This window comes from Brevibacillus laterosporus (assembly GCF_030489605.1).
GTDB lineage: Bacteria > Bacillota > Bacilli > Brevibacillales > Brevibacillaceae > Brevibacillus_B > Brevibacillus_B laterosporus_E.
Map to the genome: position 1 here is coordinate 1 of NZ_JAUKFY010000002.1, position 57,671 is coordinate 57,671.

Below are 57,671 nucleotides of genomic sequence, written 5' to 3' on the forward strand. Positions count from 1 at the left end.
GCAAAGAATAAAAAATGGGATGCCGTGTCACCAATTTGAGTAGAGATTTCGGCATCCTATTTTTTATGGAGTGTTCTATTATTTCTAGCTCAATGGAACAGTCTCAACCAGTATAAGAAGCTTATTTTCCCCTTTTTTCAACAAAGACGTTAAATTCTGTTCCGTACTCTTCTTTAAAGGTTTTCGCGTATTTTTCATTTATTTTCGATGCTTTTTGTTTTGCTGCCTCCATGTTTTCTAACATTCCTACCTCAATATAAAACATATTCCCACTGTCTTTTAGAATACGAATTCCTTTTTCCTCAAACAGCGCTTCTTCCATTGAAGCCAATTGCTCCCCGAGTGGATATGCGGCAGTTCTGATGGAGTACACAGTTTTCAGCTGTGCCTGATTATCTTTTGAAAGATTCAAGACGATTTGGGCAGGGTTCGAATATTCCTTTACTTCATATTTAACTGGTGATGTAAATACAAATACGAAACGATCAGAAGAATCGTCTAATGTAATCAACCGGTATGCATCTGCTATCAAATCGCTCTTTTTCAGTTCCTCAAAGGTTTGCTGATCAAACCATCTTACGCCATTCATGGTAAAAGTCATGGTGTATGGATTTTCCTGATAGGAAACGTTGAAAAAAGGGGCGGTTTTTTGTGATGCTTCACCTGATTTATCGTTACCTTGGGCAAAGTTGATGACAATTTGCTCGGCATTTTTTTCTTTTACGAGCGTAATTGGTTTGATGCTACTTCCGTCCGTTCTTTCGCCGCCATCGGCATACCCGCCATTAAATTGCAATACCTTTACAAGGCTTCCTAGTAACGGTACGTGTGCTGCAGCAGCAACAAAACCCGGTAGTGTGTTGACGGCAACGCCAAACAATATAAACATGGCCGCGACTCCGCCAAGCCCTTTCATTACCATTCTGCTTGTTTTATTTTTCATTGGTCTTACTCCCTTATTTCGCGATAGTAATTCTGCATTAGCCTTTGCTTTAGCCGATTGGATTGCAGCATCTAGCTCCTTTGGTATTTCGATGCTTTCATAGCTCTTTTTTAATTCATTTAATTGATTGTTCAAGATGTTCAACCTCCTGCAAATCAATTTTTAATTTTTGAAGTCCCCGATAGAGACGCGTTTTAACCGTACTTACGGGCACGTCCAATATTTCTGCTACAGACTCCAGTGTCATATCTTCGAAAAATCTTAAGATAATTACTGTCTTATATTTTAGAGCGAGTTTTTCTAGTGCCTGCCTTACATCGAAGATATCATCCCGATTTTTATCCGAATGCTGCATAACATTTTCCAAAATGCTCGTGTCCATAAATACCATTCTTCGCGTTTTTCGCAAGGAATTATGAGAGCAATTTATCGCGATCCGATACAACCACGATTTGATAAATTCAGGTTTTCTCAGGGTATCAATGGAAACGATAGCTTTATATATCGTTTCCTGTACGATATCCAGTGCTTCTTCTCTGTTTTTTACAAAACTGTAGGCAAGTCGGTACAAATGCTCCTTGTTTTCTTCAATAAGTTTATAAAGATGATCGCTCTCCTTCGAGGAATGATTTGGAGTATGCGCGCGCATATCGTTCTCTCCTTTCAAACAAATGCTCCAATCGTTTGGTTCCGCTATTAGACAAACCAGTAGAACAGAAAGTTTCATTTTAAAAAAAGAGGATTTTTACATTTTTTATATTCAAAAAAATCAGAGTGCAAGGAAGTTGCCCAGTTTTTGCTGTTATGTAATCTTTTGTTGAAAACAACCGCTCATCAGACAGACGATATGAAAAAAGTTACCCCCCTTTAACCTTATTAGTCAAAGGGGGATAGTGTTTTTCAAGCTTGAAACAAATCATTTGCTTACCGATTTATGTCCGGCAGCTAATTCCTCATCGCTTGGAACCTTACCTTTAAAAGCTAGAGAAGCCTTTGATACCTGATTATTGTACGCAACCTGATTTTCCTGCTGTTGCCTGTCAATGGTTTGGTTCATAAGCTGCTGAGAATAAACCGGCATTGCCGTTGAATTTTGAGTCATTTGCTGTGAAGTTTGCATTAAAAGTATTGCCTGTTTATCATGTAAATCTGCCTGTTGACGATGAATCAGAGCTTGTTGCTCGTGAGCCTGAGCTTGAGTTAGATGGGCTTGAGCTTGTTGCTTATGCATACTGATTTGTTGGTTGTATTGTGAAGTAAGCATGTGCATGTGATAGCCTCCTTTCCACTGGTTAACTTAGCGCTATCGGGAAATAGGTTTTGCTTGCGATTCCTTGCTCATGGTATTGGAAGATCGCGTTTGTGAGGGATTATTTTTATCACTTTGCTGAGGTTTGACTCCGTTATGCTTGGACATCATGACACTTCCTTTCTTCATAGTTGGCAATGTCTTTCATAGCATCCCCATTTCCGCAAAACACATGGCGTCAATTAGTCAAAAAGGAATGAAAAACTTTTACCAATCCCATCAGTGATCATAATGCTTTATCACCCAATCTATAAAGGAGGAGAGATGCAGATCGCTTGCTTTTTCAGCAGGATAGGCGAGTAGTGTAGGCCGGGTAAACGTGCCTTGGGAAATATCAATTGTAACTAATGTTCCCTGTAGTTTTTCTTGTTGAACGAAACGTGAAGGTAGCAGAGCAATTCCTAAATTTTGTAACACCATCTGCTTGACAGCACTAAAACTATCTAGCTCCATTATGATAGTCGGAAAAACACCATTTTCCGCCAGGTAACGATCGACCCGTTGCCGATAAGGAGCGGTAGGATTGCCAAAAGCGATGAAAGATTGCTTGTCCCAATCCGTCCAGCCAGGATAATTGGTAGCCCATGGATGAGCAGGTGAGCAGACTAGCAAAATGGGATCGTCAGGCAAACATGTAGTCTTAATGTTCGGATGATACAATTCATTACCTAGAACAGCAAGATCAGCCGTACCTGCTAATAAAGAGTGAACCGATTCTTCAAATAAAGTGGAGCGCAGATAACAGGTAAAGGAAGGATCAACCTGACGATATCCCCCGAGCAAGCGAGGAAGCTGTGTGGAGACAAAAGCTTTCCCAGCTACGATACGCAGCGGGCGAATTTGATGATTTTGCTGGATAAATTGCTGATATTGCTCTATCATGGAACTGGCAACAGGTAAAAAAGCTCGTCCTTCCTCTGTTAGGGTTACCCCCGAGGTTGTACGGGTAAACAGCGTCATCTCTAGCTCTTTTTCCAATTGCTTCAGCCGATGTGTCACAGTGGACTGTGCTAAAAAGTGGGTATGTGCTGTTTTATTTATGGAACCCATACGGGCAATTGAAATAAAAATCTCCAAGTTTTGTAAGTCCATAAAAACCTCCTTGATGTTAAAAGGGTGTTTGCGGGTAAGGCTATCGGACTTATAGATAGCCTATTATCGAAATTATATAACTAGACTGACAAATAAAGAAGTAGGATATACGTCAGAGGGCTGGAAACTGCTAAATAGCTATCTAGGAGGAAAAGAAATTTACAGTCAGAATGGGATTCATCCTTACATTAGTGAGAAAGGAAGAAAACAGATATGTCCACTCATTTTCATAATCCACTCCTAAAGGAAGCGTATATGGCTAGGGAAGCGACTGATAGTTGGATAGACAAAATGCTAGAGGTTATACAACCAAAAGGATTGCAGGTATTGGATGCAGGCTGTGGAGGGGGAATATATACGCGGGCGTGGGCTGAACTAGGCGCCAATCAAGTCACCGCAATGGATTTTTCGGAGGTGATGCTATCTGCTGCACAGAAAGAGTGCAGTTCGTATCCGCAAATCGTGTATCATCTAGGGGATGTGCGAAAAACGGATTTACCTACAGGCACATATGATCTCATTTATTCCCGTGCAACGATACATCACTTCACCGAATGGGTTACATGCTTTGCAGAGTTAAACAGAATTTTAAACGAAACCGGTACATGCATTATTCAGGATCGGACGTTAATGGATTGTTTATTACCAGGGAGCCCTGCTCATTTACGGGGATATTTGTTTGAATTTTTTCCAGAGCTAAAAAGCGTGGAAGAGCAGAGAAGACCAAGCGCTGAGGCAATAAAGGAAGCATTGCTTCAAGCGGGTTTTGGATCTGTACAGATTGAAGACTTTTGGGAAGTGCGACGTACGTATTCATCTCTTCAGGAGTATCAGCAGGATTTGTTAGAACGAAAGGGGCGCTCAATTTTACATGCGATTAGCAATGAGCAACTGGAAAACTATGTAAACCAGCTGCAGTACAGATTGCCAGGCGACCAGCTATTAGAAGAGAGAGATCGCTGGACGTTATGGATTGCAAGAAAATAAAAGATAGAAAAGTGGATTAAGCAGGAAAGTTGTCAATATATAGAGTTGTAGGAAACTTGTGAATTTACTTGTCACAATTGCTGTTATGACTTGTTTCAATATTGGCTACATTATATAATTGAATTGCCATTGTTTGCTATCCTTGGACAGGTATATTATTTGCAAAGGGGTTGAATTGGGATGCAATGGGTTATGGACGTAACCATGTTTCTGATAACTCTGTTTATTTTGGCTGGGGTTTTTCGTTCAATAAAGGCGAAAAACAGGTTCGCCACAGCGTTTGGCTTGGTATCATTAGCAGTATTTGTCTACGCCGATTTCCTTATTCTTAAATTCGCAACAGGTGCGTAATTGTAAAATGTAAGTGGTTTCATCAAGAGAAGCTTTTGCTTTTGCAAAGCTTCTTTTTTTATGTTTATTTCGTGTAAGAATCGAAAGTCAATTCGAATGACGTTCTCCTATTGACGCATGATCAAGAAGGGGTTACGTCATACTAGAAATAGGAGGTGGGGTAATAATGAGATGGCGCAAAGGCAAGTCCGATTCTGTTCGCATTAAGGGAACCCTCATGACAGATTCAAAAACCAAGTGGCTGTGTCAACGATTACAGGCAGGGGATATCGCCATGATTGACCATAAAAATCTGGATGTAACAGCGGCTGAAGACCTGATTGCATCTCAAGTACAAGCAGTTATCAATCTCTCCCCCTTTTTGACAGGCGATTTTTGGACAGAAGGAGCAGCACTTCTTTTGCAAGAGAACATAGTCCTTTATGAAATCGAACATACAGCAGCTGTTACAAGAGATCTACAAGAGCTTTTAGACGGAAAGCAAATCGAAATTATCAATGATTGCTTACATGTTCTTCCTGCTGAAAAACCAATCAAGATTGCTCTGCGTCCATTTCGTATGTCAGATTACGAAATGAGAGCACAGCAAGCTATAAATCACGAGCCAAAACATTACATACAGTTTCTAACAAATACACTATCGTTTCTGGAACAAGAAAAAAAACTTTTTACAGCTAGTCTTCCAGCTGCCTGCATTCGTGCATCGTTTGCGAATCGCTTTGTGGTGCTTGTGAACCGTGGGCCCTCTGCACGAGACGATCTTCACTCATTATCCTCTTTTATAAAGAAATATCGCCCCATTCTGCTCGCGGTAGATGGGGGAGCTGATGTCATCCTGAGCTGTGGATGGGTTCCTGATGTTATTATTGGAGATTTAGATAGCGTATCGGATCGGGCGCTTTATTCTGGAGCAGACATTATCTTGCACGCTTATAAAAATGGAATCGCACCGGGTCGAAGTCGGTTAGATAGGCTGGGAGTGCCGTATCAGCTTTTACCTGCTCCTGGCACAAGTGAGGATGTAGCCATGCTAGTTGCTTATCAAGGTCAGGCTACTCGAATTATTACAATCGGAAGTCATACCAACATGCAAGATTTCTTGGAAAAAGGAAGAAAGGGAATGGCTAGTACCTTTCTTATTCGCACTCGCATTGGACATAAGCTGATTGACGCAAAGGGCATTCATTACTTGATTCAGCAAAAAGAGATGTACAAACCTTCTGTGGGTGCTGTTGTTGCAAGCTCTTTGTGCTTACTTCTTCTGCTTTTACTCATGCATCCAACCATTCGTACTGTTGGCTATATGCTATGGACGCACGTAAGTAGGGGAATGGTATGAGAGTTAGCGCGATTATCCCAGCCTTTAATGAGCAGGATTGGATTGAGGAAACAGTTTCTACATTAAGAGGGTCATCGCTCATCCATGAGTTGATTGTAGTAGACGATGGGAGTGTCGATTGTACTGCTAACATCGCTCGACCTTGGGTGGATCAGCTCATTATAATGCCTAAGAATGTTGGCAAGGGAGCTGCTTTGCAAGCAGGCTGGAAGAAAGCTACAGGTGATATTATTTTGTTTTTGGATGCTGATTTACAAAAGAGCGCCCGTGAAGTAGATAAATTACTGACTCCTGTCGTCAGAAAAGATTGTGATATGTCGATAGCTATAGTACCTAAAGCTCCTCGTAAGGCTGGCTTTGGACTAGCTAAAAAGCTGGCCCACCAAGGGATAGTACAGATGACTCAGCAGAAGCTGGAAGCCCCTTTATCCGGGCAAAGAGCTTTTAGACGCGATTTATTTTCCTGTGTTCGTTTCGCGGATTGTGGATTTGGGATTGAGGTAGCAATGACAATTGATTTTTTACGAGCGGGCTATCGAATCAAAGAAGTTCCGGTGAATTTCACACATCGTTATACAACAAACAATTTTCAAGGATTTTTGCATAGGGGCAAAGAGTTTTGGCATGTGTACCGAACCATACAACGCAAACGGCAAGAGGTGGAAAAGAGATGAATAATAGTTCCATTCTATTACTATCCTGTATTGCCATCATGCTACCGCTGATCTTGCACGATGTATTTTTTCTTCGAGGAATTAAACTATTAAAGAAACATGAGATTGTCAGATTAAATTATCAAGAGGAATTAATACCGACAGGCTGCGGGTGGTTTTTATTTTTTTATATTACCAGCACCTATTTGCTGCTCTTGCTATTATGGTGCTTCCAGCCTTCCGTAGCATTTCCTTGGAAATTGGGAGTGTTTTTTCTTAGTGGTTCTTTTGCAATCGCCGCGCTGGGCTGGCACGATGACTGCGCACACGATAAGCATATTAAGGGATTTCGAGGACATGTAGGTATCTTAGTTACTGAGCGAAGAATGACCAGTGGCTTTTTAAAAGCCTGGGCAGGGGGCAATATCTCTCTTATTATTTGTCTGGCTTTATATGACAATGCGCTGGAGGTTCTGTTTCATACCATCCTCCTTGCTTTGTCGATCAATCTGATAAACCTATTTGATCTGCGGCCTGGAAGAGCCAGTAAGGTGTTTTTAAGCTTATTTATTCTGGTGTTAGTATCGACTCCTTTTTTTAGCGTGCCAGCATCGTGGATTATGATTTATCCCATTATTAGTGCGACCCTTCTTTTATTTTATCATGATGCAAAACGTATGGTCATGCTTGGAGATACAGGCTCCAATTATCTTGGGTTTATTTTAGGGTACACGTTAATCTGTACGACTCCATTGAACATCAAAATTGTTTTTTTTCTGTTGTTTCTGTTTCTGCATATATTGGCAGAGCGTTATTCATTTACGACCTTTATCCGCAATCGTCCTCTTTTGCATAAACTAGATTTGTTGGGGGGGAAAAAAGCTCCGCCTATGCATAGCGAAGCTTCTTACTCATCATCTTCATCGGGATCTCGCTTCATAAAGCGCGGTTGAACGCGATTGCGTTTGCGGTCATGATGCAAAATAAAACCTCCAATGAATGCAATAGGCACAACAAATAAAATGGCTCCTAAAGTAAAGTACCCCCACATAAATTGATTGATATCAGGATTAAAGTATTGATATAGTGTATCGCGCATTATCTTAAAGCCCCAGCCTGCGATGACAGCGGGAATCACCATGATGAGCAACGCAACGATTCTTTGACCAAGCAACCAAGACACATCCTTTTGTAAAGGTTCGTTTATTTCCATCATAAAACATCCGGGGATGCTTGTCTAACCTGTAAAATACGATAAAATGTAAGATGGAAGATTCAGCCATAGCAGCAGTCCTCAATGAAAGGGGTGGGTTTTATATGCATAAAGTTATTGTAGTGGGGGCTGGTAAAGGCGGTACACTACTAATCCACTTATTGTTGCAGATGGAGGGTGTAGTGCTGATTGCTGTGATCGACCACAACGCTGATGCCCCAGGTATACAAGTGGCCAACACTCTTGGGATACAGGTAGGGACGGATTATGTTCCTTATTTGGCTGATGTGGACTTGATTTTGGAAGCAACTGGCGATCCCCATGCCTATGATGACATTTTAAAGAAAAAGCGTGCCGAAACGGTTTTAATACCAGGTAACTTTACGAGTATTATCATGAAATTGATTCGTGAGCGCGAAAAGCTCATTCAGACACTTCGTCAGAAGCAACGAGAGTATGATACCATGCTAAACTCCACTCATGACGCAATTATTGCTGTCAATGAAGAGGGGAAGGTAACGATCTTTAATCGAGCCAGTGAAAAGCTGATGGGGTTGTCTAAAAATGAAGTGATTGGTACGCGCGCGGAACATACGATTCCGAATACACGTTTACACTATGTACTAAAATCCGGTCAGCCTGAGATTAATCAGGAGCAGGCCTTAACAAACGACACTCGTATTATTACGAATCGGGTACCTGTACGAAATGATGCTGGGGAAGTGGTCGGGGCTGTCTCCGTCTTCCGAGATATTACCGAGATTATATCTTTACTTGAAGAGGTAACTGATTTAAAAGAATTGCAAAGCTTATTGCAAGGAATTTTGCATTCCTCTGACGAGGCGATTTCTGTTGTTGATGGCGATGGGATCGGATTGTTAATAAATCCAGCCTATACACGGATTACAGGAATGACACCCGAGGATGTTATAGGGAAGCCAGCAACTGTGGATATTTCTGAAGGAGAAAGTATGCATATGCAAGTGCTGCGTACCAAAAAACCAGTTCGCGGTGTACGTATGAAGCTAGGGCCGATGCGTAAGGATGTGGTGGTAAACGTAGCCCCCGTGCTGGTTAATGGAGAATTGCGTGGCAGTGTTGGCGTTATTCATGATATATCTGAATTTAAGACATTATCAGAAGAATTAGAGACGGCTAAACGACTGATCCGTACCCTGGAAGCAAAGTATACCTTCGACGATATTATCGGGGATAGTGAACCGATGAAGGGAGCGATCGAACAGGCTAAGCTGGCTGCCATGACTCCAGCTACTGTCATTTTGCGCGGTGAATCAGGGACGGGTAAAGAATTGTTTGCCCATGCAATTCACAACGGAAGCTCGCGAAAGTACAATCAATTCATTCGGGTTAATTGTGCATCCTTATCAGAGACCCTGTTAGAGAGTGAATTGTTTGGGTATGAGGAGGGAGCCTTCACTGGTGCTAAACGTGGAGGCAAGCGCGGCTTATTTGAAGAAGCAAGTGGCGGTACCATTTTCCTAGATGAAATTGGTGAGCTATCTATGGGCATGCAGGCTAAACTTTTGCGCGTATTGCAGGAAAAAGAGATCATCCGTGTTGGTGGCACGAAAGCAATCCCAATAGATGTTCGCATTATTGCAGCTACTCATGTTCATATGGAAACAGCAATACAAGCAGGCAAATTCCGAGAAGATTTGTATTATCGCTTACATGTCCTGCCGATTTACATACCACCCCTGCGTCAAAGGCATGAGGACTTGGAAGCGCTTGCTAATTTTTTGCTCCAAAAATTTAATCTTGAATATGGTCGCCGCGTTCAGCAAATCAACAAATCCACATTAGATGTCCTAAAAGGGTACCGTTGGCCAGGTAACGTTCGTGAGCTCGAAAATATTTTGGGACGGGCTATTATTCACATGAAATTTACAGAGATAGAGATCATGCCGCATCATTTGCCACCCTTGGAACAAGCGTATGTTTCTCAAACGGAAGCGGCCAATCAAAAACCAGCTAATAGGAAAAGTAGAACCTTAAAGCAAGCCGTCGAAGAGGCGGAGAAACAATGTATTCTACAAGAGTTACATAAGGCAAAGGGCAATCGAACAGAAGCAGCTAAGCAATTAGGTGTATCCTTACGCAATCTTTATTATAAAATGGAGAAACTAGGCATTTTGGAAACGAATCCACAAGATGGTTTGTGAAAGATCTGCAAAATTTTGCGTGCAAAGGATTGCAAAGTTGTGCAAAATATTTCATCATAGATAAAGTGAAACGTGTTGTTCACATCCTCTCCACCGATTGTTCACAAATATCTTATGGGTTGGCATGCTTATTGCTTTAGAAAAAAGGTAGGTTGTGTAAGCGAATTCATAGAAAGAAAAACAAACCCCAAAAATCGTTTTGGAATAGAAACAGCAGGAGGGCTACTCATGAAAATCTTTGATTATCTGCAAAAATACGATTACGAACAATTGGTACTTTGTCAGGATGAGACTTCTGGATTAAAAGCAATTATTGCGATTCATGATACAACGCTTGGCCCAGCTTTGGGTGGTACACGTATGTGGATGTATAATTCCGAAGAAGAGGCAATTGAAGATGCACTTCGCTTGTCTCGCGGCATGACGTATAAAGCTGCGGCAGCAGGACTTAATTTGGGCGGAGGAAAAGCGGTTATTATCGGTGATCCTCGTAAAGATAAGAGCGAAGAGTTATTCCGCGCATTCGGGCGTTTTGTTCAAGGCTTGAACGGACGTTATATTACGGCTGAAGATGTAGGAACAACTGTTGCCGATATGGATTTAATTTATCAAGAAACCAACTATGTAACAGGAGTATCACCAGCATTCGGTTCTGGTGGAAATCCTTCTCCTGTAACAGCCTATGGTGTGTATCGCGGGATGAAGGCAGCAGCAAAACGCGGCTTTGGTCATGATGATCTCTCCGGTAAAACGATTGCTGTTCAAGGGGTAGGGAATGTTGCTTACAATTTGTGCCGTTATCTGCATGAAGAAGGCGCAAATCTAATTGTAACGGACATTAATACGGATAATGTTCAACGTGCTGTTGTAGACTTCGGAGCTAAAGCGGTAGGAGTCAATGAAATTTTCGGCGTTGAGTGCGATATCTTCTCTCCATGTGCATTAGGTGCAATCATCAATGATGACACCATTCCACAATTTAAAGCCAAAGTAATTGCTGGAGCGGCTAATAATCAATTAAAAGAAGAACGTCACGGAGACATTATCCAGGAAATGGGTATCGTCTATGCGCCTGATTATGTAATTAACGCTGGTGGCGTCATCAACGTTGCAGATGAATTGCATGGCTACAACCGTGAACGAGCTATGAAGAAAGTAGAGACGATTTACGATAATATGAACCGCGTCTTTGAAATTGCAGATCGCGATAATATTCCTACGTACAAAGCGGCTGATCGCATGGCAGAGGAGCGTATTGCTCGTCTGGCTAGATCGCGTAAAACATTTTTGCGTGATCCAAAAGCAAGTTTACCAAAGTAAGAATAACTTGACTGAAAAAAGCATTGGTAGTACGGTAGTGCAAGAATGTAATTGATTCTTGCACTACCTACACGATCTACTTCATGCCAAATCCCAAGATAAAAAGGCAGAACAAATGAGAAAAGAGTAGGAGTTGGACCATTTCTTGACACATCCAACTCTTTTTTTAGTACCAGGTCATGGAATGTGGTATAATGTGTCTCGGTAAGGCAAAAGCAACACATAGCTACTACAGGGTAAAGGAGATATGAACATGTCCCAAGAATTTGATCTTGTCGTGCTTGGTGGGGGAATTGGCGGCTATGTAGCGGCGATCCGTGCCACACAATTAGGCATGTCGGTAGCCATCGTCGAAAAGGATAAAATGGGCGGAACGTGTCTGCACCGCGGATGCATACCATCCAAAGCATTATTACGTAGTGCCGAGGTTTTTGCCACGATCAAGGAAAGTGAGAAATATGGGGTACGCACAAGGAATGTAGAGCTGGATTTTGGGCTGGTACAACAGCGCAAACGCTCAATAACAGAGCAACTGCATAAAGGCGTAGAATACTTGATGAGCAAAGGAAAAATCAAAATCTATCAAGGATTTGGTCGCGTAATGGGACCAAGCATATTTTCTCCGCAAGCTGGTGCTGTGCGCATTGAGACAACGGATGGTGAACAAGAAATCATCGTTCCTCGCTTTTTATTGATTGCAACTGGCTCTAGACCACGAGTCTTATCTGGCCTAAATATAGATGGAATACATATAATGACGAGCGATGAAGCGTTGGAAATGGAACAGCTCCCAGCGTCTATGATCATCGTTGGCGGTGGAGTTATCGGTATTGAATGGGCATCCTTGTTAAGCGACTTTGGTGTGGATGTTACCGTAATCGAGTACGGGGATCGCATTTTGCCAACAGAGGATGCTGATATCAGTAAAGAATTAACCCGCGTACTTAAAAAACGGAAAGTAAAAATCGTGACAAATGCAAAAGTGATGTCCGAAAGCGCTCAGGTGGCGGAAGGTCAGGTAAGCGTACAAGCGGAAGTAAAGGGAGAAATTCAAACCTTTGTCGTAGAAAAAATGCTCTTGTCTGTTGGACGTCAAGCTAATGTAGATAATTTAGGCATAGAAGCCACTGAAATTAAGGTGGATCAGGGGCATATTGCAGTTAATTCCAACTATCAGACGGCTGAACCGCATATCTATGCAGTAGGTGACGTGATTGGTGGGATTCAATTGGCTCACGTAGCTGCTCACGAAGGAATTTTGGCCGTTGAGCATATGAATAATCGACCAGTGGAGACACTTGATCCGGCAAAGGTAGCCAAATGCACCTATAGCCGTCCCGAGGTAGCGAGTGTAGGCTTAAGTGAGGCAGAAGCGAAACAACAGGGTTATCGCGTTAAAACAGGAAAATTTAGTTTTAAATCACTAGGAAAAGCGTTGGTTTTTGGAGAAAACGACGGATTTGTAAAATTGGTTGTCGATGAACAAACCAATGATGTACTTGGTGTTCACATGATTGGGCCGCATGTGACTGAAATGATTTCAGAAGGAGCATTAGCGCGTGTATTGGATGCGACCCCATGGGAGATCGCCCATACCATCCATCCGCACCCGACATTGTCGGAAGCCTTTGCGGAAGCGGCTCTGGATGTTGACAATCTGGCTATTCATTCTTAAATGCAGGGAGGAAACCTTATGACAAAGAATCGTCATCAGGCTGTAGGTTTAACCGATGAGCAAGTGCTGGACATGTATCGCTACATGCTCTTGGCAAGAAAAGTGGATGAGCGTCTTTGGCTGTTAAACCGGGCTGGTAAAGTTCCGTTCGTTATTTCCTGCCAAGGGCAGGAAGCCGCTCAGGTTGGGGCTGCTTTTGCCTTTGATAAAGAAAAAGATTATTTATGCCCGTACTATCGTGATTTTGGAGCGGTTATGGTCTTTGGGCAAACAGCTCACGATACGTTGCTGTCGGCTTTTGCAAAAGCTGAAGATCCTAACAGTGGCGGCCGTCAAATGCCTGGTCATTTTGGCGGGAAAAAATACCGAATTTTAACGGGATCGAGTCCCGTTACGACACAGGTGCCGCATGCTGTGGGAATTGCCTTAGCAGGTCGAATGACAGGTGAGAATCATGCTGTCTTCACCTCTTTTGGAGAAGGGTCTAGCAACCAAGGTGATTTCCATGAAGCGGCTAACTTTGCAGGGGTGCATAAATTGCCGGTTATTTTCTTCTGCGAAAATAATAAATATGCCATTTCCGTACCCTTGAAAAAGCAATTGGCCTGCGAAAGCGTGGCTGACCGTGCAGTTGGTTATGGATTCCCAGGGGTTAGCGTAGATGGTAACGACCCAATTGAAGTGTATCGTGTCATGAAAGAAGCGGTTGATCGAGCAAAGGCTGGAGAAGGTCCTACCTTAGTCGAAGCCGTAACGTATCGTCTGGTACCTCATTCAAGTGATGATGATGATCGTGTATACCGTGATCGCGGAGAAGTGGACGAAGCCAAAAAACAAGACCCCATCATCACCTTTGCCCAATATTTAAAAGAGGTAGGCCTCTTAACAGATGAGTCAGAGTCGGCTCTATCTAACGAAGTGCAAGCAATTGTAGACGAAGCGACGGAATACGCTGAGCAGGCGCCATATCCATCGCCAGAATCTACTTTGACGCACGTATACGGATCGTAAGGGGGAGTTAAGATGGCAGTTATTTCTTTTATTGATGCAATTACCATGGCGATGAAGGAAGAAATGCGCCGTGATCCTAAAGTATTTCTGTTGGGAGAAGACGTAGGAGTACGCGGAGGGGTTTTCCGCGCATCAAATGGTATGATTGAAGAGTTTGGAGAGCAGCGTGTTATCGACACTCCGTTAGCGGAATCAGCGATTGTGGGTGTAGCAATCGGAGCGGCAGCGGTAGGCATGCGTCCTATTGCAGAGATACAATTTGCTGATTTCATTTTGCCAGCTGTGAACCAAATTGTTTCCGAGGCTGCTAAAATGCGTTACCGTTCCAATAATGATTGGAATTGCCCGCTTACTGTTCGAGCTCCGTTCGGTGGAGGGGTGCATGGGGCCTTGTACCATTCCCAATCCTTAGAAGCGATGTTTACGAACGTTCCAGGGTTAAAAGTGGTAGTTCCTTCTACCCCATATGATGCAAAAGGTCTATTAAAAGCAGCTATCCGTGACGAAGATCCGGTTCTGTTTTTTGAACATAAACGTTGCTATCGCTTAATTAAGGGCGAAGTGCCGGAGGAAGATTACACAGTACCAATTGGCAAGGCAGACGTAAAGCGAGAAGGAGAGGATATTACTGTCATCTCTTATGGACTCACCCTGCATTTTGCCTTGCAGGCGGCGGAAAAGCTTGCTCAAGAAGGAATTTCTGCCCATGTTCTAGATCTGCGGACACTTTATCCGCTCGACAAGGAAGCGATCGTGGAAGCGGCATCTAAGACGGGAAAAGTGTTAATCATCCACGAAGATAATAAAGAAGGCGGAGTTGGTGGCGAGGTAGCCGCTATTATCGCTGAGCATTGTCTTTTCGATTTAGATGCGCCAATTAAGCGTCTGTGTGGACCGGATGTACCGGCAATGCCATACAGCCCACCGATGGAAAAATTCTTTATGTTAAGTCCAGAAAAAGTATTGGAAGCGATGCGTGAATTAGCGCACTTCTAGGCAAAAGGAGGACGAACCATGGCAACGAAAGTACTCATGCCACAATTGGGCGAGAGCGTTACAGAAGGTACCATCACCAAGTGGCTTGTAAATGTGGGCGATGTGGTCAACAAGTATGATCCGTTAGCTGAAGTAAATACAGATAAGGTAACCGCCGAAGTGCCCTCTACTGTATCGGGACGCATCAAGGAGATCATAGTTCCTGAAGGAGAGACGGTTAGTGTCGGTACTCTGATCCTTTATATAGAAGAAGGAACGGACAGTGTCAGCAATTCAACAAACAATGCAGAAGTAAGCTTGCCGGAACTTGCCACATCAATTCCGTCTACAGCTTCTGCCTCGACAGGTGGAGCTGTAAAAAATGAAACGGATGGGCAATCGGGAAGTAAACAACGCTATTCCCCTGCTGTGATGCGTCTTGCTCAGGAGCATAATATTGATCTAGCGCTTGTGACAGGCACTGGCTTAGATGGACGTATTACGCGTAAGGATGTACAAAAGTTGATTGATCAAGGTGGCCTACCGCAAGCAACCGATGCGAACAAATTGGCAACTGCTCCACAGCCAGCTGCAATGCCGACTAGTGCACCGGCACCAGCTATGCCTACGACATCGCAGTCCAATAGTCTCAGTACAATGACTTCTTCAGCACCAAGTCAAGTATCTGCAGCAGCAGGAGACCAGAGCATCCCTGTGACGCCAGTTCGTAAAACGATAGCGTCACGCATGGTGCAAAGTAAGCATGAATCACCGCATGCCTGGATGATGGTTGAAGTGGATGTAACGAATCTTGTTCATTTCCGCAATAGTATAAAGAATGAATTCAAGAAAAAAGAAGGCGTTTCTTTAACCTTCCTACCATTCTTTATCAAGGCAGTGGTAGAAGCATTGAAAGAATATCCGATGCTAAATTCCTCTTGGGCAGGCGATCAAATCATCGTTCGCAAAAACATAAATATTTCTATTGCTGTAGCGAGCGAGGATGCTTTATTTGTTCCAGTTATTAAGGATGCTGATCAAAAGTCAGTGTACGGCATTGCCAAGTCAATTGAAGATTTAGCATACAGAGCCCGAGCAGGTAAGCTAACGATGGATGATATGAGCGGCGGAACCTTTACCGTAAATAATACTGGATCGTTTGGTTCTGTGCTGTCACAGCCTATCATCAATGCACCGCAGGCGGCGATTATGAGCGTGGAATCCATCGTGAAGCGTCCTGTGGTTATAAACGATATGATTGCTGTTCGTTCCATGGTTAATCTGTGTTTATCTCTTGATCATCGCGTACTGGATGGATTAGTATGTGGCCGATTCCTGCAAAGTGTAAAGGCGAAATTGGAAGCCATTGGCCCAGAAACGAAGGTTTACTAACACAAAATTAAATGGAAAAAATGAGGAGGATAGGTAATCTTCCTCATTTTTTTGGTTTTTTTATGTAACTTTTTCACGATTTGTTCGTATTAAATAATGGATACTATTTTAAAATTGCCTTAATGTTATCAACAACTTTGTCTTATTAACATACTGTTAATGGTACACTGAAAGGGAGAGTTGAATTTATCCAAAGGCAAAAAATCGAGAGTGAACAGGAGGAGAATTATGAACAAACAACTAAAGAGAGGCGCATTCCTACTGCTAGCATCGACTCTAGCAATTACACCTTTGGTCTCTGTTCCGCAGAGTACATACGCAGCTAAGAACTTATCGATTGATGCTGATGATACTGACACAGATGAGAAAACCACGTATACTCTTACATTTAAAGTAACGGACAATCTAAAAAAAGGTGATAAAATCATAGTCGAATTTGATAGTGATTTTGACCTGAAAAATGTTAAAAAGGGTTCCATTGAAATCGATGGAGAATCAATTAAAGATTTAAAAAAAAGCGGATCAAAATTAACGATCAGTATTCCTTCTAAAATTGATGACGGTGATCGGGTTGAAATCGAAATTGAGGACGTCATTAATCCAGAAGACAGTGGGGAATATGACATTTCTGTTGACGATGGAGACGATGAAGTAGAAAGAAGCATTAAGATCGGTAAAGGCAAGAAAAGCTCTTCTTCCAAAAGCAAAACAGAGAAAAGCGCCTTTTCCGCCGACTTTGGTAGCCAATATCAAGATGAAAAAACATCTCTTGAATTATCCCGAATTGATCTAAATGACAAGCTAGACGACACAAAGTATGTAGAAGTGACATTCCCTTACTCTAGCATGGTACCTAATAAAATCAGCACAAGTGACGTTGAGTTAAATGGATACTCACCAAGGGATGTTGAGGTATCCGGAAGAACAGTTAAAATTAAGCCTAGCTCGAAAGCAGACGGCGATAAGAGGCTGACGATTAAATTTAACAAAGATGCCGGGATCAGAACACCTTCTTCCAGTAGCTCTTTTAAAATAGAAGTAGATTATAGAAACACGACCTACGTTTCAAAAGAATTTGAAATGAAAAAAGGTTCCGCCTCTGTAGATAGTGACTACAGTGTCACTTTATCTGATAACAGAGCAGGAGCTCGCAGCACTGTGGCCATGGATGTAAGATTAAGGGATGAACTTAGAGGCGGCAATGATATTTATGTAGAATTTCCTACCCAAGATATGGTTCCAGGCTATATTTTTAGCTCATCTGTATCAATCAATGGAACTCCTGTGAGATCTACCGGTGTTTCGGGTCGTACCGTAACCTTGTCAACACCTTATAACTTCTCTAGTTCAGATCGTGTTCGTATCGAATTTAAAAACGACGCGTTCCTTAAAATGCCTACTTCAACAGGCAACTACGATCTGGCTGTAAAATATAGAGATACAACTTATCGTTCTAAATCATTTACTGTAGCGGCAGGAGGAGTAGCACCAACGAATCCTACAAATCCTACGTATCCGACAAACCCAACGAATCCTACAGTACCTGTGATTCCTGCTAACAACAGCACAGCGACTGTAGCACTTAGCAAGCCTAATCCAAATGCAATTACTGGTATGACGGTAGGGATTAAGGCGCTAGGCGTTGGTCTTAGCACTGCCGATTACATTGAAGTGGTTATGCCAACAACCTTCCGTGTCCCTACGACTATTCCAACAACTGCAGTGACCGTTAATGGCACATACCCAAGCTATGTTGGTACTCGCGGACAAAACTTGGTTATCTATCCATCAGTTAACCTGCCTGCAGGTCAACCAGTAAGCGTAGCTGTAAATGAAAATGCTAAAATCCAAACACCTGGAGCATCTAATATTTACAATGTAGGCGTTTATACATCTGCAGAAAAAAATCCGTTGTTCATTCGTCAAGTAACGGTCGGTGCGCAAAACGGAATCAGCTTTAAAGTAGGTGCAGCATCCTATAAAACACAAGGAAAAACCTTTCCATTGGCTGTAGCTCCTTACACAGTGAATGGTAACACCATGGTACCGGCTACTTTTGTACGTGATGGATTGAAAGTAAGCACGACATACACAAAAGCGGCTGCTACTGTAAAATATGGAAAAACAACAATGAGCTTCAAAGTAGGTTCAAAGGTTGTCAACATCAATGGTAAGAACTATACTCTGCCAACCGCTGTACAATTGAAAAACAATGTACCAATGTTACCAATTCGTACAATCACTGATAACCTGCGCTTCAACCTGGCATGGGATAACGCTTCTTCCAGCGTCATTATTTTTAAATAAGAACGTAGCCTAAAGCCAAATACCCCCAGAAAAGATGGATTACATGCAAGTCCATCTTTTGACTGGGGGTATTTTTTAATCCTTTATAGGAGAGCGATTCCTATACGTATTGAAAAATCATCGGAACAATGAGAGCCAGTACAAGAATAACGACCAGAATCTTGGCGATGGTAGATTGATGTTTCAATATGGGACAGCTCCTTTTCTTATGATCAATAATGTTGCAAAAGGCTTTACTGTAACCAGAGGAAGGTAAAGCCATCATTTCTAATAAATGAATCTGCTTGCTTAAAATGTACAAATGCTGCTGCCGTTGATTGAAAAACAGCGAGGCTATGCTAGAATAAAATAGAGGAGAATTCTTAATTTTTCCATTATGCTGGCATTGGGGGAGAACACGTGTCTGATCATAATTTTACCCAAATCTATCAGGACTGGCAACAACGGTTGAATCAACGGCTCGAGAAAAAACCGGAACGCAAGAAAAGGTTTTCCACCTCTTCCGATTTGGAAGTCGAGCGGCTTTATCTGCCTAAAGAAGTGGATCAATCATATATGGATCAAATCGGTCTTCCCGGAGAATATCCATATACTCGCGGCGTTCAACCTACGATGTATAGAGGGCGCTTTTGGACGATGCGTCAGTATGCGGGCTTTGGCTCAGCAGAAGAGACGAATAAACGGTTTCGTTACCTGTTAGAACAGGGACAGACTGGGCTAAGCGTTGCTTTTGACCTACCTACACAAATTGGATATGACTCCGATGATTCCATGTCGGTGGGAGAAGTGGGGAAGGTTGGGGTCGCAATTGATTCCTTGGAAGACATGGAGACCTTATTACAGGGGATTCCGCTTGATAAAGTAAGTACCTCGATGACCATTAATGCACCGGCTTCCGTATTATTGGCCATGTACATCGTTGTGGCAGAGAAACAAGGTACACCGTCACACGCCCTAAGCGGCACAATTCAAAATGACATTTTAAAGGAATATATTGCTAGGGGTACCTACATTTTTCCACCGCAGCCCTCGATGCGCCTGATTACAGATATTTTTGCCTACTGTGCGCAACATGTGCCTAAATGGAACACGATCAGCATTAGTGGGTACCATATTAGAGAAGCTGGTTCTAGTGCAGTACAAGAGGTAGCCTTTACCCTTGCAGATGGCAGAGCATATGTAGAAGCAGCACTGCAAGCAGGTCTTGATATAGATCTTTTTGCTCCGCAGTTATCTTTCTTTTTTAATGCACATAATCATTTCTTTGAAGAAGTCGCAAAATTTAGAGCTGCAAGAAGAATCTGGTCAAATTTAATGAGAAACGTCTATGGGGCAAAGCAGCCAAAATCTTGGCAGTTCCGTGTTCATACGCAAACAGGCGGCTCTACCTTAACGGCACAGCAGCCAGATAATAATATTGTGCGAGTTACTTTGCAGGCGTTGGCGGCTGTATTAGGCGGAACACAGAGCTTGCATACCAATTCCCGAGATGAAGCTCTTGCTCTGCCGACAGAGGACTCTGCACGCATTGCCCTACGAACTCAGCAGATTATTGCCCATGAAAGCGGGGTTACAGATACGGTCGATCCATTGGGCGGCTCGTATTATGTGGAAGCCTTAACTGACGAGATTGAAAAAGGCGTTCTGGCTTATATGGACAAAATTGAGAAAATGGGTGGTGCAGTTGCAGCAGTCGAAGCAGGATATATGCAACGTGAGATACACAAGCAAGCCTATGAAACACAACGTAATATTGAGTCTGGAGAAGAAGTAGTGGTAGGGGTAAATCGGTTCACGCTTGAGAATGAGACACAGCCTGAGCTTTTACGAGTAGATCCATCGATTGGTAAAAAACAGACGGAAAGACTGGCAGACCTGCGTAATCGCCGAGATGCGGTTTTAGTTGATCAAACGCTCGGTCAACTAAAGACAGCAGCAGAGGGCACAGAAAATGTAATGCCGTTTATTCTCGAATGTGTACGTGCTTATGCCACGATTGGAGAAATCTGTGGGGTTTTACGTCAGGTTTTTGGGGAGTACCGGGCGGTTTAATCGGGTCGAAGGAGGAAAGACAGCTATGAAACAAAAAATTCGTGTATTAGTAGCAAAGCCAGGTTTGGATGGCCATGATCGTGGTGCACTCGTTATCGCCCAGTCCTTGCGTGATGCAGGGATGGAGGTCGTCTATACCGGCTTGCGTCAAACCCCTGCACAAATTGTACACGCGGCGATTCAAGAGGACGTTGATTTTATTGGATTGTCCTGCTTATCTGGGGCGCATAATGAATTATTTCCCGAAGTCATTCGTTTGTTACGAGAGCAACAGGCAGAGGATATTATGGTTTTTGGCGGCGGAGTGATTCCGCAAGAAGATATTCCTTTCCTAAAAGAACAGGGGATTGCTGAAATTTTTACACCGGGTACTCCCACACAGGCGGCTGTAGACTTTGTTCGAAGCAAGGCGAGACCCAAAAGAGATAGCTGGGTCGAAACTCCCAAACGAATTGCTCATATTGGCATTGCTGTCCAGTCAATTGAAGCGGTGCTTCCCTTTTACACGGAACAATTAGGCCTACAGCTTAAGGGTAGGGAGAGGGTGGAATCAGAGCAGGTCGAGGTTGCTTTTTTGCAGATTGGAGAAACGAATCTGGAACTATTGGAGCCTCTCTCCCCAGAAAGCCCAATCGCTAGCTTTATTACAAAACGAGGCGAGGGTATTCATCATATTGCGTTGGATGTTGATGATATCGAGGGACGATTGCGGCAATTTAAACAGAATGGAGTGCAGCTTGTTCATGAACAGGCTAAGCTAGGGGCGCATGGAGCGCAGATAGCCTTTTTGCATCCCAAAGCAGCGAACGGCGTCTTATTCGAGCTATGTCAGTATGAACAGCAGAAGGAGGAGCTGGCAGATGAATGATGAGATGTACGCTAAGATTGACGAGCTGTACGAGCGGAAGAATAAAATAGAATTGGGCGGTGGAGATGAACGAATCGAAGCCCAGCATAAACGTGGAAAGCTCACAGCTCGTGAAAGAATTGATCTGTTAGTGGATTCAGGAACCTTCGTAGAGCTTCAGCCGTTCGTAAAGCATCGTAGCAATCTGTTTGGGCTAGATAAGCTGGAAGCCCCTGGAGAAGGCGTTGTGACAGGATACGGAAAAGTTCATGGACGGACGGTTTACGTGTTTGCCCAAGACTTTACTGTCTTTGGCGGGGCGTTAGGTGAAATGCATGCTAAGAAAATTGCTAATATTATGGATTTGGCGGCGAAAAATGGTGCCCCCGTTGTGGGATTAAATGATTCTGGAGGAGCAAGGATCCAAGAAGGGGTAGTTTCACTAGATGGTTATGGGCATATTTTTTATCGGAATTCTATCTATTCAGGCGTCATTCCGCAAATTTCGGTCATTCTTGGACCATGTGCTGGAGGAGCCGTTTATTCGCCTGCTATTACTGATTTTGTTTTTATGGTAGAAAAAAGCTCGCAGATGTTTATTACGGGACCTAAGGTCATTGAAACGGTTACAGGAGAAAGAATTTCTAGTGAAGATCTTGGAGGAGCAAAGGTTCATTCCAGCATAAGTGGAGTCGCTCATTTTACGTCGGAGTCGGAGGCGGAAGTGCTGGAAGAAGTTCGCCGTCTCCTACGGTTTCTGCCTCAAAATCATCGCGAAGAACCTCCCGTTCTTTTGTTTGATGGGGAGGAGGGAGATTGGCTTGAGGAGATGCTAGATATTGTTCCTGTCGCTGGGACGAAGGTATATGACGTGAAAAAGGTGCTGAAACTAATTGTAGATGATGGAGACTTCATGGAAATTCAATCACAATTTGCACGGAATGTCGTGGTTGGATTTGGGCGTTTAAAAGGTCAACCCGTAGGCTTTATTGCCAATCAGCCTAAAGTGATGGCGGGGGGACTTGATATTGATTCTTCTGATAAATTGGCACGTTTTATCCGCACTTGCGATTGTTTTAATATTCCGTTAGTTACCTTTGTGGACGTGACCGGCTTTTTTCCTGGAGTAAATCAGGAGCACGGGGGAATTATCCGACATGGAGCTAAAATTCTGTACGCATACTCAGAAGCAACTGTACCAAAAATCAGCGTCATTACTCGCAAAGCATATGGCGGCGCTTACGTGGCGTTAAATTCCAAAGCAATTGGTGCTGATGTTGTATATGCTTGGCCTAATGCAGAGATAGCGGTGATGGGGCCAGAGGGTGCAGCCAGTGTCATTTTTGCAAAAGAAATTGAGAAAAGTGAAGATGCTTTGGCTACTAGACAACGCAAAATTACTGAATACCGGGAAAGATTTGCCAATCCTTATGTAGCAGCAGAGCATGGCATGGTAGATGACATTATTGATCCAAGAGAAACGAGAAAATACCTTATTCATTCTCTGGACATGCTAAAGACGAAACGTGAGGAGCGCCCTGCAAAAAAACATGGCAATATTCCATTGTAGCTACGGGAAATGGGAAAGAAAAAAGTTCGTACTGAATAGTACAGACTAACTTTTTTACGGTATACTAAAAAGTGTTACATAGAGAATTGGGAACGGAGGAAGTCAATGTGATTAATCAAGAACGAATTCTTGCAGAGTTTTTGGAGCTTGTACAAATTGACAGTGAAACAAAAGAAGAAGCAGCGATTGCTGAGGTATTAAAGGATAAATTGGCAAGCTTAGGCTTTTCTGTAGAGGAAGATGATGTTGCTTCCAAAACAGAACATAGTGCGAACAATCTGTTTGCTAACCTAGAAGGCACTGCTAAGGGTCCTGCCATTTTGTTTAGCTGCCACATGGATACCGTCGTCCCAGGCAAAGGTGTAAAGCCTTCCATTAAAGATGGGTATGTTGTAACAGATGGTACTACGATTCTGGGTGCCGACGATAAAGCAGGTATCGCGGCGATTTTTGAAGCGATTCGTACATTAAAAGAGAAAAATCTGCCCCACCCATCAATCCAGGTCGTATTAACTGTTGGTGAGGAATCTGGTCTAGTTGGATCACGTCACATGGATGCGAGCAAATTAAAGGCAGAAATGGGCTTTATTTTGGATTCAACAGGGAAAGTGGGCGAAATTGTCAAAGCTGGAGCTGGCCAATACCGCATTGTTACCAAAATCCACGGAAAAGCTGCTCATGCTGGTGTGAATCCAGAGGATGGCATAAGTGCTATCACTGTAGCTAGCAAGGCTATTTCACGTATGCCGCTTGGACGTATTGATGAAGATACTACTGCAAACATTGGCCGTTTTGAAGGTGGTCGAGCTTACAATATCGTGACAGATTACGTGGAGATTTGGTCAGAGGCACGTAGTATGGTAAATGAAAAATTAGAAGCACAAGTGAAAAAAATGACGTCTGCCTTTGAAGAAGTGGCTTCTGAGCTAGGGGCGACTTGTGAAAATGATGTTAAGTTTATGTATTCCGGCTATAAATTTGATGAGAGTACGCCGGTGTTACAAAAAGCGATTGCCGCAGTTAAACGTGTAGATCGAGAACCGAAGCTAACCAGCAGTGGCGGGGGAAGCGACGGTAACGTGTTTAACGGACATGGCATCCCTTCTGTCAACTTTGGTATCGGGTATGAAGAGATACATACAAAAAATGAACGCATGCCTTTAGAGGAGCTATACAAGGCTTCTGAATTGGTACTAGCGGTTATCGCTGAATGTGTAGAATAAGCGAACAAAAAAAGAGCTTGGTCATGGCGCCAAGCTCTTTTTTATATGTCCCAGAAAGTTTGGAAGAGGAGGGGCATAAGTATGGATTGTATAAAGTTCCATCTTTTTTAAGAAATAAAATGGATGGGGATGAAAAGAATGCAACAAATAATGGCAGGTCATATTCTTACTTGTATAGGAGAACGAACAGGAGTTACAGAAATACTCGTTCAGCGAGCAGATGGTAAAAAACAACGTGCTATTTATTATGGTCAAAAAGAAGATGTAAGGGTGGGGCAATCGGTGTTGCTTAATGTTACAGCGACTCATTTGGAGTTAGGAACAGGTGGGACAGACTTTATAATGGCCCTGGAACCTTTTTGTAATAGACAATATTACCCGTCAAATTACGGGCATATTATGAAAATGCGCTACACTCCTTGGCAAATGACCGTGGATACACTAGAAGAACAGGAGAGTCCCTATCATGGGCTATTTGCTCAGGAGGAATTATCTTTAGAAGGAAGCTTTGTACTGGTAGCAGAGTTACATAGTATGTTGCCGGCATTGTGCGTTCGATTAAAAGAACGGATGCCAGAAGCCCGAATTGTTTATATGATGACGGACCATACTGCACTGCCACTCTCATTATCACAGCATGTACACTGGCTTGTAAGCAACGACTATTTACAGGCCACTGTTACTGTCGGGCAGGCTTTTGGAGGAGATGGAGAATGCGTTAATTCCGTAACGGGCCTACTAGCTGCAAAGCATGTGTATCAAGCCGATTGGATTATTTGTGCGCCTGGACCCGGCGGAGTAGGTACAGGTACGCCCTATGGCTTCACAGGCTTACAATTAGCGGATGTTTTGCATCATGTGAATATTCTGGGAGGAGTACCGTTTTTTTTACCAAGAATTAGCTTTGCGGATAAAAGAGAACGCCACTATGGCATCAGTCATCATACAACCACCCTGTTAAAGAAATTTGTGCTTCGTCCTGTACTACTACCGATACCTATGTTTAAAGATGCACGCGATCTGTATATCGAAAGCCAGATAGAACAGTCATCTTTGGCCAAAAAACATATTATCCTCAGACAAAAAGCAGGGACACTATTGGAGATTGATAGTCTGTATAAAAGACATCACCTAGAGAAGCTTTCCTCGATGGGACGGAATTGGAAGGAAGACCCGACTCCCTTTATAACCGCTGATATAATGGCCAATACTGCCTGTTGGATTAAGCGACTAGTAGAAATCAACTGAGTATCGTTTAGATCTTGGGTTGATTTATTTGCTGCAAATAGGCATGTAATGTGATGGGCTGCTCAGATAAGCCACGAAGAGCGGCCTGAATTTCATTTACTTTCCCAACCAAGCGGAGCTGTTTCAGATCTGTATATAATTTCATCCTAATGTTCCTCCTTTGTATTTAGAAGAGTGATGTACAACTGATTGAGAGTGTGTTTAGAACTGTCGGTTTCATGTAAAAAAGTTAAGGTGATTGAGTGGTCATTGAATTTAGAGGAGAGATTTTCTGAGAAGGGGTTGTACAAGCTATTCTTGATGCTAAGATATGGAGGGGGATTCGAAAATAGAACCAAAGGGTAAACTGTTTCAAAGGTAAACAGGTATTTTTATGAAAAGCATGGTATGCAAAAAAAGCAAAAAACATTGTTCTTTAGGAGGAAACATCCATGAAACAAGCTCAGCACGATTCGTTATATGAAAAAACGATTGCTACGAAAAAAATCTACGATGGCAAAATTATTTCGGTTCAGGTTGACGATGTAGAACTACCGAATGGTCATACAGCGAAACGGGAGATTGTTAAGCATCAAGGTGCTGTAGCGGTTATGCCGATTACAGAGGATGGCAAATTGATCGTTGTCCGTCAATTTCGTAAACCATTAGAGCGATCTATAGTAGAAATTCCTGCCGGCAAGCTTGAAAGAGGAGAAGATCCTTTAGAATGCGCCATGCGTGAATTAGAAGAAGAGACTGGCTTTAAAGCCAAGGAGTATAAACATATCAGCTCGTTTTATACCTCACCGGGGTTTGCAGATGAGCTTTTACATCTGTACATGGCTACGGGATTGGTCGAGGGAGAATGCAAACCTGACGAAGATGAATTTGTTGAAGTGATGTACGTGACACTTGAAGAAGCTAGAAAACTTCATGAAGCGGGAGAGATTCGAGACGCTAAAACCGTTCTTGCTTTGTTTGTAATGGAAAATGAGCGTTTGAATCAGCGTCTGTAATCATGCTGTCCTCTTTATTTGCGGATTTACATATACACATTGGCGGAACGATGTCAGGTAAGGCTGTGAAAATTACGGCTTCTAGAAAAATGACGCTTCAAAGTATTTTGGAGGAAGCCTCTGAGCGTAAGGGAATGGAGATCATTGGTGTTATAGACGCGCATGCTCCCGAAGTGCAAGCTGAATTGCAGGAATTGATTGATCGAAAAATGGCTATAGCTCATCCAGATGGAGGCATCTATTATAAACGAACACTCCTACTGCTCGGCTGTGAGGTGGAAATTAAAGAACCTAATAGGGGAGAAGCTCATTTTTTATGTTATATGCCTGATTTGCGCAGGATGCGTCTCTTCACGGAATGGTTAGCTGTTCGTTGCAAGAATGTACACCTGAGCTCACAACGCGTATATACAAGCCTTCTTGAGCTCCAGCATTTTATTGACCGGCACGAGGGGCTTATGATACCAGCACACATCTTTACACCTCATAAAGGGCTTTATGGGAGCTGTACGGATCATCTTAGCGAGGTTGCTGATCCGGGCTTGGTCTATGCGGTTGAGCTAGGTTTAAGTGCAAATACCGATATGGCAGATCGTTTGCAGGAGTTGCATGAGAAAACGTTTGTGACAAATTCGGATGCTCATTCCTTACAAAAGATTGGCAGGGAATATCAAGCGATCTTGCTAAAGCAACCAAGCTTTCAGGAGTGGGCGATGGCGATGCGGCGTGAGCAGGGCAGAAGGGTTAAGTCTAATTATGGACTATCTCCACAGTTAGGTAAGTATCACCAAACAGCGTGCCAGGGATGCGGGTCCATGGAACAAGAGAATGAGCTGGGACGGTGCCCTGCGTGTGGGTATAAACGGATGGTAAGAGGTGTTAGCCAACGGATAGATCAGTTAGCTGATGTTCCAAGCGGGGTGCATCCTGCACATCGTCCACCGTATGTGGAGCAGATTCCTTTAGAATTTTTACCGGGGATAGGTCCTAAAATGCGTCAAAAAATCTATGAACAAATTGGAACCGAAATGGATGTCCTTCACCGGGTGGATGAGGAGATTTTGTGTCAGGTATTAGGTGAAAAAATAACGGGTACGATTGCAAAGGCAAGGCGCGGCGAGCTATTGATTCAAGCAGGTCGGGCTGGGATCTATGGAAAGGTAATGGAAGAAAAAGGGGAGTAGCACCTATTCATTAGTCATAGAATAGACAAGCGGCGCATAGATTGTAAGTATCCTGACAGCCAAGGAGGGGGCCGTCTTGCGTAACCGCTTTGGACATGGCATCCAACTTTATTTAAAAGAAAACCAATCCCTTTTCCTGTTTACTATCGTCCTGTTTACAATGGGCATTATCTTTGGCGCTGTGCTTGTTAATTCGCTTGATTTGTCACAGCGGCATGAATTGCTTGGCTTTCTCAATTATTTTTTCTCTAATTTTGACAAAAGCGGCATAACGGATTCCTCCCTACATTTTCAACAAGCATTTGGATATCACTTAAAAACAATTTTGATACTGTGGGTACTAGGAATGTCCATTATTGGATTGCCTATGATTTTGCTTCTATTATTTCTGAAGGGTATCATTGTTGGTTTTACCGTTGGATTTCTCGTAGGAGAACTGCATTGGAAGGGAGTGACGTTTGCTCTGCTCGGTGTTCTTCCGCAGAATATGTTAGTTGTTCCCGCTATGCTCATTGCCGGCGTTGCAGGTATTTCATTTTCTCTTCGCTTGGTACGTACTAGATTAGTTACACGACGAGATAGCATTATGCCGCATTTCACTAATTATTCGATTCTAGTGGGCAGCATGTTTATAATCATGATAGCTGCTGCTTTATTGGAGACTTTTTTGTCGCCATTATTAATGCAGTATGCTATTAATTAATAATAATTATAAGATAAGAACTTATGTATTTGACTAAATAGATTTCTCTCCTCTATAATAAGTACAGGTTTGATGCGAACGGGGAGGGGCATACATGGAAGAAAAAATAGAAAAGATAAAGCAACAATTACATTCGCACCACTATAAATTGACTCCGCAACGCGAAGCTACAGTTCGTGTCTTACTGGAGAATGAAGCTGATCATCTCAGCGCTGAGGATGTCTACTTAAAGGTAAAAGACAAAGCTCCTGAGATTGGCTTAGCTACGGTATATCGGACCTTGGAGCTGTTGAGTGAGCTGCGGATTATCCATAAAATGAACTTTGGCGATGGAGTAGCGCGTTATGACCTCCGAGATGATAATGCTAAACATCACCATCATCACTTAATATGCTTACATTGTGGTACGGTGGATGAGATATTCGAAGATTTGTTAGTGGGAACAGAAGAGAAGGTAAAAGCGGACTACAAATTTGCTGTAACAGATCACCGACTCAGTTTTTATGGAATCTGCCATCGTTGTCTTGATAAAGTTAATTTGGAAGACTACAAGTAAAAACTTCTCCATAGTAAAGGAGAAGTTTTTTTCTTGTTCATGAAAGTCATGAACAGGGACAAAAAGGCATAAAATAGCAACAATCGAGCTCAAGGGGCTGTTGCAATGAGTTTTCCGTTTCGCCGCTTTATGGAATTAATTCGTTTCTTTTTGCTTTTTGTCACTTGTTCCTTGTTTAGTTATGGAGTAGTATCCTACTTGTCACACCATCTTTTGCCGGCAAATCCCTATAGAGAACCTTCCGGGAATGCTGTTAAGGTGGTAAAATGGCTGGACAATAAACCCGTATCTGAGTTGGACTGGTATTTAGAGCGCCTTCAGCTTTTTTTCTTGGAAGGAGAATGAAAAAGCAGGATTTTTTAACGCGTTGTTGAAATGTATAAGGTACCGCTCTGGTATAATTAATCCAGGAGGAGAAGTGGCTTCATGGATACGCTAATCGATCAGTTTACCCACTTTCTCGCAGTAGAAAAAGGACTTGCAGCAAATACGCTGGAATCTTATCAACATGACTTGGTAATGTACGCTGCTTATTTGAATGACCAGGGAATTAGCAAGATAGAAGATACTACGCGCACTCATATCGTTGGCTATCTATTTATGCTTCAAGAGAAAGGACGGGCTACGGCTACATTATCTAGGAATATGGCTTCCATACGTGCTTTTTATCAGTTCTTGGTTCGAGACCGTCATATGACTACTGATCCATCTATTCATCTGGAAACACCCAAAATCGAGAAAAGGTTGCCTAAGGTGTTGTCAGTGGAAGAGGTGGAGCGCTTATTGGATGGTCCAAAAGGAAACGTACCTATAGCATATCGTGATAAAGCCATGCTAGAATTACTATATGCGACCGGAATACGCGTTTCTGAGTTAGTATCCTTACAACTGGGGGATATTAATTTGGACATGGGCTTTGTCAAATGCATGGGGAAAGGTTCCAAGGAGCGCATGATTCCGCTTGGTAGCATTGCCATTCAAGTGATCCGAACCTATTTGGAACGGGGGCGTCCGCAGCTTGTTAAGGCAAGTTCAGACCAGGCGCTGTTTTTAAATCATTTAGGCACACAGATTACGCGCCAGGGGTTTTGGAAAATAATTAAAAAATATGCCTTACAAGAGGGAATCCAAAAGGAGATTACACCGCATACCTTGCGACACTCCTTTGCAACACATCTTTTAGAAAATGGTGCAGACTTGCGATCTGTACAAGAAATGTTGGGACATGCCGATATTTCTACCACTCAAATTTATACGCATGTAACGCGTACGCGCATCAAAGATGTCTATGCAAAAACACATCCTCGTGCCTAAAGAGATGGACGTACACTTTACAAGGCAGACTTCAAGCGCATAAGGAGGAACACACAAATGAATCGTTTTTCACGTGTATTTTTAATTGTGTTGGATAGTGTTGGAATTGGTGAATTGCCTGACGCTAAGAAATTTAATGACGAAGGTTCTCATACACTTGGTCATATTGCACAAAAGGTAGAAGGGTTCGCACTTCCGCATCTTGCAGAATTGGGTCTGGGTACTATTGCTCCTCTGCAGAATGTACCAGCTGTGGCTGCACCTCGCGCACACTATGGCAAAATGAAAGAAATATCTATGGGAAAAGATACAACAACTGGACATTGGGAAATTATGGGGTTGCATGTATCTACTCCGTTTAATACATATCCAGATGGATTTCCACAAGAATTAATTGAGGAATTCGAGCAACGCATCGGGCGTAAAGTATTAGGTAACAAGGTAGCATCCGGAACCGAAATTCTGGATGAATTAGGCGAAGAGCATATGAAAACAGGTGCAGTAATTGTGTATACGTCTGCTGATAGCGTATTCCAAGTTGCTGCTCATGAAGAAATCGTACCGTTAGAAGAGCTATACAAGATCTGTGAGATTGCCCGTGAGCTTACACTGCGTGACGAATATGCGGTTACACGTGTAATTGCTCGTCCGTTCTTAGGAAAGCCAGGGGCATTTGAACGTACTTCAAATCGTCATGACTACTCTGTGAAGCCATTTGACAAAACGGTTATGAACAACCTTGTAGATGCAGGACTAACTTCCATTGCGATTGGCAAAATCTCTGATATTTATGCGGGAGAGGGCGTAAGTAAAGAGGTTCGATCCAAGGACAACATGGATGGAGTAGATAAACTGCTTCAAAGCATGCAAGAATCCTTTACAGGGCTCAGCTTTGTAAATCTAGTTGATTTCGATGCCAAATATGGTCATCGCCGCGATCCGGAAGGGTACGGAAAAGCGTTAATGGAGTTTGATGCACGTGTTCCTGAGCTACTGGCAGCTTTAAAAGAAAATGATTTACTTATCATTACGGCTGACCATGGAAATGACCCAACTCATCATGGCACTGATCATACTCGCGAATATGTGCCTATACTGGCTTACTACAAAAACTTGGAGACAGGCAAAAATCTAGGTGTGCGTGAAACATTTGCTGACCTAGGGGCAACCATTGCCGAAAACTTCGAAGTGAAAATGCCGAAAATCGGTCAAAGTTTCTTAGCTCAATTGTAGGGGGAGAGCATACATGTCCAAAATTCTTGAAGCAAAGGCGTTTATTGAGGAAAAGCTTACTGAAAAGCCAACCATCGGCTTAGTTTTAGGCTCAGGTCTAGGTGTTTTGGCAGATGAAATTGAAGATGCTACTGTTATTCCATACAACGAGATTCCCCATTTTACAAAATCAACAGTAGTCGGACATAAAGGGCAGCTTGTTATTGGAAAATTGAAAGGCAAGCAGGTAGTAGCGATGCAAGGGCGCTTTCACTACTATGAAGGGCATGAATTGGAAGCTGTTGTGTTCCCGATTCGTGTTATGAAAGCGATTGGTGTAGAAACCATCATTGTTACGAATGCAGCAGGTGGCGTCAATGAATCCTATAAACCGGGTGATCTGATGTTAATTTCTGATCATCTCAATCTGACGTACCGCAATCCGTTAATCGGTGGAAATGATGAGTCTTTAGGCGCTCGCTTCCCTGATATGTCTGAAGCTTATTCCAAACGTTTACGTGAGCTTTCTAAAGAGATTGCAGCTACATTGGGCATCCAATTACAAGAAGGCGTGTATGCAGGACTATTAGGCCCATCCTATGAAACTCCTGCTGAGATTCGCATGTTGCGTATTCTGGGCGGGGATGCTGTTGGGATGTCTACAGTACCAGAGGTAATCGTGGCTCGCCATATGAACATAGAGGTACTCGGAATTTCTTGCATCAGCAATATGGCGGCAGGAATTCTTGATCAACCGTTATCCCACGATGAGGTAATGGAGACGACTGAGAAGGTAAAAGCAGAGTTTCTTTCCTTAGTAAAAGGTGTAATTGAAAAGATGTAATCCTTCATAATCTGTCGACGAGTGATACACAATTAATGCTTTAAAGCATTTACTAAAACCCCTTTAGCTTTTCTGCTCAAAGGGGGTTTTTTTATGCTAGTGATGATATCCTAAACCAAGTGATAATTGGGAAACGGTTCGTAACACTTTTTGCCGAAAATCCTCCATATGAGGAAGCATGCGTTCAGATGGTCCGATTAGACTGATGGAAGCGATGGCTTGTCCGGTTGCATCAAAAATAGGGGCCGCAATAGCCGTTACACTAACATTGCGCAAATTAGAACTAACCTCATAGCCGTTTCTTTTAATGGTTGTCAGACGCTGTTTCATTTCCTCAGTAGAAGTAAGGGATTGGGGTGTGTATGCTTTTAGCCCAGATGCAAGAACTTCACTGATGAAAGTCTCAGATTGATAGGCGAGTAAACACCGAGCACTACTTGTCGCATACAAAGGAAAGCGCCGATAGGCATCAACGGTAAAGCGTATAGGATATTCGGAGTCGATTTTGTCCACGTAAATGGCATCTTTACCATCCATAATACAAAGACATACCAATTCTTTGGTCTGGTCTGCCAGTTCTACGAGACGGGGTTTTGCATATTCTACGGTATCATGATCACGTAATACCTTTGAACCTAATTCAAGTAAGGCATAACCAAGCGCATATTGCTTGTTTTTTTTGTTTTGGCGTATAAAGCCCTCGCTCTCAAGTGTGGTTAGTAGTTTATGTGCGGCGCTTTTGGACATTGCCAGTTTTTTACTTATTTCTGTTACACCCAATTCTTTAGGAGAATCTAAAAAGAGTTGCATAAGATGACAGCTTTTTTTAACGGAAGATAAGAAGTTGTCCATCCGATTATTCCTTTCCTATGAAAAGTCAGGCACGTTCGACTTGTATTCCAAAAAATGGGGAAAAGTCCTGATGTAACGGTATTGTATCATGGGTACATAATTTTCACAAATAATTGATTTTTGAAAATATTCATGCTAAACTTCACATATCGTTCCCTTATAGATAACTATGTTCCTTATATGAGAACAATGAAAGAGAGTATGGAGGGCTTATGATGAAGAAAAAAGCGTGGTCAGTTTTATCGGTTATTACTCTTTCGGCCGTATTGGTGGCAGGCTGTGGAAGCTCAGCACAACGAACGGGAAGCAATGATGCAAAATCTCAATTCGAGGACAAGCTTGTTATTGCTGGAAATGGTGCTACCGTAGAAAAATTGATGAAAGACGAGATTTTTAAAAAATTTAATCAAAAATATCCGAATGTAAAGCTCTCCTATGTATCAGGTGTTTCTACTGAAATTGTAGCCAAAATAAAGGCACAGAAAAACTCTCCGCAAATAGACGTCGCCATTATAGAGGGCGGGGAGCAAGAAAAAGGCCGTACAGAAGGATTATGGCAACCGATTACAGCAACAGATATTCCCAATGCGGCTAACGTAGCTGATGACTTAAAGGTGTTAGAAAATTCAGGAGTTACGGTTAATTTTACACCCATGGGTATCTCCTATAATAGTGACCTAATTAAGGAAAAAGGTTTACCTGTGCCAGAATCCTGGAATGATCTTGCTCGTCCTGAAATGAAAGGAAATTTGATTTTAACCGATATTACTAGCAACTTCGGGCGCAGTGCGTTAATCATGCTTGCGTATGCCAATGGCGGTTCGGAAAAAGAAATGGAGGAGGGCTTCAAAAAGCTAGAGATGATTGCGGGATATATGCCTACATTTGCAAAGTCTGCTGCACAGCTCCAACAGAATTTGCAAAGTAAGACCTCTTCCTACACAGCTTGGACAATGGCGCGGAGCATTACACAGAAAAAAGCAGGATTACCACTTGAATTCGTCTTTCCCAAAGAAGGTGCTAATATAGTGCCAAATGTAGCGGTTATGGTTAAAGGGGCAAAGCATCCTGAGGCAGCTAAGGAATTTATGAATTTCTTGCTAACAGATGAGGTTCAGAGCATGTATGCTGCAAAATTATATTACAATCCTGCTACAAAAGTGGACTTGCCGGAGGATGTAGCGAAACAGCTTGATTTTGATCGGACCAAAGTTGTGAACTTTGATTATGCCGTTTTAGGAAGCAAGACGGGAGAGTGGATAAATCGCTTCAACAAGGAAATTGCTCCAAAAGTAGGAAAGTAGGTGTCCACATTGACAAGAGTGCCGGACGTAGAATTTATAAACATTCAGAAAAAATTCCAAAATCAGATTATTGTTGACAATTTCCAGCTTCAAATTGAGCAAGGCGAGTTCATTTCCTTGCTCGGTCCTTCTGGTTGTGGCAAAACAACAACGTTAAATATGATAGCTGGTTTTTTAGATCCAGATCAGGGGGATTTGCTCATTAAAGGAAAGAGGATGAATGGAGTTCCTCCCTATAAGAGAGAATTGGGCATGGTATTTCAAACCTATTCCTTATTCCCGCATATGACGGTAGGGGAGAACATTGGCTATGGATTAAAATTACGCAAAATATCTAAAGCAGAGCAGAAGGAGCGAATCCAAAAGGTCCTAGAGCTGGTGAAACTACCACATGTAGCAGATCGATACCCTAAGCAGCTTTCAGGCGGACAGCGTCAGCGTATTGCCATTGCCAGAGCATTAGTTGTAGAGCCGTCACTGTTACTTCTTGACGAGCCATTAAGCAACCTGGATGCGAAATTACGTGAAGAATTACGTGATGAATTGAAGCGGCTACATCAGGAAATTGGAGTTACGACCATTTTTGTTACGCATGATCAGGAAGAAGCATTATCCCTATCCGATCGAATAGTAGTCATGAATTATGGACGTGTCGAGCAAATCGGTCAGCCTCACGAAATATATAATCATCCAGCAACAGAATTTGTTCATACGTTTATTGGAAAGTCAAATCGAATTCTTGGTCGCATTACCGCTATAAGCGGTCAGATCATGACGATTAAAACCCATGGAGATTGGGAGATACAAGCTGTTGCGACTAACAAAAATCTACAGGTAGATCAGCGAGTGATAGCCTATGTCCGTCCTGAGAAAATCAAACTATCCTCGTTGAATGATCGATCAAGCGATAAATCTCCCGTGGATAATAAGGTATACGGACAACTGACATTTTCCTCATTCCTTGGTGCCTATACGGAATGTAGGGTGCAGATTGGAGGAATCCAGCTTGATGCACGCGTGCAAGAATCGAGTGTGCTTACAGAAATGAAGCAGGAAGCAACGATCATTTGTCAATGGGACAAGGAAGATGTTTTTGTAATGGCGGAGAGGTGGGAGTAAAGATGTCAAAACGACTTGCCTATCTGTTATTACTTCTACCAGCTATGATTATTTTACTTGGCGTCTTTCTTATACCTATGCTTTTTATTCTTCTTTTAAGTTTGGAAGGAGCAGAGGGGCAGTTTAGCTGGTCCTATTATCTCATGTTTTTTCAGGATACATATTATCTAGAGATACTGGGACGAACAATCTCTCTAAGCTTATATACCGTTGTCTGCACATTACTACTAGCCTATCCTGTAGCCATGTTTATGGCCCGTACACAGGGAAAGCTGCGTGGGCTTGTCACAATGTTAATTTTGTGTCCACATCTTATAAGTGTTGTGATACGAAATTTCGGCTGGGTAGTCATTTTGGGAGATACAGGCTGGCTGAATAGCATGCTACTAAAAGCAGGGGTTATTGATGCGCCATTACGCTTGTTATATAACGAATTAGGCATTGTTATAGGCTTAACGGATGCGTTTATTGCTTACATGGTATTGGGAATTGCGACTAGTCTTTATACCATTGATGCTTCCTTGTATAAAGCGGCTTCTATCTTAGGAGCAACACGCTTCCAATCTTTTTTTCACATAACATTGCCTTTGAGCATGCCCGGTGTGTTTGCCGGCATTACACTGGTTTTCAGTTTATCGATGAGTGCCTATGTAACACCAGCCCTAATGGGAGGAACGTCGGTTAAGGTTATTCCTGTACTAGCCTTTGAACAAATCATGTCGACTCTTAACTGGCCATTAGGAGCAGCTCTTGCTATCTTGTTGCTGTCAAGTACGGTTGTGCTGGTCACTTTGTTTAGTCGATTAGCAGAAACAAAACGGTATAAAGAGGTGTTTACATCATGAGACAAGGAAGATTTTCTTGGCTAGGTGTTATCACCGTTGCCATTTTGATTTTTGTAAATGCCCCTTTTTTGATTATTGTTCCAAGCTCATTTACTGCTGCCGGCTACCTATCATTTCCCCCTGAAGGGTTTTCCTTCGATTGGTATAAGCAAATCCTAGATCGGCCTGAGTTTATAGAGGCCTTTAGCCTCCAGTTGGCAGCGATCACAGCCGTCTTTTCGACCTTGATTGGAACAATGGCAGCCATTGCAATCTCTAAATATCAATTTAAGGGAAAAAATGTTATCAGCAGCTTGCTCCTATCACCTTTAACAGTTCCGTCACTGATTATTGGTATCGCGGCGCTGTTGTTCTTTACCCGTCTAGGGCTTGGCGGAACATTCCTGGGCTTGCTGCTAGCACACATATTAATTTCAATTCCTTATGTCGTACGACTTGTTTTGACGGGGTTAACTACCTTTGATTACACGTTAGAAAAGGCGGCGTATATGCTAGGTGCAAGACCGGTGCATGTGTTTTGGGATATTACAATACCAATGTTGCGTCCAGCGATTTTGTCAGGCTTTATTTTTTCGTTTCTGACTTCCTTTGATAATGTGACGGTATCCTTATTCCTGGTTGCTCCAGATACAACAACGTTACCGCTCGCTATTTTTACCTACATGCAGGAATCACTTGATCCAATGGTGGCTTCTATTTCATCGGTTGTTATTCTGATTAGTTTATTTTTTATTTTTTTATTAGAAAAGGTATATGGTTTAGATCGATTATTTGGACTAAACGCACAACAACACTAATGGAGATGTCATCTACCTATGGCCCTATATACTTATTTACAAGAACAAATGCCTAGCTTTTTGCAACACTTAGAGGAGAGTGTCAATATTGATTCTCCTTCTAAACATAAATCACAGAGCGAAAAAATGATTGCTTGGTATATAAAAGTAATGCATAAATTAACAGGAGGAAGGAGTCACCGTTATACGAACCCCACCTATGGCGACCAATTGCGCTGGGAAGTAGGGACAGGAAGGAAAAGAATCTTATTAGTCGGTCATTATGATACGGTATGGCCGCTGCAGGAGACTGTAAAGCGACCATTTCGTTGCAAGGAGGGAAAGGCATACGGACCCGGGGTCTATGATATGAAAGCAGGGATTCTTCAAGCCATTTTTGCCATTCAAGCTCTGAATAAATTTGATCGCTTACCAAAGGATAAAACGATTGTGCTTCTTCTTACAGGAGATGAGGAAATCGGCAGCCCGACTTCTCGATTGATTTTGGAAGAGGAAGCGAAAAAAGCAGAGGTAGCGTTCATATTAGAACCGCCGGTAGCTCCTCATGGGGCATTGAAGACGTGGCGCAAGGGCAGCTCGCAGTACACGATTCAGGTATCGGGGGTTTCGGCTCATGCTGGAGTTGATCACGATAAAGGAATTTCAGCTATTCAAGAAATAACCTATCATATCCAACGTTTGCACTCCCTGACCAATTATGCAAATGGAACAACGGTTAATGTGGGGACAATTACAGGCGGGGTAGGACGAAATGTAGTAGCCGATTATGCTGAAGCCGAGGTAGATGTGCGTGTGCAAACTCAAGAAGAGGCCGAACGAATTCACCAGATCATGATGTCTTTGCAGCCGGTTCTTCCTGGAACAGGGCTGGTTGTGAAGGGAGGTATCAATCGTCCACCGATGGAAAAAACGGAGAAAAGCTATGCACTTTTTGCGTTAGCGAAGTATATTTGTGAACAGGAGTTCTCCTGCTCCTTAACAGAAGAGGGAACAGGTGGTGTTAGCGATGGGAATTTTGTCGCAGCTTGCGGGGTTCCCACGTTAGATGGATTAGGGGCAAGCGGTGATTATGCCCATTCCCCGCGTGAGTTCATCTGGATAAAAGAGATTCCAAAACGAACGACACTATTAGCTCGTTTGTTAGAAGAATGTTAAAAAGGATAGATAGGACTCTCTTGCTCCGAACCTAGGCCAGGACTGCTTTTATAAATAAATGGGCGGGACAGGTTAGAGAGTCTTTTCTTTACATGTTACAATGCAAGTTCAAAAATGTATGCATTATGTTACATATGTAAGATAATTCTGTCAGCTGAACATAAAAAAATATAAAATAAATAAATTATAATAATGAAAGACAAAGAATGGGATATTTCAAACAAGAGACAAATTGAAAGCGTTATCACAGCTTTATTACCAAGACTATTTTGAATTAAAACGAAAAGTTTATGAAAATTGACCGACCAGTTCAGTTTGCAGCATACATTTGTAGGAAATTCATGTTGGTTCTATTCACTTTGTTTATAATATTTTATGTTTGTAGGGGCTGTAATTCGTTGACACCGTAATAAATTCGTAATATTTTTATATGTAACAGACAGTTTGTTTCGTTATTTTGCGAAATTCGTAATGAAATGGAAAAGTACGAAAGTGAATTCGTAGAGTAAAGGAGATCAAACAGAAATAAGAGTAAAATGGAGTGGTAAGATTGAGGAAAATCGACCATGTGGATAGGCAAATCCTGCAGATCCTCCAAGAAGATGGCCGAACTCCTTATACAGAGATTGCTCACCAATTAAAAGTGAGTGAAGGCACGATTCGCTCGAGGATATCTCGTCTATTACATGATGGAGTTTTTCAATTCGTCATTCGCACCGATCCGGAAAAGCTAGGGCTTAATGTACTGGCGTTTATCGGGCTAACCACGAAATTGGGCAAACAAAAACAAGTAGCTGCGGAGTTAACAGAACTTCCTCAGGTTACATTTGTGGGGGCCTTTAGCGGTAAGCACGATTTAATCATACAAGCCTGTTTTTACAGTAATGATGAGCTGATTATCTTCGTTAATGAGCAACTCTCGCGAATCGATGGCATTCTCGCTGCCGATGTCTCTTTGGAGCTAAAGCAGTATAAAGAATCTTTTTCGTATGTGCGTGAAGAGGATATTACGACACCAGAGGGGGGTTAAATAAGCCGGCTTTAAAACCGTATCTCCCGATGCTAGATTTTTCAGAAAAAACATACAATGAGAGCATTGTGCTATGAATCATGCATCTATCAGGTATAGGGCATGATTTAGTGAACTATTTGCCCTCTGTTTTGATGTATGATCAACCTTCTGAATTGTACTGATCGGAAAGACATTATACAATCTCTTGGTTTTTATCTAGAATATTCAGAATGAATAACCTATTTGGTTTACTTTACTTAAATAGTACAATAACGCATAAGATTTGTGGAAAGAAACAATTGGTTCATTTCATATGAGTAGATAACTAAGATTGGATAATAGCTTTCATCCGGACATGGACAGTGCATGCTCGGAAACTGTCGAATATTGTAAAATGCTTGCTTGTAAAATGTAAAATGATGATCGCTTGTACAGTAGCACAATCATATATTCACATATGGTCATCTAAGATGGACCAAGGTGGATTGTGTAGAGATAGTAGAAATCTTTTTAAGGGGGAATGAGGTTTGCTCCGTTACCTTGGTAAACGTGTTATTTTTATGTTTGTTTCTTTGTTTTTAATTGTTACCGCGACTTTTTTCCTGATGCATTCAATTCCGGGTGGACCATTCACCGGTGAACGTAATGTACCACCAGAAATTCAAAAAGCGTTGGAAGCAAAGTACAATCTGGACCTGCCGATTAGTCAGCAGTACCTGCTGTATTTGAAAGGAATCATTACCTGGGATTTGGGTCCATCCTTTACTGAGAAATCATCAACGGTTAATGATATGATCAATCGTGGATTTCCTGTATCAGCACATTTAGGTTTACAGGCTTTATTAGTCGCTATTTTTGGCGGAATTTCCTTAGGTGTTCTTGCCGCTCTCTATCATAATAAATGGCAGGACTACAGTGCCATGTTGATTGCGGTGCTTGGACTTTCGGTACCTAGCTTTATCCTTGCGAGTTTTTATCAATATTTCTTCTCGATTGAGCTTGGATGGTTCCCGATTGCAAAATGGGAAACTTGGAAGCACACAGTCTTACCGACATTCGCGTTGGCAGCAAGTCCGCTTGCCTTTATCGCGCGTCTAACTCGTTCTAATATGATAGAAATTATGGGACAAGATTATATTAAAACAGCTAAATCTAAAGGATTAAGTACTTTCGTTATCACAGTAAAACATGCGATCCGAAATGCACTTTTACCTGTTATTACTTACTTAGGACCTTTGTCTGCTAGCATTTTGACTGGGGCTTTCGTAGTTGAAAGAATTTTTGGTATTCCTGGTCTTGGTAGAGAATTCGTTATATCCATTACGAATCGTGATTATACGGTTATCATGGGTACAACTGTCTTCTATGCGATGATACTTGTAGTCATGGTTTTGATTGTGGATATTGCCTATACATTGATTGACCCACGCATTAAGCTTGGCGATGTTGGAAGGGAGTAGTGACAGAATGCAATTAACAGAAAAACACTTTGAGCCTGTCTCTGTAGATGCTAGTCAGGCTGAACAAATTAAGCGTCCAAGTTTATCCTTTTGGCAAGACGCATGGCGTCGTCTTAAACAAAATAAAGTAGCTATGGTCTCGCTTATCTTTTTGGTAGCCCTAATTGTCTGTGCTATTGTTATGCCAATGGTTAGTTCTAATGACTACTTCTCTACAGATTTAACTGGTAAAAACAAAAAGCCTTCCATGGAACACTTTTTTGGAACGGATGATCTAGGACGGGATATGTTCGTTCGTATTTGGTACGGTGCACGTATCTCCCTTGAAGTAGGTTTTGCCGCTGCCTTTATTGATTTGATTGTAGGAGTACTTTGGGGTGGGATCGCAGGCTTCTATGGTGGCAAAGTGGACGAGGTTATGATGCGCATTGCTGATATCCTGTTTGCTATTCCTTATCTATTAGTAGTTATCTTGCTTCTGGTTGTTTTAAAACCTGGTGTTACGACTATTATTTTAGCCCTTACCATAACGGGCTGGATAGGGATGGCCAGGATTGTAAGGGGACAGATGCTGCAGCTTAAGCAGCAGGAGTATGTACTAGCTGCGAAATCGCTTGGTGCTGATAGCAAACGCATTATCTTTAAGCATTTGATCCCAAATGCTCTGGGTCCGATCATCGTAACGTTGAGTTTGTCGATTCCAAGTGCGATTTTTGCTGAAGCATTCTTATCCTTCCTTGGTCTAGGGGTTTCTGCACCAGTTGCTTCATGGGGAACCATGGCATCAGAGGGATTGCCAGCTATGAAGTATTACCCATGGCGATTAATGTTCCCAGCTATTTTTATCAGTTTAACCATTTTGGCCTTAAACCTGTTGGGTGACGGTATTCGAGATGCAGTAGACCCACGCTTACGTAAATAGGAGGGATTAGGATGGAACGAATTTTGGAAGTAAAAGATTTGCATGTTTCCTTCCACACCTATGCTGGTGAAGTGAAAGCTGTGCGTGGCGTAAACTTTCATGTAAATAAAGGGGAAGCAGTAGCAATTGTAGGGGAGTCCGGCTGTGGAAAGTCGGTAACAGCTCAATCTTTGATGAAGCTAATTCCGACGCCTCCGGGTGAATATAAGCAAGGCCAGATTTTGTTTAATGGTCAGGATATCATTAAAAAGACAAATAAAGAGATGGAATCTATTCGCGGTAAAGAAATCGGTATGATTTTCCAAGACCCGATGACTTCTTTAAACCCAACCATGACAATCGGCAATCAGATCATGGAGGGCTTAATTAAACATCAAAACATGAGCAAAGCCGCTGCTAAAGAGCGTGCCATTGAACTATTAAGCATTGTAGGCATTCCACAACCAGATCGTCGTGTGAACCAATACCCGCATGAATTTTCCGGTGGTATGCGCCAACGCGGCATGATCGCAATCTCTCTTTCATGTTCGCCAAAGCTGTTAATTGCCGATGAGCCAACAACAGCTCTTGATGTTACCATTCAAGCGCAAATTCTTGATTTGATGAAAGATTTGCAAAAGAAAATGGGAACTTCTATTATCATGATCACGCATGATTTGGGTGTAGTTGCTGAAATGTGCGATCGTGTAGTCGTTATGTATGCTGGTAAGGTTATTGAAGAGGGGACGGTAGACGAAGTATTCTACAATCCTCAGCATCCGTATACCAAAGGCTTGCTGCGCTCTGTACCACGACTCGATTTAAATCGTGATGAGCCGCTTACTCCAATCTTCGGTACTCCGCCGGATCTGTTAAAACCTCCAGTGGGATGTGGCTTTGCTGCACGCTGTGAGTGCACAATGAAGGTATGCATGGAATACGATCCTGAATTGACTACAATTAGCGACAGTCAACGCGCCGCCTGCTGGTTACAGCATCCGTTAGCACAAGCTCGCACAGGTTCGTAAGGGAGGAGGAGCACAGATGTCAAACAAAGCTATGTCAAACGATGATACATTGGTTGAGGTGCGCAATTTAAAGAAATACTTTAAGATCGGTGAAAATACATTAAAAGCAGTCAATGACGTATCCTTTACGATCAAACGCGGTGAAACCCTAGGGATCGTAGGCGAGTCTGGCTGTGGGAAGTCTACTGCTGGTCGTACCATTCTTCGCTTATACGATCCAACTGACGGACAAGTAATTTTTGAGGGCAAAGATTTGGCGAAATTAAGCCCTGCTGAAATGAAAGCAATGCGCCGCAACATCCAGATGATTTTCCAAGATCCATACGCTTCTCTTAACCCGCGTATGACGGTTGGCGATATTATCGGTGAAGCGTTAGATATACATGGTCTGGCTACCGGTTCAAAACGTAAAGAACGCATTCAGGAATTGTTGTCTTTAGTAAGCTTGAATCCTGAGCATATGAATCGTTTTCCACATGAGTTCTCTGGTGGTCAGCGTCAACGTATTGGGATTGCACGCGCTCTAGCTGTTGAACCGAAATTTATCGTGTGTGACGAACCGATTTCTGCACTGGACGTATCCGTTCAGGCTCAGGTTGTTAATTTATTGGAGCAGTTGCAAGAAAAAATGGGCTTAACGTATATGTTTATCGCCCATGATTTGTCCATGGTAAAATACATTTCTGATAGAGTTGGCGTTATGTATTTAGGAAAAATGGTAGAGCTAGCAGATAGTGAAAAGCTGTATGAGAAGCCGCTCCATCCGTATACACAAGCTTTATTGTCTGCGATTCCTATTCCAGATCCTGAAATCGAGCGTACTCGTGAGCGTATCGTCCTGCAAGGCGATGTACCGAGTCCAATGAATCCACCAAGCGGCTGTCACTTCCGTACGCGTTGTCCGAAGGCAATGCCGGAATGTGCAGCGAAGGAGCCTGCTTGGAAAGAGATTGAATCAGGCCATTTCGTAGCTTGCCACTTGTTCAACTAAATTCGTTATTTCTATGCGAAAAACGAGTTCAAAAGAAAACGGCGCCTTGCAGTGCAGCAGGGCGCCGTTGTTCTTTTATTCGGTAAAGCAGGGCATTTCTACATTTCAAATTAAATCCAAAATATGTAGAGAATCGTATTTTGTAAAACTGTGCGGTAATCATTTGTAAAGTTATTATTTTGTGAAATTTTACAGTTTTTTAGTAATTAAGTCCCTCTGTTTATCCGATATAGATAATAAGTTTCATGTTTCGTTTATACATATAAATAATTCGTGGTACTATAGGCTCGGTATGTGCAGGGTCTTTTAACATGTAAGGAGGATGATAAACATGATCAAGGGAGTTAGGGGGGTAAAGGAGAACTGGAGGCCCTCTTTAACAAACATAAGAAAAGTAAGACTCTATATGGATAACTCCATAGCGACTAAAATGATTATCTGGGGAATCATCATGGTTCTATTGATCTTTGGAACCTTAGAGGCGATCGTATTGTCTTTCTCCAAGAATACGTTAATCAACATTACAACCAAGCAATCTAAAATGTTGACAGAGCAATACACAGCCAGTGTTGATGAATGGATCAATTCAATCGCGACAAAAGTAAAAAGCTCTGCTTCAAAGAATGTAATGCGTACCAACATTGATACATTGGTAAAAGATGAATTTAAATTATTGCGACAGAGTTTTCCGGAAATTAAAAAGATTCATCTAGTGAATGGAAATACAGGAATTGAAGAGTATTCATTGACTACTATGAATTTCACGAATTTTAATGATAAATCGTTTTTTAAAGAGGCTGTTTCTAAAAAACAAATCGTTATTTCTGGTGAAGATATTCAACCTCATGTAGAAAAAAGCTACGGCTACATCGCAACACCGATTGGCCCATCTAATAGTGATACAAGCCGTATCCTGGTAGTTGCTTTTTCAATGCAAAAACTGCTAGACAGCGTAGCAGGAGTTCAGTTCATGGAAAATGGCTACGGCTATGTAATAAATGAGAGTGGTCTGGTTGTAGCTCATAAAAATGAGGAATACACGAACAATTTAGAGATAGGGAGTAATCCGGCTTATAAAGAATTGATGCAAAAAGTCGTAGATCGCTCAAGTACAAATGTTATTTACGATGATAATGGGGTCGAATCATTCGCATCAATTGCACCATTAAAAACGTTGCCCTGGAGCTTGGTATTAAGCACAAGCCTGTCGGAAATCTACGGAGAAGTTAACAGCATGGGCTGGATTATATTTTTAGTCAGTATTCCGGTCACTGTGCTGGCAGGTGCAGCCATTTGGTGGTATGCAAATTCAATGAAACGGCAATTATTATCTGTAACAACACAAATGCAGCGAGTTGGCAGTGGAGACTTCACGACAAAAATTGAGGTGCGGGGTAAAGACGAAATTGCTCAAGTCGGACAAGCACTTAACCAGATGGTAGGTGAACTAAAGGATTTAATCACCCGTGTGCAAAGTCAAGCAGTTGTCTTGAATGTGGCATCTGGTGAGTTGCAGAAACATTCTGAAGCAAATACCGTATCCTTGCACCAGATTTCAGGTACGTTAACCGGGATTTCAGAACGTATATCCGTGCAAAATCGAGAGGTACAGAATACGGTGACTACCGTTTCGGAGATATCCGAGGGGGTGGAGCAGGTTGCGATATCTGCAGAAGCTACATCTCATGCTACATCAAAAACATTAGAACGGGCTCAGGTCGGCATGAAGCAGGTTCAAGATGTAGTGGAAGTTGTTCGTGGTGTTACGAAAGAAATCGGGCAAAATGCGAATCGGATGCATTCGCTACGCCAACGATCTAATGAAATTGCTGAAATCGTTAAAATGATTACGGGAATCGCATCTCAAACCAATCTGCTTGCTTTAAACGCAGCAATAGAAGCAGCACGGGCGGGAGAAGCAGGTAAAGGATTCTCGGTTGTAGCAAGCGAGGTCCGCAAGCTAGCAGAGGAGAGCAGCAGCTTCTCAGAAAAAATTGCAGCGATCGCGGGATCAATTAACAATGAAGCAAAAGAGATGACGCAAAATATGGATGAGGTAGTAAAACAAGCGGATGTTGGACTTAAATCTGTCGAAATGGTAGGCCAATCCTTTACCCACATTTTACAGGAGATTCAGGCGGCTGCTGAACAGGGTGAATCTATGACTGCCATTTCAGAAGAGATGGCAGCCGGTAATCAGGTTATTAGCAGCTCCATGCAAAATTTGTCACAAAGGTCTGGGGAAATTGACCAATCCTTGATTGAAGCAGTTACTACGATCGAAGCGCAGTTAAAAGCGATTGCAGAGATAAATAAAAACATCCAAAGCATGCAAGAATTATCAAATGATTTAGAAGCTCATGTGGCTAAATTCCAAGTATAAGTACAAACTTGCCGTTCTCCTTAACAGGGACGGCAAGTTTTTTGTCAGTACGGTAAGCAGCCTCTCAGAAATCTCTTTCTTTTTTTATTTCTAGCAAAGTGTGAATATTTTCCTAAGAAAAGGAGAAGCTAGAAATACGAATGGAGGTACGAGATCGAAATGAAAAGATTACTTCATGTTTTTCTCTGTTTGGTTACTTGCATAACCATGCTTACTCCAGGGCTAGCTTCTGCAGAAGAGTCAAAACCTGATATGGCTCCGCATGCAAAATCAGCGATCCTGATGGAGGCAGATTCCGGAACCATTCTGTTTGAAAAAAATGCGCATGAGAAACTACCGCCTGCAAGTATCACTAAGGTAATGACCTTGTTACTGATTTTTGAGGCGATCCAACGAGGAGAAGTAAAGCTAACCGACAAAGTTCGTACCAGCGAGCGAGCTGCTTCCATGGGTGGATCCCAGATTTTCTTGCAGCCTGGTGAAGAGATGACAGTGGAGGATATGGTGAAAGGGATTGCGATTGCTTCTGGAAATGATGCTGCAGTTGCGATGGCTGAGCATATCGGAGGAACAGAAGAAGCATTTATCAACAAGATGAATGAACGAGCTGCTCAATTAGGTTTAAAAAATACTCACTTTATTAACTGCAACGGATTACCCTCCCCAGATCATTACACAACTGCCTCTGACATTGCAATCATGTCTCGTGAGCTGTTAAAACATGAAATAATTACTAAATATACCGGCATCTATCAAGATTATCTACGAAAAGACAGTGCCAGCCCATTCTGGTTGGTTAACACGAACCGACTTGTTCGTTTTTATGACGGAGTGGATGGCTTGAAGACGGGTTACACCTCGGAAGCTAAATTTTGTATTTCAGCAACAGCAAAACGTAAAAATATGCGTGTAATTGCTGTTGTATTGGGTGAACCAGATACCAAGGTAAGAAATAGTGAAATTACTGGCATGTTTGATTTTGCCTTTAATCATTATCAAGTGCATCCCATATATAAAAAAGGGGATGTTATTCAACAGCTTTCTTTGGATAAGGGAGAAGAAACAAAGGTGAACGTTGTGACAGAACAGCCTGTTAGTCTTCTTTTGAAAAAAGGAGAAAATCCTAATGCATTTGTAAAAGAGATTACACTGGCTAGTGAGGTTAAAGCTCCGATTAAAAAGTCAAATGTAGTGGGCCATATTTTTATCAAAAAAGATGGTAAAGAGGTAGCCCGAATTGATTTGTATCCAGAGAAAACCGTTGAACGTGCCAATATGTGGGACATACTCAAAAGAACAACCCAGAAGGTAATGTTTACCTATCGCTGAAATTACGAAAAATGTCGAGAATGTCCACTTTTGTAGAGGCTTCTCGACTTTTTTGTTCTTTTGTCGTCTGGGAGGATTTGGTTTATTGAGTAGAGAAAAAGAGAGACATCAACGGGAGAAGGAGTTGTTCCAAGTTATGAGCTTGCACATTGAGATGGAGACCTTACGCGAGGTTCTGTTGGTCCGCCTGCAAGGGGAACTGGATCATCACACAGCGGAAACCTTGAGGAACCGTTTAGACACCATTATCAAGGATGAGCAGATTCGTCATGTGGTCCTCGACTTGGAGGACTTGACCTTCATGGATAGCTCAGGAATCGGCGTGATTTTAGGGAGATACAAACAAATTACAGCGCGTTCTGGTGAGGTATTTGTCTGTTCCATTAATCCAACCATTTATCGCATTTTTGAAATGTCAGGTTTGTTTAAGGTATTAAAGTATAAAGAGCACGTATCAGATGCTTTAGACGTACTGGGGGTGGCATAACGATGAGAAATCACATGCAACTACAATTCTCCGCCCTCAGTCAAAACGAAGCATTTGCTCGCGTTGCAGTGGCATCTTTTATCTCGCAGCTCGATGTCACAATGGAAGAATTAGAGGAAATCAAAACTGTTGTATCAGAAGCAGTGACGAATGCGATTATCCATGCCTATGAAGAAAACCCGCTTGGAGTGGTTCATATTGAAGCTGCTTTAGAGGATGGAGTAGTTGAGCTTGTTATTGAGGATTATGGAAAAGGAATTGTTGATGTGGAAGAGGCGATGCAACCATTGTTTACTTCTAAGCCAGAGCTGGAACGCTCAGGAATGGGTTTTACGATTATGGAAAATTTCATGGATTCATTAGAAGTTGTTACGGCCATTGATCAGGGTACAAGGATTCGCTTAGTTAAACGTCTCGCTTATGCAAAAGCTTTACAAAGCTAGGGGTAATGCCATGGGAGCCGATATTAAAAACGCTAGTCAGCCGTTTCTTACTAACGAACAAGTAAAAGAGCTCATTGCTAAAAGCCAAACGGGAGATACGTCTGCACGTGACCAACTGGTAAGTAGTAATATTCGTTTAGTATGGTCTGTTGTCCAACGTTTTATGAACCGTGGCTACGAAGCAGATGATCTGTTTCAAATTGGGTGTATTGGATTATTAAAGGCAGTCGATAAATTTGATCTAAACTACGATGTCAAATTCTCAACGTATGCTGTTCCAATGATCATCGGTGAAATTCAGCGCTTTCTGCGGGATGATGGTACGGTCAAAGTAAGTCGTTCGTTGAAAGAAACTGCAAACAAAGTGCGAAGAACGAGGGACGAATTGTATAAGAAATTCGGGCGTTCACCTACCATCAGCGAAGTTGCAGAAACGCTTGGTCTGTCTAATGAGGATGTCGTATTCGCTCAGGAGGCTAGTCGAGCGCCATCATCGATTCATGAAACGGTTTTTGAAAATGATGGTGACCCAATCACCTTGATTGATCAAATAGCCGATGAAAGCTTAAGCAAATGGTTTGATCAGATTGCCTTGCGTGATGCAATAAGTAAATTAACAGAACGGGAACAATTAATCGTTCTTCTGCGTTACTATAAAGATCAAACTCAATCCGAGGTAGCTGAGAGATTAGGTATCTCACAGGTACAGGTGTCAAGATTGGAAAAGAGGATCCTTCAGACGATAAGAGACCAAATCGAGCAATAGCTCGAATGGTCTTTTTCTTTTTGCAGATACTACATAAAAACACCGCACTGCTTGCATTAGGCAGGAAGGAGGCAGTGAAGATGGAGCAGATTTTATTTTTACGCTTGCGTAAGCGACTGGTGATAAGACAGAAAGATGTTATTCTGCTCGGTGATATCTGTCAGCTTTATTTAGATGGGGAGCGCGAGGAGAAATTACGTCGTATTCCGGTCTATCAAGTAAAAAAAGAGGACGGAAATTTGATTATCATCGACATTATGCAGGTAATCCGTAAACTGCGTCAGATGTATCCGGAAATCCATCTTGAGGTACAGGGTTCATCTCAAATTATCGTTGAGGTAGCGAATCCCGTCAAACGCGCCAATTTTTTTCTTGTTTTATTTGTTTGGCTCCTTCTGTTTATAGGATCTGGCTTAGCCCTGATGAACTTTCACGCTGATGTCAGCATGTTAGAGGTACAGCGACGTTTATATCAGCTAATCACGGGACAATATGAAAAACGTCCTCTATTACTCCAAATCCCTTACTCATTAGGAATCGGTCTTGGGATGGTTTTGTTTTTTAATCATATTTTTCGCAAACGAATCAACGAAGAGCCCAGTCCACTTGACGTTGAATTATTTTTATATCAACAGAATCTGGATCAATATTATTTAGAAAATGAGAACGAGGAAAATCAACGAGATAAGACATGATGCTTCTATATTTATTTGTCATAGTAATGGGACTAGGCTGGGGTCTCGCTGTAGGAAGTGGTCTGGTTGCTTTTTTAAGTGTTCTAGATATCATTCCACGCCTTACACAGCTCTCTTCTTCTCATTCTTTTATTCGTAGCTACGAATGGGCAATCGTCTTGGGAGCGCTTTGGTTTACATGGTGTGATTACTTTGCGATTTCAGTGCAGCTCCCAGCAGTGCTAACCGCTGTGGTAGGAAGCTTCGCTGGAATATTCGTAGGTATGCTAGCGGCTGGTCTTACAGAGGTATTAAATGTGTTTCCTATCTTAACCAAGCGGCTAGGCCTCCATGATTATATGAGAAATTTTGTGATGGCGATGGTATTAGGGAAGATAGTAGGTTCTTTGCTGCAATGGACCTTCTCCTTATAAAGCTGGTAAATCGAACCATTCATAGAATAGCGCTGACATAGAAAAAATAAGCAGCAGGAATTAAACATCACAATTGCACTTCATAACGGAATAAAGGGGACAAGTTAGATGGCAACAACAAAACAAAAACAGGGCTTTAAACTGCAAATGAATAAACAGGTTTATCAGGAGCAAGCTCAAAAATATGAGCCAAAACGAAATGTTTGGCTAAACTGCTTTCGTGCTTTCTGGGTAGGTGGAGCAATTTGTTTGCTAGGGCAAATCATCCAGAATCTCTATATCACTTTTTTGCATCTGGATACAGAAAAGGCTGCCGGACCAACTTCCATTACTCTTATTTTTATCTCAGTCTTATTAACTGGATTTGGTATTTATGACAATATCGGTCAATATGCCGGGGCTGGGTCAGCAGTTCCTATTACAGGCTTTGCTAATTCTATGTCATCTGCTGCCATTGAACATCGCAGCGAGGGCTATGTGCTTGGTGTAGCTGGCAACATGTTTAAATTGGCAGGTTCTGTTATCGTGTATGGAGTTACGGCAGCTTTTATTTTTGGAATGCTGCGCGTGCTGTTAAATATGTTCTACTAAAACGAGGTGAAAACAGTGAGTACGCCAACGAAAGGTAAAAATAGAGTTAGTCAGCAAACGTGGAGATTTAACGAGGATGTTCGGGTTCAGGGAAGTGCGGTGGTTGTAGGGCCTAAGGAAGCAGAAGGACCATTAAAAGATTTATTTGATAGAAGTTATAACGATATGTACGCAGGTCAGGATTCCTGGGAAAAAGCCGAAAAAAAGCTAATGGAGGATTCCATTACTCTTGCAATTAAGAAAGCTGATTTGAAAAAAAATCAAATCGATCAGATTATCGCAGGTGATTTGCTTAATCAAAATATCACAGTTAGCTTTACGGCTGAAAAAATGCAATTTCCTACGCTTGGCATGTACGGGGCATGTTCCTCCTCCATGCTGACGCTCTCAACCGCTACCGCCCTAGTCAATGCAAGATATTCTAACTATATAGTAGCCGCGTGCAGCAGTCATAACGCAACAGCTGAACGGCAATTCCGTTATCCGACTGAATATGGTGGACAAAAGCCTCCTCATTCACAAGTTACGGTTACCGGAGCAGGTGCAGCAGTTGTAGGGATAGGGGGAAAGGGACCTCGGATAACCTATTCTACAGTCGGAAAAGTAATAGATATGGGGATTACAGACCCTTTTGCAATGGGAGCCGCGATGGCGCCTGCCGCTGTTTCTACGATCGCTACTCATTTTATTGATACGGGACGTAGCCCATCTGATTATGATCTCATTGTCACAGGAGATTTGGGGAAAGTGGGCTCTGCTATTTGCAAAGATATGCTAGCCAAAGAAGGCTTTAACGTTGAAGGTGTGTACAATGACTGCGGTCTTATGATTTATCCGCCTGATGAGGAAGTGTTTGCAGGGGCGAGTGGATGCGCCTCAAGTGCCAGCGTAACGTACAGCTATATTATGAAGCAGCTTCAATCAGGCAAATTAAAAAAGGTGCTTGTGTGCGCAACTGGTGCCCTACTTAGTCCTACCAGTACACAACAGGGAAATTCAATCCCGTGTATTGCTCACGCAGTAGCATTTGAAGGAGGAGAATAATCATGGAATACCTTATTGCCTTTATCATAGGAGGATTAATCTGTGTGGTTGGGCAGATCATGTTAGATGTAGCTAAAATAACACCTGCCCATGTCATGGTTACATTGGTAGTCTCAGGTGTGGTGCTTGATTTTATTGGAGTCTACGATGGTTTTATTAAATTTGCTGGTGCAGGTGCTACTGTGCCAATCATCAGCTTCGGACATTCACTGTACCACGGTGCCTTGCAGGAGTTAAATCAAACCGGTGCAATCGGAGTAGCGAATGGGATGTTTGAGGTACCGGCGGCTGGTATTACTGCGGCAATTGCTTTTAGTTTCCTTGCTTCCCTGGTGTTTAAACCAAAAGGGTAGGAATTTTTGGCGGAGGAGGCGGTTCGATGAATCAGGCTCGACGCCGTATTATCATCATCACAGACGGTGACCACATCGCTCAGAGGGTAATTGAAGAAGTAGCCCGACAAATTGGGGGAAGATGCATTTCATTATCGGCGGGAAATCCCACACCACTCTCAGGCGAGCAGATGGTAACCCTTATTAAGCAGACCCCTTATGATCCGGTGCTAGTTATGTTTGATGACAATGGGAATTACGGTTTTGGACGGGGAGAACGGGCTATTTGTTTTGTAGCGAAGCACCCAGACATTGAAGTGCTGGGGGCAGTTGCAGTTGCCTCCAATACGAAATGCGTAACAGGTACTAAAGTGAAATATTCGGTTACGAAACAAGGAATAGTGGTGGAGGATGCTGTCGACAAGGATGGGGTCGTCCACAAGGAACTTCAGCATCGAATTTACGGTGATACGGTCGATATTCTAAATGCATGTGATATTACCCACATAATTGGGATTGGCGATATCGGAAAAATGGACGGGAGAGACCATATTAATAAAGGCTGTCCGATTACTAAGAAAGCAATAGAGTGGATTATGGAAAGGAGTGGATATCGTGTCGGAGGATAAGCAGGACAAGCAGCCTATAGTCACTAGCCTTGAAGAAAATAGGGCGTTTCTTGATGACAAGCTAGGGGTAGGCACATCGTTTGATATTGGCGTACATGATTTAAAAGTAGGTCGTACTCGAGTTAGTCTGTATTATATTAATGGCTTTGCAGACAGCACAATCGTAACGTTAATTTTACAAGACCTCAATAATGTAAAAGAACGGGAAACGAGCGAGGATGGCTGGAAAATATTTTATCAAAAATATGTCCCCTTCTTTCAGATATCCAAGATAAAAACATGTAATGAATTCATGGATAAGGTTTTGGTTGGTCAAATCGGGCTGTTGATTGATGGTGAGGACACAGCTCTGATGGTCGATGCAAAAATTTATTTGACTCGTACACCTGAAGAGCCAGATACCGAACGAGTTGTACGAGGAGCTCATGATGGTTTTACAGAAAATCTAGTTTCAAATACCTCACTTACTCGTCGCCGTATACGAGATGAGCGTTTGCGGTTTGAAATTATGCAGGTCGGGGAACGCTCGAAAACAGATGTTGCGATCGCTTATCTGGCTGATGTAGCTAATCCGCATTTAGTGGAAAAATTAAAATCAAGAATTCAGGAGATCCAAATCGATGGAATTCCCATGTCAGAGAAAACCATTGAAGAGTTTATTATTGGAAAATCGCTTAATCCATTCCCTATGGTACGTTATACAGAACGTCCGGATGTAGCGGCCATTCATTTGCTTGAGGGGCATGTCCTCATCTATGTAGATACATCACCTAGCGTCATCATTACTCCTGCTACCTACTTTCATCATGTACAGCATGCGGAGGAATACAGGCAGACGCCAGTTGTCGGAGCGTATCTGCGCTGGGTACGTTTTCTAGGGATTATTGCCTCTTTACTGTTACCGCCCCTGTGGCTGTTATTAGTGATGCATACAGAGTATGTCCCTTCCCAATTAGAATTTCTCGGTTTGAAGAATCAAGGTTCTATTCCCATCATGGTACAGTTTTTACTAGCTGAGCTTGGACTCGATTTAATGAGGATGGCGGCAGTACATACTCCTGCACCTCTTTCTATTGCAATGGGACTTATTGCAGCTATTTTAATTGGTGAGATTGCCATCGAGGTAGGCCTGTTCTCACCGGAAGTAATTCTGTATCTAGCTGTTGCGGCAATTGGCACCTATGCAACTCCAAGCTATGAACTAAGCATGGCCAACCGTCTGGTTCGGTTACTATTGTTGCTTACCACTGGACTTTTTGGATTGCAAGGCTATATGTTTACCTGCGCCTTTATTTTACTTGCGCTTGCGATGACCAGATCGATTGATACCCCTTATTTGTGGCCGTTTATTCCGTTTAACTATGAAGGATTTAAGGAAATTGTATTACGCAAGGCTGTGCCGTATCAGGAAAAACGGCCAAGTGTTGTTCGTTCCCAAAACCCAAACAGACAATAGAAGGGTAGAAATGGTTATATATCTCTTGGATTTGGTTACTTGCTGTGGTATATTAATGCTTAAAAATTAGATATACGTATAAAAATACAGGGTATATAGCAAGCCGCGAGAATGTGGCTTTGCTATATCCTTCCTAAAAAGAGTCGAAATACATGGAAAAGACAGAATAGCTTTATACTCAGTAGAATGATAGGGAAAGTGGACGAGGAGGGCAAAGGTTATGTTTTTGCATGGCACAAGTCGCATCAATGAAAAAGGGCATCTTGAAATTGGGGGTTGTGATACTACCAAGCTGGTAGAGCAATATCAGACTCCATTGTACGTCTATGATGAAACATTAATTCGGGAAAAGTGCCGTGCTTTTGTAGAGGCCTTTCAGCAAAGCGGGTTTGCCTTCCAAGTAGCCTATGCCAGTAAAGCTTTTTGTACGATGGCAATGTGCAGGTTGATAGAAGAGGAAGGATTATCTCTGGATGTAGTTTCTGCTGGAGAATTATATACGGCATTGGCAGCAGGGTTCCCGGCAGAACGAATTCATTTCCACGGGAATAATAAAACCATGCAGGAATTAATTATGGCTTTAGAAGCCAATATTGGTTGCTTTGTGGCTGATAATTTTTACGAATTAGAGATGCTGCATGACCTTGCCAAAGAACGTGGATTGACAGCTAATGTATTGTTGCGTCTTACACCAGGCGTAGAAGCACACACACATGAATATATATCCACTGGACAGCAGGACTCCAAATTTGGATTTGATATGATAAGCAATCAAGCGATGAAAGCGATTGAAGTAGCACAGAAAAGCCAAGCATTGCATTTACTTGGTATCCATTGTCATATAGGCTCGCAAATTTTTGAAACGGATGGTTTTCTATTGGCTATTCAGCGTCTGACGGAATTTTTAGCAGAGGTAAGACAGGAGCTAGGTTTTACCTGTCAGGTATTTAATGTCGGAGGCGGTTTTGGTATCCGCTATGTGGAAGGGGATACACCGCTTGTAGCAAAAGATTATATTGAAGCAATTACAAATAGCGTTCGGACTGAATTTATCAAGCATAACCTGCCCTTCCCAGAAATTTGGATTGAACCTGGACGGAGCATTATTGGAGATGCTGGGACAACCTTGTATACCATTGGGGCAACGAAGGAAATTCCTAATGTCCGAAAATATGTAGCAATTGATGGGGGAATGACTGATAATCTGCGTCCGGCTTTGTATCAGGCTAAATATGAGGCCTGTGTGGCTAATCGTTTACATGATCCTGCTACAGAATTGGTTTCGATAGCAGGTAAATGCTGTGAATCAGGCGATATGCTGATCTGGGACATTCATCTATCCGCACATCAGCCAGGAGATATTTTAGCAGTTTCTAGTACCGGTGCTTATGGATATGCAATGGCGAATAACTACAATAGAATTACCCGTCCTGCTGTTGTATTTGTTAAGAACGGAGAGGCCGAATTGGTGGTCCAGCGCGAATCATTAATGGATCTGATTCGAAATGATCGACTGTATACGAAGGTCTCTCTGTAAAAAGAATGATAAAGTACTCAAGGAAAAGAGATATCAGCTATTGGCTCTCTTTTTTTTGTTTGGTCATATTCCTATTTATGCTCTGGCAGATGGTTTAGTTATAAATGCTAGACCAAGTTCTTCATTCTAACCTTTATTGATAATATTGTTGTGGGCGGTAATTAATAGACTCAAAGAAGTTGAAACGATTTTAGTCTATAGTAGGTGAATTGTGGGTTATATGGGTTATATATCTTGATTACTTTCCATGCTACGAAAACTTAATGTTCAACTTTTAGAACGAATAAATGAATGATTGTTGAATAACATCTCATTTCGATACTCGAAAGGTGTTTTATCATGATATTTTTTAAATAGTTGATAAAATGCTTTATCAGTTTGAAAACCACAGGTAGCAGCAATAGTTGAAATAGGCACTTTCGTATTTCTAAGTAAGTTTTCGGCATGTTGTAAACGAATAACAGCTAAATATTTTTTAGGCGACATCCCAACATACTTTTTAAAATATCTTGAAAAATAACCTTGTGAGAAATTATATTTTATCGCGACATCTTGGATTCGTTGAATATTGGCATAATGAATTTGAATGTATTGAATAACATCTAAAATTTCTTTTGGATCCTGTGAAAAAAATGGTTTTAAATGATTCTTATGTGGATAAAAATGACCGTATTTATCTAAAATTTCATGTAATAACTTATACGCTAAAGAATGTAACATTAAATAATCTAGTTCACTATTATTAAATGAATAGTGGTAGATTTCTAGAATTAACTTTTCAATGACCTGATAGTCATTATTCTTGTATTTAGAATCTGTAAGTAAATTATTGCATTCAATATGATATCGATTAAAATTAGGGACATTTTCCAAAAAGCCCTTATAAGGCAATAAAATAGTGAACATTTCTTGGCCAGGCTTTAAAAAAACCTCAAAACTATGAATTGAGTTTGAATTGATTACTACGATTCCACCAGCTTTTAAACTAAACTCCTGACCATCTACATTGATCACACCAGGACTTCCACTCATTGCATAACATATCTCAATTCATGCCAATGAGGAGATACTATTTTTTTACCTTTTAATTTGTGAGAAATTGTAATCATTGGTATCTCATTTTTAGCTATTAAGTATTCATATTCTGGGTTTATCACTTTAATCTGCCCCTTCATGATGTGAAAAAGTTAAAAAAGGTAATAAGGATGTCAAAATAAGACCTATTTATTCACTTGAATATAAAATAAACTTACAAATGAAATCGTTCTCTTTTCGTTAAAGTATACTAGAAATGAAAGTATGAAAAATGAGATGAGTAAAAAAAACTATACAAAAGTAGCTAACCAAATTATTAGTAATGTAAGGCACCTGCTATTTCTGGTCTGTTAATCAACGACAATTCCTGTTTATTTTTATAAAGATAAACAAAAATTAATATTGCATTCTAACAAGTATATAACTTATTAATTCAAATATAGTAGATTATAATAGCTCTGGTGTAACCTATAAGACTTATGTAGCGAATTTACAATTAACCATGATCTGTGGAAAGCTAAAAAAACATGTATGATCCTTTGGTAAGTTCTCAGGCCTTTTTATGTTTT

The 57,671-nt window shown here is 42.0% G+C and carries 56 protein-coding genes; 48 read left to right on the forward strand and 8 right to left on the reverse strand.

The features are described 5' to 3' along the window. Window positions 1-121 precede the first annotated feature (121 nt). From QZ995_RS01870 to QZ995_RS01885, 4 genes are all read right to left on the reverse strand, one after another. Window positions 122-1,078, reverse strand: a complete 957-nt coding sequence (locus QZ995_RS01870; RefSeq protein ID WP_301802274.1) for a hypothetical protein — start codon at window positions 1,076-1,078, stop codon at window positions 122-124. After that, window positions 1,059-1,592 carry a sigma-70 family RNA polymerase sigma factor gene (locus QZ995_RS01875; RefSeq protein ID WP_301802276.1) on the reverse strand — a complete coding sequence of 178 codons (534 nt, stop codon included), beginning with the start codon at window positions 1,590-1,592 and terminating at the stop codon, window positions 1,059-1,061. Before QZ995_RS01875 ends, QZ995_RS01870 begins: the two co-directional genes overlap by 20 nt. A 267-nt stretch (window positions 1,593-1,859) precedes the next feature. Further along, window positions 1,860-2,213: a hypothetical protein gene (locus QZ995_RS01880; protein ID WP_301802278.1), complete on the reverse strand. Its 354-nt coding sequence runs from the start codon at window positions 2,211-2,213 to the stop codon at window positions 1,860-1,862. Between the two features lie 258 nt (window positions 2,214-2,471). Then, window positions 2,472-3,344: a LysR family transcriptional regulator gene (locus tag QZ995_RS01885; protein WP_301802281.1), complete on the reverse strand. Its 873-nt coding sequence runs from the start codon at window positions 3,342-3,344 to the stop codon at window positions 2,472-2,474. Between the two features lie 213 nt (window positions 3,345-3,557). On the opposite strand from QZ995_RS01885, the gene QZ995_RS01890 reads away from it, so the two are divergent. From QZ995_RS01890 to QZ995_RS01910, 5 genes are all read left to right on the forward strand, one after another. Then, the gene (locus QZ995_RS01890; protein WP_301802284.1) at window positions 3,558-4,331 is read left to right on the forward strand and encodes a class I SAM-dependent methyltransferase; all 774 of its coding nucleotides are present in this window, start codon (window positions 3,558-3,560) and stop codon (window positions 4,329-4,331) included. Window positions 4,332-4,511: 180 nt separating this feature from the next. Then, window positions 4,512-4,682 carry a DUF2759 family protein gene (locus tag QZ995_RS01895; protein WP_003344759.1) on the forward strand — a complete coding sequence of 57 codons (171 nt, stop codon included), beginning with the start codon at window positions 4,512-4,514 and terminating at the stop codon, window positions 4,680-4,682. A gap of 166 nt (window positions 4,683-4,848) precedes the next feature. Beyond that, on the forward strand, window positions 4,849-6,021 hold the full coding sequence (gene steA, locus QZ995_RS01900; protein ID WP_301802301.1) for a putative cytokinetic ring protein SteA: 1,173 nt from the start codon (window positions 4,849-4,851) through the stop codon (window positions 6,019-6,021). Continuing rightward, a complete protein-coding gene (locus QZ995_RS01905) occupies window positions 6,018-6,695 on the forward strand; it encodes a glycosyltransferase family 2 protein (protein ID WP_301802304.1) in 678 nt (225 codons plus the stop codon). The genes steA and QZ995_RS01905 overlap by 4 nt, the downstream gene beginning before the upstream one ends. Next, window positions 6,692-7,627: a hypothetical protein gene (locus QZ995_RS01910; RefSeq protein WP_301802307.1), complete on the forward strand. Its 936-nt coding sequence runs from the start codon at window positions 6,692-6,694 to the stop codon at window positions 7,625-7,627. Before QZ995_RS01905 ends, QZ995_RS01910 begins: the two co-directional genes overlap by 4 nt. Here QZ995_RS01910 and QZ995_RS01915 read toward each other — a convergent pair. Beyond that, entirely contained in the window at window positions 7,582-7,890 is a 309-nt protein-coding gene (locus tag QZ995_RS01915) for a DUF2627 domain-containing protein (protein ID WP_301802310.1), read from the reverse strand. The genes QZ995_RS01910 and QZ995_RS01915 overlap by 46 nt on opposite strands. 101 nt (window positions 7,891-7,991) lie before the next feature. Between QZ995_RS01915 and QZ995_RS01920 the strand changes: the two genes are divergently transcribed. From QZ995_RS01920 to QZ995_RS01975, 12 genes are all read left to right on the forward strand, one after another. Beyond that, window positions 7,992-10,070: a sigma 54-interacting transcriptional regulator gene (locus QZ995_RS01920; RefSeq protein ID WP_301802313.1), complete on the forward strand. Its 2,079-nt coding sequence runs from the start codon at window positions 7,992-7,994 to the stop codon at window positions 10,068-10,070. Window positions 10,071-10,298: 228 nt separating this feature from the next. After that, complete coding sequence (locus tag QZ995_RS01925) at window positions 10,299-11,390, forward strand: Glu/Leu/Phe/Val family dehydrogenase (protein ID WP_301802315.1); 1,092 nt, start codon at window positions 10,299-10,301, stop codon at window positions 11,388-11,390. Window positions 11,391-11,643: 253 nt separating this feature from the next. Then, entirely contained in the window at window positions 11,644-13,065 is a 1,422-nt protein-coding gene (lpdA, locus tag QZ995_RS01930) for a dihydrolipoyl dehydrogenase (protein WP_301802317.1), read from the forward strand. Window positions 13,066-13,083: 18 nt separating this feature from the next. Then, window positions 13,084-14,076, forward strand: a complete 993-nt coding sequence (locus QZ995_RS01935; protein ID WP_301802320.1) for a thiamine pyrophosphate-dependent dehydrogenase E1 component subunit alpha — start codon at window positions 13,084-13,086, stop codon at window positions 14,074-14,076. 12 nt (window positions 14,077-14,088) lie between these two features. Next, complete coding sequence (locus tag QZ995_RS01940; RefSeq protein ID WP_301802323.1) at window positions 14,089-15,072, forward strand: alpha-ketoacid dehydrogenase subunit beta; 984 nt, start codon at window positions 14,089-14,091, stop codon at window positions 15,070-15,072. Between the two features lie 18 nt (window positions 15,073-15,090). After that, the gene (locus QZ995_RS01945) at window positions 15,091-16,443 is read left to right on the forward strand and encodes a dihydrolipoamide acetyltransferase family protein (protein ID WP_301802325.1); all 1,353 of its coding nucleotides are present in this window, start codon (window positions 15,091-15,093) and stop codon (window positions 16,441-16,443) included. Window positions 16,444-16,671: 228 nt separating this feature from the next. Then, the gene (locus QZ995_RS01950) at window positions 16,672-18,750 is read left to right on the forward strand and encodes a stalk domain-containing protein (RefSeq protein WP_301802328.1); all 2,079 of its coding nucleotides are present in this window, start codon (window positions 16,672-16,674) and stop codon (window positions 18,748-18,750) included. A 399-nt stretch (window positions 18,751-19,149) separates the two neighbouring features. After that, entirely contained in the window at window positions 19,150-20,802 is a 1,653-nt protein-coding gene (locus tag QZ995_RS01955; protein ID WP_301802330.1) for an acyl-CoA mutase large subunit family protein, read from the forward strand. 25 nt (window positions 20,803-20,827) lie between these two features. Continuing rightward, window positions 20,828-21,670 (forward strand): methylmalonyl-CoA epimerase, encoded by an 843-nt coding sequence (gene mce, locus QZ995_RS01960; protein ID WP_301802332.1) that lies wholly within the window; start codon window positions 20,828-20,830, stop codon window positions 21,668-21,670. Next, a complete protein-coding gene (locus tag QZ995_RS01965; protein WP_301802335.1) occupies window positions 21,663-23,219 on the forward strand; it encodes an acyl-CoA carboxylase subunit beta in 1,557 nt (518 codons plus the stop codon). The genes mce and QZ995_RS01965 overlap by 8 nt, the downstream gene beginning before the upstream one ends. A gap of 107 nt (window positions 23,220-23,326) precedes the next feature. Further along, a complete protein-coding gene (locus tag QZ995_RS01970) occupies window positions 23,327-24,442 on the forward strand; it encodes a M20/M25/M40 family metallo-hydrolase (RefSeq protein WP_031414377.1) in 1,116 nt (371 codons plus the stop codon). A gap of 138 nt (window positions 24,443-24,580) precedes the next feature. Then, window positions 24,581-25,690 (forward strand): DUF3866 family protein, encoded by a 1,110-nt coding sequence (locus QZ995_RS01975; RefSeq protein WP_301802348.1) that lies wholly within the window; start codon window positions 24,581-24,583, stop codon window positions 25,688-25,690. Window positions 25,691-25,697: 7 nt separating this feature from the next. On the opposite strand, the gene QZ995_RS01980 is transcribed toward QZ995_RS01975, so the two are convergent. Next, window positions 25,698-25,835, reverse strand: a complete 138-nt coding sequence (locus QZ995_RS01980; RefSeq protein WP_301802351.1) for a Z-ring formation inhibitor MciZ — start codon at window positions 25,833-25,835, stop codon at window positions 25,698-25,700. Between the two features lie 286 nt (window positions 25,836-26,121). Here QZ995_RS01980 and QZ995_RS01985 point away from each other — a divergent pair, with 286 nt between their 5' ends. The 8 genes from QZ995_RS01985 (at window position 26,122) to QZ995_RS02020 (ending at window position 32,498) form a co-directional block, all read left to right on the forward strand. After that, window positions 26,122-26,685 carry an NUDIX domain-containing protein gene (locus QZ995_RS01985; RefSeq protein WP_301802353.1) on the forward strand — a complete coding sequence of 188 codons (564 nt, stop codon included), beginning with the start codon at window positions 26,122-26,124 and terminating at the stop codon, window positions 26,683-26,685. A 2-nt stretch (window positions 26,686-26,687) separates the two neighbouring features. Further along, entirely contained in the window at window positions 26,688-27,869 is a 1,182-nt protein-coding gene (locus QZ995_RS01990; protein ID WP_301802357.1) for an endonuclease Q family protein, read from the forward strand. Between the two features lie 76 nt (window positions 27,870-27,945). Continuing rightward, on the forward strand, window positions 27,946-28,572 hold the full coding sequence (gene spoIIM, locus QZ995_RS01995) for a stage II sporulation protein M (RefSeq protein WP_301802358.1): 627 nt from the start codon (window positions 27,946-27,948) through the stop codon (window positions 28,570-28,572). A gap of 94 nt (window positions 28,573-28,666) precedes the next feature. Then, a complete protein-coding gene (locus QZ995_RS02000) occupies window positions 28,667-29,128 on the forward strand; it encodes a ferric iron uptake transcriptional regulator (protein WP_003337821.1) in 462 nt (153 codons plus the stop codon). A 105-nt stretch (window positions 29,129-29,233) separates the two neighbouring features. Next, the gene (locus tag QZ995_RS02005) at window positions 29,234-29,473 is read left to right on the forward strand and encodes a DUF4227 family protein (protein WP_064017418.1); all 240 of its coding nucleotides are present in this window, start codon (window positions 29,234-29,236) and stop codon (window positions 29,471-29,473) included. An 81-nt stretch (window positions 29,474-29,554) separates the two neighbouring features. Then, window positions 29,555-30,442, forward strand: a complete 888-nt coding sequence (gene xerD / locus QZ995_RS02010) for a site-specific tyrosine recombinase XerD (RefSeq protein ID WP_031414382.1) — start codon at window positions 29,555-29,557, stop codon at window positions 30,440-30,442. Between the two features lie 57 nt (window positions 30,443-30,499). After that, complete coding sequence (gene deoB / locus QZ995_RS02015) at window positions 30,500-31,675, forward strand: phosphopentomutase (RefSeq protein ID WP_301802375.1); 1,176 nt, start codon at window positions 30,500-30,502, stop codon at window positions 31,673-31,675. A 13-nt stretch (window positions 31,676-31,688) separates the two neighbouring features. Further along, the gene (locus tag QZ995_RS02020; protein ID WP_301802377.1) at window positions 31,689-32,498 is read left to right on the forward strand and encodes a purine-nucleoside phosphorylase; all 810 of its coding nucleotides are present in this window, start codon (window positions 31,689-31,691) and stop codon (window positions 32,496-32,498) included. 96 nt (window positions 32,499-32,594) lie between these two features. On the opposite strand, the gene QZ995_RS02025 is transcribed toward QZ995_RS02020, so the two are convergent. Beyond that, the gene (locus QZ995_RS02025) at window positions 32,595-33,350 is read right to left on the reverse strand and encodes an IclR family transcriptional regulator (protein ID WP_301802380.1); all 756 of its coding nucleotides are present in this window, start codon (window positions 33,348-33,350) and stop codon (window positions 32,595-32,597) included. Window positions 33,351-33,565: 215 nt separating this feature from the next. On the opposite strand from QZ995_RS02025, the gene QZ995_RS02030 reads away from it, so the two are divergent. From QZ995_RS02030 to lysA, 23 genes are all read left to right on the forward strand, one after another. Beyond that, entirely contained in the window at window positions 33,566-34,654 is a 1,089-nt protein-coding gene (locus tag QZ995_RS02030; protein WP_301802383.1) for an ABC transporter substrate-binding protein, read from the forward strand. Window positions 34,655-34,663: 9 nt separating this feature from the next. Continuing rightward, window positions 34,664-35,773, forward strand: a complete 1,110-nt coding sequence (locus QZ995_RS02035; protein WP_301803166.1) for an ABC transporter ATP-binding protein — start codon at window positions 34,664-34,666, stop codon at window positions 35,771-35,773. A 2-nt stretch (window positions 35,774-35,775) separates the two neighbouring features. Then, complete coding sequence (locus QZ995_RS02040; RefSeq protein ID WP_301802386.1) at window positions 35,776-36,618, forward strand: ABC transporter permease; 843 nt, start codon at window positions 35,776-35,778, stop codon at window positions 36,616-36,618. Further along, window positions 36,615-37,415: an ABC transporter permease gene (locus tag QZ995_RS02045; protein ID WP_301802389.1), complete on the forward strand. Its 801-nt coding sequence runs from the start codon at window positions 36,615-36,617 to the stop codon at window positions 37,413-37,415. The genes QZ995_RS02040 and QZ995_RS02045 overlap by 4 nt, the downstream gene beginning before the upstream one ends. A gap of 18 nt (window positions 37,416-37,433) precedes the next feature. Continuing rightward, window positions 37,434-38,570: a M20 family metallopeptidase gene (locus tag QZ995_RS02050; protein WP_301802392.1), complete on the forward strand. Its 1,137-nt coding sequence runs from the start codon at window positions 37,434-37,436 to the stop codon at window positions 38,568-38,570. Between the two features lie 550 nt (window positions 38,571-39,120). Continuing rightward, complete coding sequence (locus QZ995_RS02055; RefSeq protein ID WP_026315239.1) at window positions 39,121-39,600, forward strand: Lrp/AsnC family transcriptional regulator; 480 nt, start codon at window positions 39,121-39,123, stop codon at window positions 39,598-39,600. Between the two features lie 509 nt (window positions 39,601-40,109). Then, window positions 40,110-41,042 (forward strand): ABC transporter permease, encoded by a 933-nt coding sequence (locus QZ995_RS02060; protein WP_301802401.1) that lies wholly within the window; start codon window positions 40,110-40,112, stop codon window positions 41,040-41,042. 7 nt (window positions 41,043-41,049) lie between these two features. Further along, complete coding sequence (locus QZ995_RS02065; RefSeq protein WP_301802403.1) at window positions 41,050-41,964, forward strand: ABC transporter permease; 915 nt, start codon at window positions 41,050-41,052, stop codon at window positions 41,962-41,964. 11 nt (window positions 41,965-41,975) lie between these two features. Then, window positions 41,976-42,971: an ABC transporter ATP-binding protein gene (locus QZ995_RS02070; protein WP_003337805.1), complete on the forward strand. Its 996-nt coding sequence runs from the start codon at window positions 41,976-41,978 to the stop codon at window positions 42,969-42,971. A 31-nt stretch (window positions 42,972-43,002) separates the two neighbouring features. After that, complete coding sequence (locus QZ995_RS02075; RefSeq protein ID WP_301803169.1) at window positions 43,003-43,962, forward strand: ABC transporter ATP-binding protein; 960 nt, start codon at window positions 43,003-43,005, stop codon at window positions 43,960-43,962. 331 nt (window positions 43,963-44,293) lie between these two features. Next, window positions 44,294-46,345 carry a methyl-accepting chemotaxis protein gene (locus QZ995_RS02080; RefSeq protein ID WP_301802410.1) on the forward strand — a complete coding sequence of 684 codons (2,052 nt, stop codon included), beginning with the start codon at window positions 44,294-44,296 and terminating at the stop codon, window positions 46,343-46,345. Window positions 46,346-46,504: 159 nt separating this feature from the next. Further along, entirely contained in the window at window positions 46,505-47,674 is a 1,170-nt protein-coding gene (locus QZ995_RS02085; protein ID WP_301802412.1) for a D-alanyl-D-alanine carboxypeptidase family protein, read from the forward strand. A gap of 136 nt (window positions 47,675-47,810) precedes the next feature. Then, entirely contained in the window at window positions 47,811-48,161 is a 351-nt protein-coding gene (gene spoIIAA / locus QZ995_RS02090) for an anti-sigma F factor antagonist (protein ID WP_301803172.1), read from the forward strand. Between the two features lie 2 nt (window positions 48,162-48,163). Beyond that, window positions 48,164-48,604, forward strand: a complete 441-nt coding sequence (gene spoIIAB, locus QZ995_RS02095; protein WP_031414399.1) for an anti-sigma F factor — start codon at window positions 48,164-48,166, stop codon at window positions 48,602-48,604. A gap of 10 nt (window positions 48,605-48,614) precedes the next feature. Continuing rightward, window positions 48,615-49,370, forward strand: a complete 756-nt coding sequence (sigF, locus tag QZ995_RS02100; RefSeq protein ID WP_003337799.1) for an RNA polymerase sporulation sigma factor SigF — start codon at window positions 48,615-48,617, stop codon at window positions 49,368-49,370. 80 nt (window positions 49,371-49,450) lie between these two features. Then, a complete protein-coding gene (locus tag QZ995_RS02105) occupies window positions 49,451-50,065 on the forward strand; it encodes a stage V sporulation protein AA (RefSeq protein ID WP_301802418.1) in 615 nt (204 codons plus the stop codon). After that, window positions 50,062-50,478, forward strand: coding sequence for a stage V sporulation protein AB (locus tag QZ995_RS02110; RefSeq protein WP_301802419.1), 417 nt, complete (start codon window positions 50,062-50,064; stop codon window positions 50,476-50,478). The genes QZ995_RS02105 and QZ995_RS02110 overlap by 4 nt, the downstream gene beginning before the upstream one ends. 108 nt (window positions 50,479-50,586) lie before the next feature. Continuing rightward, window positions 50,587-51,069, forward strand: a complete 483-nt coding sequence (gene spoVAC / locus QZ995_RS02115; RefSeq protein ID WP_301802421.1) for a stage V sporulation protein AC — start codon at window positions 50,587-50,589, stop codon at window positions 51,067-51,069. A 15-nt stretch (window positions 51,070-51,084) separates the two neighbouring features. Beyond that, a complete protein-coding gene (gene spoVAD / locus QZ995_RS02120) occupies window positions 51,085-52,113 on the forward strand; it encodes a stage V sporulation protein AD (protein WP_301802424.1) in 1,029 nt (342 codons plus the stop codon). A gap of 2 nt (window positions 52,114-52,115) precedes the next feature. After that, window positions 52,116-52,466 carry a stage V sporulation protein AE gene (gene spoVAE / locus QZ995_RS02125; protein WP_301802426.1) on the forward strand — a complete coding sequence of 117 codons (351 nt, stop codon included), beginning with the start codon at window positions 52,116-52,118 and terminating at the stop codon, window positions 52,464-52,466. A gap of 26 nt (window positions 52,467-52,492) precedes the next feature. Then, the gene (locus tag QZ995_RS02130; protein WP_301802429.1) at window positions 52,493-53,074 is read left to right on the forward strand and encodes a stage V sporulation protein AE; all 582 of its coding nucleotides are present in this window, start codon (window positions 52,493-52,495) and stop codon (window positions 53,072-53,074) included. Continuing rightward, entirely contained in the window at window positions 53,061-54,530 is a 1,470-nt protein-coding gene (locus QZ995_RS02135; protein WP_301802433.1) for a spore germination protein, read from the forward strand. Before QZ995_RS02130 ends, QZ995_RS02135 begins: the two co-directional genes overlap by 14 nt. A 220-nt stretch (window positions 54,531-54,750) precedes the next feature. After that, a complete protein-coding gene (gene lysA / locus QZ995_RS02140) occupies window positions 54,751-56,067 on the forward strand; it encodes a diaminopimelate decarboxylase (protein WP_301802436.1) in 1,317 nt (438 codons plus the stop codon). 267 nt (window positions 56,068-56,334) lie between these two features. Here the strand turns inward: lysA and QZ995_RS02145 are convergent, their stop codons facing one another. Beyond that, on the reverse strand, window positions 56,335-57,081 hold the full coding sequence (locus tag QZ995_RS02145; RefSeq protein ID WP_301802439.1) for a helix-turn-helix transcriptional regulator: 747 nt from the start codon (window positions 57,079-57,081) through the stop codon (window positions 56,335-56,337). Window positions 57,082-57,671 lie beyond the last annotated feature (590 nt).

Bases quoted from the DNA above. Each gene is read 5' to 3' on its own strand.
- QZ995_RS01875 (WP_301802276.1), bottom strand. From the start codon at position 1,592: ATGCGCGCGCATACTCCAAATCATTCCTCGAAGGAGAGCGATCATCTT.
- QZ995_RS01880 (WP_301802278.1), bottom strand. From the start codon at position 2,213: ATGCACATGCTTACTTCACAATACAACCAACAAATCAGTATGCATAAG.
- QZ995_RS01885 (WP_301802281.1), bottom strand. From the start codon at position 3,344: ATGGACTTACAAAACTTGGAGATTTTTATTTCAATTGCCCGTATGGGT.
- QZ995_RS01890 (WP_301802284.1), top strand. From the start codon at position 3,558: ATGTCCACTCATTTTCATAATCCACTCCTAAAGGAAGCGTATATGGCT.
- QZ995_RS01895 (WP_003344759.1), top strand. From the start codon at position 4,512: ATGCAATGGGTTATGGACGTAACCATGTTTCTGATAACTCTGTTTATT.
- steA (WP_301802301.1), top strand. From the start codon at position 4,849: ATGAGATGGCGCAAAGGCAAGTCCGATTCTGTTCGCATTAAGGGAACC.
- QZ995_RS01905 (WP_301802304.1), top strand. From the start codon at position 6,018: ATGAGAGTTAGCGCGATTATCCCAGCCTTTAATGAGCAGGATTGGATT.
- QZ995_RS01910 (WP_301802307.1), top strand. From the start codon at position 6,692: ATGAATAATAGTTCCATTCTATTACTATCCTGTATTGCCATCATGCTA.
- QZ995_RS01915 (WP_301802310.1), bottom strand. From the start codon at position 7,890: ATGATGGAAATAAACGAACCTTTACAAAAGGATGTGTCTTGGTTGCTT.
- QZ995_RS01920 (WP_301802313.1), top strand. From the start codon at position 7,992: ATGCATAAAGTTATTGTAGTGGGGGCTGGTAAAGGCGGTACACTACTA.
- QZ995_RS01925 (WP_301802315.1), top strand. From the start codon at position 10,299: ATGAAAATCTTTGATTATCTGCAAAAATACGATTACGAACAATTGGTA.
- lpdA (WP_301802317.1), top strand. From the start codon at position 11,644: ATGTCCCAAGAATTTGATCTTGTCGTGCTTGGTGGGGGAATTGGCGGC.
- QZ995_RS01935 (WP_301802320.1), top strand. From the start codon at position 13,084: ATGACAAAGAATCGTCATCAGGCTGTAGGTTTAACCGATGAGCAAGTG.
- QZ995_RS01940 (WP_301802323.1), top strand. From the start codon at position 14,089: ATGGCAGTTATTTCTTTTATTGATGCAATTACCATGGCGATGAAGGAA.
- QZ995_RS01945 (WP_301802325.1), top strand. From the start codon at position 15,091: ATGGCAACGAAAGTACTCATGCCACAATTGGGCGAGAGCGTTACAGAA.
- QZ995_RS01950 (WP_301802328.1), top strand. From the start codon at position 16,672: ATGAACAAACAACTAAAGAGAGGCGCATTCCTACTGCTAGCATCGACT.
- mce (WP_301802332.1), top strand. From the start codon at position 20,828: ATGAAACAAAAAATTCGTGTATTAGTAGCAAAGCCAGGTTTGGATGGC.
- QZ995_RS01965 (WP_301802335.1), top strand. From the start codon at position 21,663: ATGAATGATGAGATGTACGCTAAGATTGACGAGCTGTACGAGCGGAAG.
- QZ995_RS01975 (WP_301802348.1), top strand. From the start codon at position 24,581: ATGCAACAAATAATGGCAGGTCATATTCTTACTTGTATAGGAGAACGA.
- QZ995_RS01980 (WP_301802351.1), bottom strand. From the start codon at position 25,835: ATGAAATTATATACAGATCTGAAACAGCTCCGCTTGGTTGGGAAAGTA.
- QZ995_RS01985 (WP_301802353.1), top strand. From the start codon at position 26,122: ATGAAACAAGCTCAGCACGATTCGTTATATGAAAAAACGATTGCTACG.
- QZ995_RS01990 (WP_301802357.1), top strand. From the start codon at position 26,688: ATGCTGTCCTCTTTATTTGCGGATTTACATATACACATTGGCGGAACG.
- QZ995_RS02000 (WP_003337821.1), top strand. From the start codon at position 28,667: ATGGAAGAAAAAATAGAAAAGATAAAGCAACAATTACATTCGCACCAC.
- QZ995_RS02005 (WP_064017418.1), top strand. From the start codon at position 29,234: ATGAGTTTTCCGTTTCGCCGCTTTATGGAATTAATTCGTTTCTTTTTG.
- xerD (WP_031414382.1), top strand. From the start codon at position 29,555: ATGGATACGCTAATCGATCAGTTTACCCACTTTCTCGCAGTAGAAAAA.
- deoB (WP_301802375.1), top strand. From the start codon at position 30,500: ATGAATCGTTTTTCACGTGTATTTTTAATTGTGTTGGATAGTGTTGGA.
- QZ995_RS02020 (WP_301802377.1), top strand. From the start codon at position 31,689: ATGTCCAAAATTCTTGAAGCAAAGGCGTTTATTGAGGAAAAGCTTACT.
- QZ995_RS02025 (WP_301802380.1), bottom strand. From the start codon at position 33,350: ATGGACAACTTCTTATCTTCCGTTAAAAAAAGCTGTCATCTTATGCAA.
- QZ995_RS02030 (WP_301802383.1), top strand. From the start codon at position 33,566: ATGAAGAAAAAAGCGTGGTCAGTTTTATCGGTTATTACTCTTTCGGCC.
- QZ995_RS02040 (WP_301802386.1), top strand. From the start codon at position 35,776: ATGTCAAAACGACTTGCCTATCTGTTATTACTTCTACCAGCTATGATT.
- QZ995_RS02045 (WP_301802389.1), top strand. From the start codon at position 36,615: ATGAGACAAGGAAGATTTTCTTGGCTAGGTGTTATCACCGTTGCCATT.
- QZ995_RS02050 (WP_301802392.1), top strand. From the start codon at position 37,434: ATGGCCCTATATACTTATTTACAAGAACAAATGCCTAGCTTTTTGCAA.
- QZ995_RS02065 (WP_301802403.1), top strand. From the start codon at position 41,050: ATGCAATTAACAGAAAAACACTTTGAGCCTGTCTCTGTAGATGCTAGT.
- QZ995_RS02070 (WP_003337805.1), top strand. From the start codon at position 41,976: ATGGAACGAATTTTGGAAGTAAAAGATTTGCATGTTTCCTTCCACACC.
- QZ995_RS02075 (WP_301803169.1), top strand. From the start codon at position 43,003: ATGTCAAACGATGATACATTGGTTGAGGTGCGCAATTTAAAGAAATAC.
- QZ995_RS02080 (WP_301802410.1), top strand. From the start codon at position 44,294: ATGATCAAGGGAGTTAGGGGGGTAAAGGAGAACTGGAGGCCCTCTTTA.
- QZ995_RS02085 (WP_301802412.1), top strand. From the start codon at position 46,505: ATGAAAAGATTACTTCATGTTTTTCTCTGTTTGGTTACTTGCATAACC.
- spoIIAA (WP_301803172.1), top strand. From the start codon at position 47,811: ATGAGCTTGCACATTGAGATGGAGACCTTACGCGAGGTTCTGTTGGTC.
- spoIIAB (WP_031414399.1), top strand. From the start codon at position 48,164: ATGAGAAATCACATGCAACTACAATTCTCCGCCCTCAGTCAAAACGAA.
- sigF (WP_003337799.1), top strand. From the start codon at position 48,615: ATGGGAGCCGATATTAAAAACGCTAGTCAGCCGTTTCTTACTAACGAA.
- QZ995_RS02105 (WP_301802418.1), top strand. From the start codon at position 49,451: ATGGAGCAGATTTTATTTTTACGCTTGCGTAAGCGACTGGTGATAAGA.
- QZ995_RS02110 (WP_301802419.1), top strand. From the start codon at position 50,062: ATGATGCTTCTATATTTATTTGTCATAGTAATGGGACTAGGCTGGGGT.
- spoVAC (WP_301802421.1), top strand. From the start codon at position 50,587: ATGGCAACAACAAAACAAAAACAGGGCTTTAAACTGCAAATGAATAAA.
- spoVAE (WP_301802426.1), top strand. From the start codon at position 52,116: ATGGAATACCTTATTGCCTTTATCATAGGAGGATTAATCTGTGTGGTT.
- QZ995_RS02130 (WP_301802429.1), top strand. From the start codon at position 52,493: ATGAATCAGGCTCGACGCCGTATTATCATCATCACAGACGGTGACCAC.
- lysA (WP_301802436.1), top strand. From the start codon at position 54,751: ATGTTTTTGCATGGCACAAGTCGCATCAATGAAAAAGGGCATCTTGAA.